This is a genomic window from Pseudoalteromonas sp. NSLLW218 (assembly GCF_015864775.1).
GTDB lineage: Bacteria > Pseudomonadota > Gammaproteobacteria > Enterobacterales > Alteromonadaceae > Pseudoalteromonas.
The window spans coordinates 115,344-173,014 of the sequence record NZ_JADYWO010000004.1; the positions used below are offsets into that span (position 1 = coordinate 115,344).

A 57,671-nucleotide genomic window follows, 5' to 3' on the forward strand; every position below is an offset into this window, starting at 1 on the left:
CCCTAGATTCTGGCGCTTCAATTCTTTAAAACTATAAATGGGTGTCATTCTAAATTTTTAAATTAGCTAAAATTATTGTGAACACTTAAATAATATAAATGGATGTCATTTTAAACCTAAAAATAAACCTAAGTTGATGAGAGTAATATGCTCGTTTCACTATTTAAAATACCGTCTATTTCTCTTACTTGCCTAAGTACTCCATCAAACTCACTTAAATTCGCGGCCTGTATCTCTGCTACCAAATCCCAAGCACCATTGGTAGTGTGCAATTTTGTAAGTTCGGGTATACCACGCATAGTTTTAATAACTTGAGAAGTTGATTTACCAATCACTTCCACCATCATAATTGCACGAACGGCTTCGGTTTCTATGTGTTCATGCACTCTTATAGTAAACCCCAAAATAGCGCCTGAACTCACTAATCGATCTAATCTATTTTGCACTGTCCCGCGTGACACATTTAAAGAACTTGCTAAAGCAGAGATAGAGGCGCGACCGTCTTTTCGTAATTCAGCAATTAAAGCGTTATCAAGGGAATCGTAAATATAAGGAGTCATAAATTAAACCTTTTAGAGCATAGCCTACTAAAATACACAATTTGTATATACCTGCATAGCTAAGTGATAAAAATTAATAAAATTTGTATAACTAATTGCCATATTAAATAGCATGCGGCCTCGCTAAACTTGTTTTAAATTAACTAATACATTTATTTAAGAGGTTTCAATATGAGTCATTTTATAGCACAGCCAAAACAAGGCGTTCCGTTCGTTAGCGTTCAGGCAATGGCTAAGCTTATAAATAGCTTAGGTATCGAAAACGTTTTGTTAGAGCTAACACATAAATTAGAAACCGACTTTGCTCGTTGGAAAGAGTTTGATAAATCACCTCGTTATGCAGCACACTCACCAGAGGGTGTAATAGAGCTAATGCCTGTGAGTGATGGCCAGATGTTCAGCTGTAAATATGTAAACGGTCACCCAAAAAACACCTTTCGAGAACTTCAAACAGTCGCTGCATTTGGTATTTTAGCCGATGTAGATAGTGGTTATCCGGTAATGATCAGCGAAATGTGCCTACTAACAGCGCTACGTACAGCGGCTACATCGGCGCTGGTGGCTAAGTATTTAGCACCAAAAAACTCAACAACACTTACATTAATTGGTAATGGGGCACAGTCTGAGTTTCAGGCACTGGCATTTAAAGCTGTATTGGGCATAACCCATATTCGTTTATACGATATAGATGCAAACGCGTCTAAAAAAGCATTTACTAATTTAAGTGCTTATGGGTTAAACGTAACTATTTGTAATAGCGCACAGGAAGCTGTGCAAGGTGCGCACGTTATTACAACCTGCACCGCCGATAAAACCAATGCTACAATTTTAACAAACGACATGATCCCACAAGGTGTGCACATTAATGCCATAGGTGGCGATTGCCCAGGTAAAACAGAGTTAGATGCTAAATTACTCGAGCGCGCTAATGTATTTGTAGAGTACGAGCCACAAACTCGAATAGAGGGCGAAATACAACAAATGAGTGAAAGCTTCGTTGTAACTGAGTTTCATAAAGTCGTTAATAAGCAATCACTTGGCCGTACTAGCCAAGACGAATTAACTATTTTTGATGGTGTAGGCTTTGCGAGCGAAGACTTTACAGCGCTTGTATTTATACGCGATCAACTTATTAAAAGCGGTGAATTTACATTGCTCGATTTAATTACACAGCAAGCCGATCCGCGCAACTTGTTTTCGGTACTTAATACAGAGCAAACATCAGCACAAGAGCACGTAGCATGAGCCACATAAATCAAGCTCCGAGTGCGGTTGTTATGGTACGTCCGCATCACTTTACGTCTAACCCACAAACAATGCTCGACAATGCATTTCAAAGTGAATGCTTAGCACCAAATCAAAGTGAACAAGCATATAGCGAAGTCACAAATGCAGTAAAATTATTAAAAAATGAAGGGGTAAAAGTTCACCTTTTTGAAGATGAGCAAACACAGACTCCCGACTCTGTGTTTCCAAATAATTGGTTTTCTACTCATCAAAGTGGGGAATTAATAATCTACCCAATGTTTGTAGAAAACAGAAGGTTAGAATATCGAAAAGATATTATTGATTTTTTAACGGATCACTATAAAGTGACGGTTGTGACTGATTATGCGCATTTAGCGAAAGAAAATTCATTCCTAGAAGGCACAGGCTCACTGGTTCTCGATCATCAATATAAACTGGCTTATGCAGCAAAATCTAAAAGAACAACTCAATCGGTTGTTAATACAGTTTGTAATTTGCTCGCATTAAAACCCGTTATATTTAATGCATATGATGAAAAAGGTACAGCGGTATATCACACTAATGTATTAATGTGCGTTGCAACTGAGTTTGTAATGGTTGGCTTAAACATGGTGCCAAGTGAGGAGCGTAAAGCGCTAGTTACTCATTTTTTACAAAGCCACCACGAAGTAATTGATTTATCACTCGATCAAATTAATCAATTTTGTGGTAACGCCATAGAGTTACAAGGTGACAATGGCCGTATTTTAGCGTTATCGCAAACAGCATTTAATGCGCTCACAACAGCACAAATAGCAGCCATACAAAAAACGGCTAAGCTTGTACCGTTACCGATTCCTACCATTGAGTCGGCTGGTGGATCAGTTAGATGCATGATTGCAGGAGTTCATTTGCAAAACAAATAATGTATAGTTTTAAGGCAGCAAAAAGTATGGCTGCCTTATTAGTACAAAATTTTAGTCGATGTCGTAAGCAAAAGCCGTTATATCCGCAACAGGATACTAATATAAAAATATAAGAAGGAATTAGCAATGTTCGATACCGTCGTCAAAAGCGTAAACAACCTTTTGTGGGGAGAAGGTCAGGTACTTATTTATATACTCTTGTTTACAGGGATATGGTTTTCAGTACGACTAAAAGCAATTCAAATACTTAAATTTAAACATATGTTTAGCCTTTTAAAAGGCAGTAGCAAATGTAAAAAAGACGACATTTCATCATTCCAAGCATTGTGTACAGGGCTTTGCGCACGAGTAGGCACTGGCAATTTAGCCGGTGTGGCTGTGGCAATTTCACTTGGCGGCAGCGGTGCAATATTTTGGATGTGGGTAATAGCCATATTGGGTATGGCTACAGGCTTTGCTGAAAGCGTACTTGGGCAAGTATATAAAGTGCGAGATAGTGGCGGCGAGTTTAGAGGCGGCCCTGCGTATTATATTCAACAAGGTTTGGGTAGTCGAGCATTCGCAATTGTGTTTGCCGCGTGTTTGTTTTTAGGCTATGGCTTTACGTTTAGTGCAATGCAAACTAACACAATTACCGACGCACTTAATTACGCGTTTGAAGTTCCTACATTTTATTCAGGCCTGGTTATTACCGTGCTAGCCGGCTCAATTATACTCGGTGGCTTTAAAGCAATTGCCCGGTTTGCAGAGCGTGTTGTGCCAATAATGGGCATTGTGTTTGTACTTGCTGCCGTAATTATTACTATTATAAATTTCACGCAAGTACCTGCCATGCTTAAAGATATATTTTTATCGGCGTTTGGTTTACAAGAAGCCGGGGCAGGGGCGATGGGCGCAGCCATTAAAAATGGTATACAACGTGGTTTATATTCTAATGAGGCCGGTGCAGGTAGTGTGCCGCATGCTTCAGCAAGTGCCAGCCCAATTCCTAATCACCCAGTAACGCAAGGTTACATACAAATGCTAGGCGTATTTTTCGATACAATAGTACTGTGTAGCTGTACCGCGGTGATCATTTTATTAGCCGATATAGACATAAGCGGCGAAATGGAAGGCATTCGTTTAACACAAAGCGCCATGACTGCTCACTTAGCACAAGGTGGTGTTTACTTTGTAGCAGCCGCTATTACCTTATTTGCTTTTACATCGGTAGTGGCAAACTACGCCTATGCAGAGAGCAACTTGCACTTATTTAAGCTCGACAACAAAGTAGGGCGCGGTATTTACACTTTGCTTTATTTATCAATGATGTTGTGGGGCGCGTCGGCCACTTTAAAAGAAGTCTGGGATTTAGCCGATATTGCCTTAGGGTTAATGACAGTGGTTAACGTTATCGCTATTATACTGTTAACGCCGACTATTTTGTCTGTTACGAGCGATTACCACGCACAAAGAGACAAAGGTTTAGAGCCCGAATTTAAAGTAAAAGATGTAAAGGTACAGGGCAAATGCGAAGACGGCATTTGGGACTAACTCAAGCACACTTAACTATAAAAAGCGGTTTTATGGCAACATAAAGTCGCTTTTTATTTTGCATAAATATTCACTTTCAGTGTTGTAAAAAACTATAACAACCAAAATAAAAGGCACAATTTTTTAGATGATCGAGATACACGCAGGGAAAACAGCGGCTAAAATTATTAACGAACAGGGCTTTAAACCTGAACTTTTCACCTCTTTTTTAGGTGCAAGTGGCGGCCCTAAATGGTTTACATTATTTGGGTTAGATAAATATATTTTTGGTGAGTTTTTTAAAAACCGTACTCAACCACTTAATTTAATTGGCTCATCTGCCGGGGCTTTTCGCTCTGCGTGTTTTGCACAAAACGATCCCGTTGCTGCCATTGAGCGCTTAGCAAAATCGTATTCGCAAACTAGGTACTCAAGTAATAAACCAACACCAAGTGAAATAACAATAAAAGCGCGCGCATTACTTGAAGATGTTTTTGGCGATAACGGAGTAACCGAAATTATAAATAACCCAATATTTAAAGCGCACTTTATAGTAGCAAAATCGAATGGCTTTATTGCCAGCGAAAATAAATTAATACAACTACTGGGTTTATCAAAAAGTTATATGCTAAACCGCGTTAACCGAAAATTATTAGGCTCGCAGTATGAGCGTTTTATATTTGGCCCAGCAACAAGTGACTTATCAATTACCGATACCTACAATTTTAAAACGCAAAACATAGCGTTTACTCAAAATAATTTAAAAGACGCGTTACTTGCATCGGGTTCAATACCACTTGTTATGCAGGGCATAAAGAATATTGCAGGCTCGCCGCAAGGTATATATCGCGATGGCGGAATAATTGACTACCACTTTGATTTAAAAATTAATAACCCAGGCTTAATTTTATATCCGCATTTTAATAGCGAGCCAAAAGCAGGGTGGTTCGATAAAAATTTAAAACGTAAAGTATCACCACTTAATTACGACAACGTAGTAATGATCAGCCCATCAAAAGAATTTGTAGCAAGTTTACCTTACGGAAAAATCCCAGATAGAAATGACTTTACCGATCTTGATGCAGATACACGCATTAAATATTGGAATACTGTTTTTAGTGAAACTGAGAAATTAGCCGAAGCATTTGATAGAAACCTAACAAACTAGAAAATAATTAGTTGATGTTTTATTAATTTCAACAATAAAGTGGCAAATTATGCTTATGCAGAGAGTAACTTGTATTTGTTTAAATTCGATAACAAACTCGGGCGCGGTATCTATACGATTTTATACATATCAATGATGATATGGGGCCTATTGGCCAAGTTAAAAAAGTGTGGGATTTTGCCGATATTGCGTTAGGGTTAATGGCGGTTGTTAATGTTATTACTATCATCATCTTAACGCCAATAATGCTCGCTGTGACTACGGATTATAATAAACAAAGAGCACAAAACGTAGAGCCCAAATTTAATGTAAACAAGGTTAATGTTCAGGGTAAAGCAGAAAAAGGCATTTGGCATTAACTCATTTTTAAAATGTTCAACCCGGAAACTTATGCAGTTTGAACGATAAGTAGATTAAGAGATCAAATGATAGAAATACACGCTGGTGAAACGGCTGCAAAAGATAATAAACGAACAAGGCTTAAAGCCTGAACTTTTTACAATATTTTCAGACGTGATTGGCGGGCCGAAATGAAAACTACAGCGTGCATAAAAATATAGGCTAGTTCGGTAAAAGCTATGTAGAATAGGGAAAATTAACAAGGAGTTAAAGCAAATTGATAACGCAATTAATTAGCGCTTTTATAAGGTTAGAGCCTTTAATAATAAGAAGTAATATTAAAAAATCACAAATAATTAAAGAGGTGATAATTCAAAAATTGCATATCTCTTTAAATACTTATTTCAGTGAAGATACTTATATTGATAATTTACATATTGCAATTGACTCAGTGTGCAAAATACTGGACGAAACTGAAACTGATAAAACAGAAAAATTAAATAAAGCAATTTCTATACTAGAAAATGACACCTCAATAAATGATTTAATAGTAGATTATTATTTAGCTATATCCTACTCATATTCACAAGCAAAAATATTAAAAGCTTATAAATTGGCATCTATAATTGATAAAGAAGAAGGCTTTTACAATAGGGCGTTAAAACATAAACCAGAAGTAAAAAAACTTGAAAAAGTAGATTTTAATAAAAAGATAAAGTTAATAAAGAAAGAGAAAATTAAATTACAAGAAAAAATAAAAAATGATTTTAGAGAGAAAGTAATCAATGAAAAGTTTGCATTAATTGCACCAATTAAGATAAATTCAACTCATATAACTTTATTAATAAGTACATTCTCAACTCTTTTTATAATAAGTGGATACTACTTTAACTACCAAGTTTTAAAGTCGCTTGGAGTAAACAGTGATGATTTTTTCACTGTGCAGGATTACATATCAACAAGTATTAACCTGATTTTATTACCTCTTTCTTATACGTTAATTATGTTCGTTTTAATCGCTTTTCGAGTAGGTGAAAATATATACAAAAATATAGAAAGTGAAAAGCTTGGTCTAAAAAATGAAAAGAGTAATAATGTAAAAATATTCATTACATCAATCATTTTGATTTTATCAAATGTGATCAATGTTATATCAATTTTAAACGGAGGAAATCCGTCAAATATTATATTTTATTTAAATGTTTCAATAGCTGGTATTTTAATTTTGAATATAATCCAGTGGAGATATTTTGAAAACCCACTAACAATATATATGTTTACTATGACGTTTCTTTTCTATTATGTGAATATAAACGTAATGATAGATGATAAAATAGAAGATTATAAATCAGTAGGCTATAAATCAAATTATAAAGTTTCATTTAAAGATAAGAAAATATCTACAAAAAACATTAAGTTCATGAGAGTTAACTCTAATTATGTTTTCATGATAAATAAAAAAAATAATAAGGTAGAGATTTACCCCAAATTATCCATTAGTAAAATTGATATAAATTGAGTAACTAAAAAAAGAACGTAAAAGAACCAATGTCTTAATACTAAATAAGGATAGTTGAAATATTCTTAGAGCAAACTTATCACTGTAAACATGATAAGTTGAAATAAAAATACTCTACAACAGGAAATCGAAGCTATCTATAATTAGAATGAAAGACTTTTTAAAGGTGATTTACTTGTAAAAGAGAAACATTTGAAAGAATTTAACAATAGGTAGGGTACTTCATACAGCCTACATGCAATATCCCATAAATTACGTTATGTTAAATTGAATTGATTTTAATAAAGCGAGCATGATTATACAAACCAGCTCGCTTTTAGGAGAGTAATTTGATGGTTAATTAAGCTCTGAATCTACCCAAAACTTAGTTCCTTTTAATACAGCTTGTAGTGCAAGGCCATTTTCGGTTACAGAATATACAGTAACTTGATCTGCAATTGCTTCAGCAACCAGTGCACCGCCTTTATCTTCATATTTTGCTGCTGCATCAGCGTTTCCGCCAAATGCCCAACCATGTTCAATAAATCTATTTAATGCAGCTTGATTATGAAAAACCATTACAACATTAAAATCTTTTACACCTAAGCCAAGCCCTAAACCGGCTTCGCCCATATTCATGTAAGTCGATTTACCCGTAAGGTTATTTTTAACTACGCCGTAACCACCACCAAAACTAGCTAAAACAACATTTACGTTAGCGTTATCAAAAACGGCGAAACCAGCAGAATTAGCAATTTGTTTTTTAACATCAGGTTTTTCAGCGTATAATTTATCTAACGTGTTTGCTTTCATACTTTGTACAAGTGAACGTTTTTCGCTTGGTGATGCACTACCCGTAGTCGCACAACCAGTTAACGTAACAGTTAAAGCAAGTACGCTTAGTATAATTAGTTTTTTCATAACTTTTCCTTAATAAGATATAGCAACCAACAACCATAGAATAATTACAGTGTTAAAATAATTAGAGCTTTACTATGTCCAATACTAGACAGTATCGGACTTTAACGTTATTCTGTAAGTCTATTATTTAATTGAATATTAATACATTATGCTTGTTGCTTTGGTTGATACATTAAAACAATTAAGATATCAAATTGCCCATCTAGATGACGGTACTCTAAATTCAGAGTACCCAGAACTTGCATCCTTTATACAGGAAGTTGGCTTGACTGTAACTGAATCAAAGGCCGATCTGATATTCTTATATCAGTTTTTGTATGTTTATGGCCGAAAATCAGAAGCCACTTATAGTCGTTTTCGAAATGAACTCGAACGCTTTTATTTATGGTCGTGGTTAATAGCAAAAAAATCAGTATTCGATTTAAAGCGTGAAGATATTGAAGCCTACGTTGATTTTATGGTCGAACCCGATAAAGCCTGGGCTGCCACTTCAGTGCAATGGCGTTATAAAGATGAGCAAGGTATTCGTCGATTAAACCAAAATTGGCGCCCTTTTATGCTTAAAGAATCTATTGCTAGCCAACAAACTCTATCGTCTATGTTTACTGCATTAAATGTTTTCTATAAGTTTGCTTTACTAGAAGAAAAAACATTCGCGAACTTTGTTCCTGTTGTTAAAAAAAATAGCCCGTATTTAGTTGTTCAATCTCAAATTCAAATTCCAGACACATTAAGCGATATACAATGGGAATACGTTTTTGGTGTAACACGTGATTTATGCGAACATAACCCTGATTTAGAGCGAAACTTATTTACGCTTGCCTGCTTAAAAGGTCTTTATTTGCGAATTTCAGAATTATCTGAGCGCCCGCAGTGGTCGCCGGTAATGTCTCATTTTTGGCAGGATAACGATGGTTTCTGGTTTTTACGCATTATGGGCAAAGGTAATAAATTACGAGATGTAACCTTAAGTGATGATTTTGTTGAATATTTAAAACGCTATAGATTATATAGAGGTTTGTCTGCCCTTCCCCGTGTTGATGAGTCAGATCCGCTGGTGCATAAAATTCGTGGCCAGGGTGGAATGACCGTAAGGCAAATTAGGCGTTTAGTACAACAAAGTTTTGATTATGCGCAGCAGTCATTACTTGATGATGGTTTTAAAGATGATGCTGAACAACTCGGTGCTGCCACTGCACATTGGCTTCGTCATACTGGTGCCACACATGATGCGCAAACTAGACCGCTTAAACATTTATCAGAAGATTTAGGCCATTCTAAAATTGCGACTACCGATCAAATTTATATTCAAACAAATATTAAAGAGCGAGCAAAATCAGGACTTAAAAGGAAAATTTAATGGAGTACTTAGTAATAGCATTTATAGGCGGACTATTTTTAATTTATTCTTTAACACTTCGCCAGTTAGAGAAAACAGAAGTAACAGGTCCGATGTTTTTTGTTGTCGGCGGAATATGTTTAGCTATGTTACTACCCAACGAAGAGCGTAAAATAAAAGAAGGTGTCGATCTCTTACTACCTTTTATAGAACTCACGCTGAGTATATTTTTATTTTCAGATGCAGCTAAGTCAAAGTTAAGTGTTTTAAGGCATAGTTTTCAGTATCCTAGTTTATTATTGTTTATTGCCCTGCCCTTAACTTTATTGCTAGGCATTGCCGTTGCTTTATTTTTATTTGCTGAGCTTTCACTTATTCAAGCAGCATTGCTCGCTATTATTTTAACACCTACCGATGCCGCATTAAGCAAAGGGCTATTAGCAAGTACACAAGTGCCCGAAAAAATTCGTGAAGGAATAAATACAGAAAGTGGTTTGAACGATGGTTTGTGTGTACCTGTATTTTTAATATTTATATTACTCGCTAAAAATCCTGATTCAGCTATTACTGCGACGCAAACACTAAGCGTATTTAGCCGAGAGCTTGGTTTGGCTTTATTAATAGCAATTACAAGTATCGCTATTTTTATACCGTGTTTAAATTTTGCTATGAAGCGCCATTACTTTGCACAAAATACGAGTCCGTTTTTATTACTCGGTTTTGCTATGGCTGTGTTTTCTGTTACTCAGTATTTTCATGGCAGTGGGTTTATTGCGGTATTTATTGCAGGCTTATTGTTTGATAAATTCTCAACAGATGAAGTAAGAACAGAATTAATTGAAGACTCAGAACACATAGCAGATTTTACATCGCTAATGATTTGGTGCTTGTTCGGGTTTGTTTGCGCTTACTTAGTCATTCCTAAATTAAATGCTGAAATTATAATTTACGCTTTGTTAAGTACAACATTAATTAGAATAATTCCAGTTATGTTGTCACTACAGTTTACGGCATTGAATATTAAAGAGCGTTTTACATTTGCGTGGTTTGGACCAAGAGGTTTAGCATCAATTGTTTTTACATTGATGGTTATAGATACTCAAATAGAAAACAAATATCAAATTGCGACTATAGCAATGACGACTATTTTATTTAGTGTATTTATACACGGCATTAGCACTAAACCTATTGCAGATAGCTTTGCTAAAAAGTAGTTTTTAAAACAGTTATTTAAATTAGATAATTAAAATAATAGATTTAAAAAAGGCATAACGATTACTTTCATTATTGATGAAGTTAATTGTTACGCCTTTTTTGCTTAAGAACTAATTTAATAAATCTATTTAAGTACTCTTATTTTATAAAGTTATTTTAGAGCTTGAGCTAGTAATTCAATTGGGTGTTTTGGTTTAAACTTTTCAAAACGTTTAACTTGGCTACGACACGAAAAGCCGGTAGATAAAAGTTGCTCTGGTTTGTTTTTATCTACAATTGGTTTCCAGCTCATTTCGTAAAGCGCACGTGAGTTATCTTGATTTTGAGCTTCGTGGCCATAAGTTCCCGCCATTCCACAACAACCTGTATTTGTTGTTTTTAATGTTAAACCAATATCATTAAAAATTGTTTGCCATACATTTGCGGCTTTTGGCAGCGCAGTTGTTTCAGTACAATGACTCAGTAATGTAAATTCGGTATCTGTATTTTGCTTTGCGCTTAGTGATTTAAACGATTGTGTTTCTAGCCATTCATGAGCAAGCTGCACATTAAATTCGCCACGGTTATTTTCTAAAATTGTATTATATTCATCGCGATAACACATAACGAGTGACGCATCTAAACCGACTAACGGTGCATTAATATCATTTAATTTATTTAAAAACTCGGCTGCATTTTTAGCTGTAACTTTAAATTCATGCAAAAAACCTTTTACGTGTTGCGGTTTACCATTTGGTTTAAAAGGTAATAGCATTGGTTTTTTGCCAAGTTGGGTTATTAAAGTAATAAAACTTTCTACTAATTCGGCTTCGTAAAAGCTCGTAAATGGGTCTTGTACTATTAATACATATTCACTTTGTTGCTCTGCATTTAATTTATTTAATAAGTCAAAATCGAATTTTTGTATTTTAGTAACACGCTTTGAAAGTGCAGGAATACTTAACTGTGGTGTATCAACATAGCCAACCGTTTTTTTAATAACATTACTAACTAATGATGTTTTAACAATTGGATTTATAACTTTAGCGAACTTTGCCATTAATGGCGCGCTATTTTCTATGTTACCAACAAGGTAATCTTTTAGCGGGCGTGCATAATAACTATGATAATAATTTAAAAAGCGCGAACGAAAAGTGGGTACATCTACTTTAATTGGGCATGCAGTTGTACATGCCTTACACGCTAAACATTCATCCATTGACGCTTTTACTTCGTGAGAAAAGTCGTAAATACCTTTTCGTTTTTCGCGGCTATGAACAAAACGTTCCCACCAGGTAATGACTTCACCTTTGTTAAGTTGCTTTTCTACTTCGAGTAAATCTACATTTTTTGACTCTTGCAGACGAAGCCATTCACGCATTAAACTTGCGCGTCCTTTTGGTGAATTACGGCGATCGCCAGTTACTTTATACGATGGACACATAGGTGAATTTTCATCGTAATTAAAGCATATGCCATTACCATTACAGGTCATTGCATTGTTAAAACTGGTTTTAACTTCTATTGATATTTGCTTATCGAAGTGCGATCTCTTTTGTCCATCTACACTAACTAGTGAGTCTTCACTATTAATAGGAGTGCATATTTTACCAGGGTTAATGCGATTGTTAGGATCGAAAGCTGTTTTTATTTTTCGAAGTTGCGTATATAAATGCTCACCAAAAAACTCAGGGCTATATTCACTACGGTAACCTTTACCGTGTTCGCCCCACATTAAACCGCCGTACTTAGCGGTTAGTTTTACTACCTGATCTGAAATAGTTCGCAGTAGTTTTTCTTGTTCTGGGTCGCACATATCAAGTGCTGGGCGTACATGTAAAACCCCCGCATCAACATGGCCAAACATACCATACTGTAAATTATGACTGTCGAGTAATGCTCTAAATTCGACAATATAATCTGCTAAATTTTCAGGCGGTACAGCGGTATCTTCTGCAAAGGCGAGCGGTTTTTGGCTGCCTTTTACATTACCTAATAAACCCACTGACTTTTTACGCATTGCGTAAATTTTTAGTATATCGTTTTTATCACTGGTTAACTGATAACCAATAACGCCATTAGTTTGATTTATTACGCATTCGTCTAGAAGCTTACAAAGCGTGTCTACTTTGTCTTTTATATCATCGTTTGATACTGCATTAAACTCGACCATGTTAAGGCCTTGCATATCTTTATTTGGTACGTCGGTTATTAAGTCCGATACTAAATTCCAAATGATATCTTCGCGCGCTAAGTTTAAAACTTTGCTATCAACGGTTTCTACCGATGTTGCACGTGCATCGACTAAAAATGGTGAATGACGAAGTGCTGAGTCAAAACTATCATACTTAATATTAATAAGCGTTTTAAATTCGGCAATAGGCGTTAGGTTTAATTTTGCTTCAGTTACTATACCTAATGAGCCTTCTGAACCCGTTATTAGTCGGCTCATGTCAAAAGTAAGTAAGTCATCACTTAGTACATGCTCTAGGTCGTAGCCGGTTAAAAAACGATTTAACCGTGGAAACTTAGCTAAAATAGCAGCGCGTTCATTAACTGATATATCTAAAACTGTTTTATATAAACTACCAATTAGTGAGTCTTGATTAGCTATAATTTGTGCTTTGTCGATGTCTATTGGGGAGGTACACATAGGTGTGCCATCGACTAAATAAGTTGTTAGCCCTAAAACATGATCGCTCGTTTTACCGTAAACTAACGAGCCTTGCCCCGATGCGTCAGTACTTATCATGCCACCAATAGTTGCCCTGTTACTGGTAGATAAATCGGGTGAGAAGAAAAAGCCATAAGGTTTTAAGAAGTCATTAAGTTGATCTTTTATTACGCCGGTTTGAACGCGTACCCAGCCTTCTTCTACATTTATTTCGAGGATTTCGCGCATATAGCGAGACAAATCTACAACAATACCAGGTGTTAACGATTGTCCGTTAGTGCCTGTTCCACCGCCACGAGGACCAAAAGTTAATGATAAAAACGGGTCGCGAGATGCTGTTTGCAATGCGAGCTGAATATCTTTTTCACTTTTTGGAAAAATAACACCTTGCGGTATTTGCTGATACACACTGTTATCGGTTGAAGCAGTAATACGCGTTGCATAACTTGCATCGGTATCTCCGGTAAAACCTTTATTTTTAATGGTACTTAGGTAATTAGCGACAAGTTCTGTCGCGGCATCTTGCTGTGTAATTGTTGCTATCATGACGGCGATATTTTAGGGCATTTGGCTAATTATATCATGGTGATGGCGAATAGAAATTGAAGATTTTACAGTTTGTAACACTCTTTTAGTCGATTTTAATCCAGCTTAAATTATACTCAAGTTAACCATTAGCGAGGCGTGTTATATGAAAAAATTACTATTACAGATCATTGGTGTGTTATTTATTTTGCTAGGATTATTTTTTGCTATTGTACCTGGTCCATCACTCATATTTTTTATGGCGGGTTTATTATGTTTTTCGCCTTACTATCCTAAAGCACGACATTACTTATCACTGTGCCAAAAGGCATTAACTAAGTCGTGTGCCTATTTGGATAAAAAATTAGCCCGCTAATTTACTTTTAATTTAACAAATAAAAATGCCAGCAATAAATTGCTGGCATTTTTATAGCTTACATACTTGTTACTTTGCTAATTTTTTAGCTAGGTACAACCATGTTTCTATTACTGTATCTGGGTTTAATGAAACAGAGTCAATGCCCTGCTCTACTAACCATGCTGCAAAGTCTTCGTGATCTGAAGGACCTTGTCCACAAATACCAACGTACTTTCCTTTTTCTTTAGCTGTTTTAATAGCCATAGAAAGTAGCTTTTTAATTGCTGGATTACGTTCATCAAATAAATGTGCAATTAAACCAGAGTCGCGATCAAGACCAAGCGTTAGCTGTGTTAAATCGTTAGAGCCGATAGAAAAACCATCAAACATTTCTAAAAATTCATCAGCAAGTAATGCATTTGAAGGAAGCTCACACATCATGATTACTTTAAGACCATTTTCGCCACGTTTAAGGCCATGCTCTTCTAGTAGTTCAATTACGCGTTTGCCTTCTTCAAGGGTACGTACGAATGGGATCATGATTTCTATGTTTTGCATATCCATTGTATTTCTAACGCGTTTAATAGCTTCACACTCTAGTGCAAAACAATCGCGGAAATCTTCTGAGATATAACGTGCGGCACCACGAAAACCAATCATTGGGTTTTCTTCTTCCGGCTCGTATTGCTGGCCGCCAACTAGGTTTGCGTATTCGTTTGATTTAAAATCAGACATACGAACAATTACACGCTCTGGTGCAAATGCACAACCTAGAGTAGAAATACCTTCAACCAGTTTTGTTATATAAAACTCTACTGGTGATTCGTAACCGGCAATCATATCTGTGATTTCTGCTTTTAATGCATCTGTTTGAGCATCAAAATTTAATAACGCTTTTGGATGAACGCCAATCATACGGTTGATAATAAATTCAACTCGCGCAAGGCCAACACCTGCATGCGGTAAGCGTGCAAAGTCAAATGCACGATCGGGGTTACCCACGTTCATCATAACTTTCATTGGTAGTTCTGGCATTTTATCAACGCGTGACGTTAGTATTTCAAAATCTAAAATACCTTCGTAAATAAAGCCGGTATCGCCTTCGGCGCACGATACGGTTACTTCTTGACCCGTTTTAATTAAATCAGTTGCGTTGCCACAACCAACAACTGCTGGAATACCTAGTTCACGTGCAATGATTGCCGCGTGACATGTACGCCCACCACGATTTGTAACAATCGCTGCTGCACGTTTCATTATTGGTTCCCAATCAGGGTCGGTCATATCGGTTACTAAAATGTCGCCTACTTGTACCTGATCCATTTCTTTGATTGAATCAAGAACACGTACAACGCCGCTACCAATTTTGTGACCAATTGCACGGCCTTCAACAATGACGTTGCTAGTACCGTTTAATTGAAAACGTTCCATAACGTTAGCGTCTTCGTTTGAGCGAACCGTTTCTGGACGAGCTTGAACTATATATAGTTTGCCGTCGTTACCGTCTTTTGCCCATTCGATGTCCATTGGACGACCGTAATGTTTTTCGATGATTACAGCTTGCTTGGCAAGGTCTTGCACTTCTTCATCTGTAATCGAAAATTTATTTGAAAGCTCAGGGGCAACATCAACGATGTCTACTTGCTTACCATGTGCTTTGTCTTCTGAGTAAATCATTTGAATGGCTTTAGAGCCAATGTTACGACGTACTACTGAAGGTTTGTTTTTTAGGAGTGTTGGTTTATGAACATAAAACTCATCAGGGTTAACTGCGCCCTGTACAACCATTTCACCTAAGCCGTAGCTTGATGTAATAAATACAACGTCTTCAAAACCAGACTCTGTATCAATACTAAACATTACGCCAGATGCTGATTTATCTGAACGTACCATGCGTTGAATACCCGCTGATAATGCTACACCACGGTGATCGTAACCTTGGTGAACACGATACGAGATTGCACGGTCGTTAAATAATGAAGCAAATACGTGTTTAATAGCGACCATTACTGAATCGATACCAACTACGTTTAGGAAAGTTTCTTGCTGGCCTGCGAATGATGCATCTGGCATATCTTCAGCGGTAGCTGATGAACGCACTGCAAATGAAACATCTGCTGTAGTGTCGCCGTGGAGTTGGCTATATGCGTCGCGAATGGCTTGATCTAGGTTTGGTTGGAATGGTGTGTCGATTATCCATTGGCGGATGTTTGCACCGACTTTAGCGAGTGTATTTACATCATCAACATCAAGTGTATCTAGAATGTCGTGAATTTTTGCTGTGAGTCCTGATTGATCTAAAAACTCATTAAAAGCATCTGCGGTAGTTGCGAAACCACCCGGTACTTGTACACCAGCGTTTGCTAGGTTTGAAATCATTTCGCCAAGTGATGCGTTTTTACCGCCAACTCGAGGAACATCTTGCATACCAAGCTCTTGATACCAGAGAACGTATTCTTGCACGGATCTTTCTCCAAAAAAAACTAATTGTAGGTCTAACTGTGAGAGTTAAGAAAGAAAACCTTTTATAAAGGTCACCATCATTCTACACTGGCAATAGTCCTCACGTAAACCGTGAGAAACCCATTTTAGGGATTTAAACGCAATAAAAAGGTTAATTATGAGAACTGCTTTTTATATATCAGATGGAACAGCTATTACTTCAGAAGTGTTTGGGCATGCTACTTTGTCGTTGTTCCCTATCGATTTTAATCATAAAACAATTCCATTTGTAGAAACTGAAGAAAAAGCCCGCGAAATTAAAGCATTAATTAATGCGACAGCTGCAAAAACCGGCGAAAAGCCTTTCGTGTTTTTTACTTTTGTAAATCATAGTTTGAGTGAAATTATAAAATCGGCTGATGCAGTGACCTATGATTTTTTAACTACATACAGCGAAAAAATAGAAAAAGAACTAGATGTAGCCCCTGTTCCAAAAATGCACCGCACGCATTCTATTCATGAAAAAAGTTATGATTTTAGAATTGATGCAGTTAACTATGCACTTATGAATGATGATGGCGGCAATATTAAAAACTTTTCTGAAGCTGACATTATTTTAATTGGTGTTAGCCGAAGTGGTAAAACACCAACCAGCTTATACTTAGCGCTACAATATGGCATTAAAGCTGCTAACTATCCTATTACAGAAGAAGACTTAGATAATGAGGGTTTACCTAAGTGCTTAATTCCTTATAAACATAAGTTATTTGGGCTTACGATTGACCCTGAAAGACTTGCGGCTATAAGGCATAGACGTATGGCTAATTCTAAGTATGCATCTATTAAACAGTGTCGTATTGAGGTGCGTGAAGTAGAAATGCTTTATAAGCGCCATAAAATTGCTTATTTTAATTCTACGCATCATTCGGTAGAAGAGATATCTGCAAAGATACTGACAGAGACAGACCTAGAGCGACGTAAGTACTAACTAATTGATGAAACTAAAAACAAAAAAAACCGCATTTAAGCGGTTTTTTTAATATTAACAAATATTATTTACGTGCGTCTTTTAGTAAGTCAGCTACTAAAAAGCCTAACTCTAATACTTGGTCGGCATTAAGACGTGGGTCACACTGCGTTTTATAACGCTGTGCTAAGTCATCGTCTGATAAACCGTAAGCACCACCAGTACACTCTGTTACGTGCTGGCCTGTCATTTCTAGATGAACACCACCTGCGTATGAACCTTCAGCTTTATGAACAGCGAAGAATTGGCTGATCTCGCGCATGATATTGTCGAAGTTACGCGTTTTGTATCCTGACGTCGCTTTTTCAGTATTGCCGTGCATTGGATCAGAGCTCCAAATTACTTTACGACCTTCTTGCTGAACTTTTCTTACGAGGGCTGGAAGTTTTTCTGGAAGTACGTCTGCACCCATGCGTGTAATTAGCGTTAAGCGACCAGGAATGTTATCTGGGTTTAATGCATCAATTAAACGAATTAGGTCATCAGGTTCCATACCTGGGCCAACTTTAACACCGATTGGATTTTTAATACCTTTGAAAAACTCAATATGTGCATGGTCAAGTTGACGTGTACGCTCACCAATCCATACAAAATGAGCAGAACAATCGTACCAGTCACCTGATAAGTGGTCGCGACGAGTAAGGGCTTCTTCGTAGCCAAGTAGTAATGCTTCGTGAGAGGTATATAAATCAGTTTCTTTTAAGCTTGGCGCAATTGTAGAGTTAATTCCGCACACTTCCATAAATTCGAGTGCGTCTTGAATTTTGTCTGCAAGTTGTTGGTATTTTTCTTTAAGTGGGTTTGCAGCTACAAAGCCCATGTTCCAACGGTTAACCTGGTGAAGATCGGCAAGGCCACCTTGTGCAAATGCACGTAATAAGTTTAATGTTGCCGCGCTATGGTGATATGCAGTCATTAAACGTTGTGGATCTGGGATACGCGCTTCTTCCGTAAACTCAATATTATTAATGATGTCGCCACGATAAGATGGTAAAGACACACCATTAATTGTTTCTAAGTCTGCTGAACGTGGTTTAGCATATTGACCCGCCATACGCGCAATTTTAACTACAGGGCATTTACCGCCGTAAGTTAATACAACAGCCATTTGTAAGATTGTTTTGAACGTATCGCGAATATTAGCGGCATTAAAGTCACTAAATGATTCTGCACAGTCACCACCTTGAAGTAAAAATGCACGACCTTCGCACACGTCTTCAAGTTGTTTAAATAAACTTCTAGTTTCTTCAGCAAAAACTAAAGGCGGAGCCGTCTTTAATTGGCCTTCAACTGATTTTAGTATTTCTTGATCCGGGTACTGTGGCTGCTGCAGTATTGGCAGCTCTCTCCAGCTATTTGGGTTCCACGATTGCATAATTTTTCCTCATTCCTACATTACCTGATAAGAAGAAATTAACGTATGCAGGCCCCTATGTTCAAGGACTAAATTCACTATTTTCCAATTATTTAGTTATGAGTTAAGTATAATAGTAATCTTATTTAACCTAGGTGGTTATATAACATACACTTTAGTTTTATTTCGAAGAAACTAAAGTGTTTAAATACATGTGCTTAGAGATAACTATTTATAATTTTAACGCATTGAGAATAAATAGTACATAAGGGTATGTTATACGTAATTTAGCTAGGAACACATCATACTTAAATGGCAGCTTCTGTAATCTTAACTTTACGCTGGTAATTAATTAAAAGCTATCAAATGCTATGTGCAGACCTTAATGTATGATATGAGCGTTTGTGGTAATCATTTATCTGCGCTTTAAATCCTAGACGCATAGTCTTGTATAGCACTCGTATGCAGAACTATATTCACAAGTGCCACAACTTAAAGGCGTGGTAGGCCATTAAGTTTTCTCTTCAAAGTGATAGTGCTAATTTACAATTCATCATGATTAAAGCCCCTACTGCTAGAAGTCCCTTTAAAGAGGAACTGATATCAAAAAGCATTTGTAGTCATTGTAACCTTTAGCCTGTCACCATACTGCCAACTCGGTGTAATATGAGTCAGTAATTATAAATAATAATGAATGCTAAGACGGTTAGATAAATATATGAAATTATATAACTCCGCTTAACTCATTTTTCTAAACTTAGTTTTACCACCTATTACTTAGATAATCTAGCACTTGGCGTATTAGTCTTTTTATATACGACAAAGTAAATACTCCAATGTCATATGAATTAGTAAGGAGTTTCAATCTTTCTTCATTTATATATTCTCACCTTAAAGAACACATCATACTAACTTTACTCATTATGTTAATATAAGCTCCGAGTACTATTTGTTATTTATTTAGACAAAACATAATGCATGTAATAATATAAGGCTAGTAAGATGTGTTCTTTGAGGTGTGTAATGGTAACTAAAGTACAAATTAGAAGTCAGTTTGATTTAATGAACGAATTAACTTTGAGGTTGATTGAAGAACTAAAAGAGTGTGAATTCTCCAAAGCGGAATATTATCAATTACCAGATGTAAGTAGTTTCGATGAGAGTAAAGTTCCAGAATCTATACTTGTTTCTAAAATCACTGGAGTACCTGCTCAAAAAGCAATCCTAAACTCTTTTTCAGACATGTATAAAAAATCAGGATTAAGCAGTCGTGTTTTAAAAAGGCACCCTGGTTTGCTCGTTATTAAAAGTGCAGATAAACAAGCTTTAAATAATCGTATAGCTCAAGTAAATAAAGCTAAAGCTACGTTTAAAGAATGTATTTTAGCTATTGATAGCAACGATGCTCGATTTGAAGCAGTTCACAATGCTATACCAAATTTAATAACGCTTGCCGCATATCGTAAAATTCATAGTGAAAGCGAATCGCCATTTTCGGTTAGGTTTACTTGGATGCACAAACACGCAACTAAAACGCTGACTAAAAAAATGGCTCTCGAAATGCTCGATAAATCGGCCGGTTATAGAAATCCAAGAATGATTGATCAACAAAAATGGCAATCACTTGTAACTCAAGAACAGTTACGAGTTGCTAGCTTAGGTGAAAAAGAAAAACTAAGGATTCGTCGCCCCACTCGTGTAAGCCCACAAGTTAATGTGAGATATACTGCACAAAACCGCTATCATGTTAGTGCCGCATTGCCCTTTATTTTGATTAATCCAGAACCAGACGTAAAATTAGGTATATTACCTGACTATCAAAAACCAGAAGCTCACCCGCGTAAACGCGAGTACGATTTTTTAGTCGATAGGCTATATTTAGAGCAGGTAGAACGATAGTGGTTATGTTAAAAAGGCCACAATACGTGGCCTTTTTGGTAATGTGTTTAAGTATTTAAATAGTGTTTATTACTTTTCTACTATCTCTTCGATTTTATCTTCATCAATCAGCACTGCATTTTCAACAATTCGTTTACCACCTTGAATTTCAATGCGTTTGTTGTGTTTATTCAGTGTAAGTATTTCATCACAAAACTGATCAGATGGATGCATTTCGTAGGTGTAATCAATAATATTGCCTGTTTTATCATCTTTTACATTAGTAATACTGTATTCTGATATTGCGCCTTTTTCAATCAAGTCTTTCATAGTAGTGGTCATATCACGACGCAGCGCTTTTAATTTATTTTCGGTAATATCATCCGTTGAATAAATAGAGCCATATTTTTCCATGATAGACAGCAGTCTAAAATGATAAGTTTTACCTGGCGCAGCATAACGCCAAAGATGGTACAAACGCAGCATCATCCAACGCGATAATCCACGTTTTAATTCTTGTGCACTATTAAAGTAATAACCTTTGTATTCAAGGTTATCAATCATGTTATGAACAAATGCATTTAAACAGGCGACACATTTTACATTGCCACCCTGACCCTTCTTGCCGCTAAAATGAAGTGACGATAAAAAGTTCATATTTGACTCGTAAAACGAATCATCTATATCAGAATTTTTAGTATCTGTTGCAGAATATTTAAACGAAAGTTTAGAACCTTGCAATGCTTCAAGAGATTCTTTAATTGCAGGATATGGCATAGACTGCCCTACCGCTTTAAGCTCTTGGGCTAATTCGTTCATAGAAAAAACAACCGCGTATTGAATACCGGACTTAAAATTAATTTTGACTATTTTGCCTTTAGAGGCCAAACGAATAAGTGCGCGTTCAACTTTTTCTTCTCTATCTGATGGCCAGACAAGGTATTCTACGTCTTCGCCATCTTTGCGCGTACTTACAACAGCGGGAGTTATTTTTATTTCGCCATCGTATAAAATACCATCTACTTTTTCAGATATTTTACGCGTGATAATTGTTTTTTTAGGTGCTTCTTCAAGTGGTAATTTTTTATAGCCAGAACGTACAAAACGTCCCCATAAATCATAATGATTAAACGTGTTTGAATATGCACGTAATCCATGAGCTGCATTTTCAATAGAAATTCGCACGTCTTTGTTATCTGTAAATAGTGCTAAACTTTCGTTATCTATTGCACTTTCCACCCCGTGGATTTGGCCCCTAAGTGTATCGGGCAAGTTATCTACCGAGATGTTGACCTTTCGGCTCATTGTTCTTATTTCCATTTTTATTGCGACAGCTCATAACAACACATTAAGCAGCAAAAGTTAAATGTTTAAGTTAGTATAAAAGTGATCTGACTTTAAATAAAAGGCTTAGATCACTATTTTACTAAGTGGAGTCCATAACTTCTTATTTCAGATCATATTTATACTAACTGAGCTATTACAAATCTCTTTTTTACTAACTCAGCTGTTATTTTGTCCATTACAATCGCTTTATTTTAAAATTTAGCACGACAAATTCATGTAAAAATAAATCGCCCTGTGGATAAAGCCTTATCGAGTTAGCATAGATCTGATCTGTACCAAGTACAGATCAGATCTATACTAATTAAACGTACCTTTTGATGGTGGCACAAGTGCATAACTTTATAATTTACTTAGTAAAAAGCTGATCTACGAAGCTCTTTTTGTTCATAACTTTATGCGCAACCTGTGCATAACTCTATTTTAAAAATAGGCCTTAGTAAAAAGCTGATCTGCAGGTAGATAAAGATCTGATCTTAACCAAGTATAAAGCTGATCTGCTTTTTTAAACATTGTTTATATAAATCATTATGTTATGTGTCAATTTAAAGCCCTTAACCTTTATTACCTTATATATTTAACCACCTTTAAACTTCTTTATTTATACTAAGCAATATTAATGGTGTAAAAGTATTTTTAAATGTCTTGTTTTTAAAATGCATGTCGTCTTAAATAGTTGTTTACAGCAAATTGAATGGACATTATACTAACTCCCTAACTTTGAGGAAGAAAGTATGTCTATCAATAATAACGCGTTAAGTACCTACCGGCTTTTAAAAGCAACTGCCGAAGTAGCTGAAAAATCATTAGAAGGTCGTATTCAGCACTATCGTGCGCATCTTAAATCAGAAGAAAAAGAATTAAGAACCTATACGCAAAAAGCAGCCGCAGATTTATTAGGTTGTAATAATCGTACTTTAAAAAGGCGTCATGACAATGGCGACTTTGATGATTTAAACATTAAACGCGGTGCTAATGGACATTATGCTTACACGTTAGTAAACATTTTTGCCATGGCCGATATTATGGATATTAAACCAGATCATCGTACTGGTGATGACAAACTTCAAGTTATTGTTATTAACTCCCTTAAAGGCGGCTGTGGTAAAACAACTAGTATGGTTAATATCGCAGCAGCGCTTGCGACGACAAATATTAAGCGCTATCGCATTGGTATAATAGATTTAGATCCTCAAGGTTCTTCTTCAAGCTTTTTTCCTTCAAGTGAGCATGACCCTATTACTGTTGGTGATTTAATGCGAGATTGTATAGATTTAGATGAGGGCGAAACATGGCCTGAATTTGTATCTAATTCATTTTTACCAACGCATATCCCCAATATTCGTGTTTTGCCTTCAGGTATGGATGATTTTTACTTTGAGCACGAAACGGCAACATTGCTCAAAGATACCTCAAATTATGAGCAAACTCGTCACTACCATAAGTTACTCGAAAAAGTTATTGACCCTGTTAAAGATGAATTTGATATTATCTTAATTGATACAGCACCTACCCTTAACTTTATGTTTTATAATGCATTAATGGCATCTACAGCAATGTTGATCCCTGTTCACCCAGAAGCTGTAGATTTTGACGCTAACAATAAATATTTAAAACGATTAGGTGAGATTTACCATACCGTAGCGGCACTAGGCCACGAAGGTTGGGACTTTATGCAGTTTTTAGTTACCAACTATGTAAAGGGTAATCACTCACAGCGCGATATCGTTAAAGATGTCCGTAGTGCATTTGGTCGCCAAGTTATGAGCTACCCAATTAATCACAGCTCGGCAATTACAGCAAGTTCATCATCTTTTAATACTATTTTTGATCAAAAAGCGTCAGACAGCTTAGCAAGTCGTGAATCGTTAATGCGCGCCCAAGAAAATATTAAAGATGTGGTCGATGAACTAGAGATGCTTATTCGTTCAAATTGGCAGTCAACTCAGTCAACACTCAATTCCCCTAAGTAAGGATGTTAAATAAAAATGGCTAAAAAACGTAAAAATGACACCCGCTTAGATCCTTTTGCAACCGCTGTAGGTAGCAGTAGCCTTGACGCATTATTAGAACAGGCCAATGCTGGCGATGTAATTAGAATGCCGGCACCGAGCGATCCTGGGCGCCAGATAACGCTTGTTTGTAAAGTGATCTCACACGCTGATATTGAATCTACTACAGGTGTATATGGTAAAAACCGCCGTGTACAGTCACTGCTAAACGAAAAGTCAGTATCAGATATTCTTCCTGCGATTCGTGATGATGGCCGTAATCAGCATCCTGCTCTACTTTGGGATCAAGGTGAAACAAGCTTAGTTTTAGCGGGCTCTCGCCGTCGTATGGCGTGTATTTTAGGTAACGCAGATTATTTGGTACTTAGTTCAAGCGATTTTACTGATCAAGATGCTAAAATTTTAGCCGTATCTTCAGATCAGTACATTGCCCCGAGCTTATGGGAGCTGGGACAAGCTTACCAACAAACAAAAAATGAGTTAATTGAACAAGGTAAAAAAGGATCTTACAGAGAAATAGCCGCCATTGAAGGTGTATCGCACACTGCAATTGCAGATGCCATCAAGGCGTATGAGCAAATACCTGCCGATGTTATTGCGCTTTACCCTACTGCAAATCATGTAGGTCGTGAAGTAGCTAAAAAGCTTGTGAGCGCAAAGGAGCGCGACCAAGAGGCGTTTAAGCAACTAGTTTTAGCCCTAGCTAGCGATGAAGAGCTAAATGCGATTACAAGCGACGACAAGCGTGCAATGGCAATCACTAAATGCTTAACAGCTGAGCCACAAGTGGCCGTTAAACGTGAAGCTGTACTAGAAAATAAATTTATATCAGTACAACGCAATTTAAAAAGCGGCGATGTGTCTATCAAAATTGACAATAAAGTGATGACAGACAAACGCTTAGAGCAATTAACTAAGTTATTAAGTGCTTTTAATTAGTTAGTTAAATAATGATCTGTCAGACTTGTTTACTTAGTTAAATAGTGATCTGACAGATTGTTTTGTTAGTAAAAATCTGATCTTTACTAGCGAAATTCCTCTTCAAACAACCATATTATCTCTTCAAGATCACTTTTTTACTAACTGCACCCCTCTTTTTAGCATCACTTTCTTGATTTATTATTATGGTTAGTAAAATCGTGATCTGTAATACCTAGATTATTCTTTGTACTTGTATGCAGGGTCTATCATTTAGCTAAATTTTATACTGATTTTTACCTATAAACCGGTTTTTTACTAAGCTATCAGCTCCAACCAGTTTATAACTTGTTAATAGTGCTTTAGCTCAGAGCACATAAGGCATATACTGGCAGAATTATTTTTAAAATTTAATGCTTAGAGTGACATGTCTGCTAACTTATCAAAAAATGATTTAATGGCTATTTTTGAAGAAATTAAAAATGAGCAGGCTACCCAGTTTCCTCTGTCTGAACGCTTTATTAAAAAACTTTTCCGTCAAAATGTCCTAGATAAAGGAAAAGAATATTATAAAAAAGGCCAGATCACTTGGTTAGAACACACGCCTAATTTTTCTGTTGTTGACTCTACTGTTCAAGTGGATAACGGATCATCGTTTAACCAACGTATTGAGATCAGTAAAGTACCAACTGGTTATTCTGTTGATACGCACTGTACATGTAATGCAAAAACCAAATGTCGACACTTGGCCGCTATTTTATTTAAGCTTAAAATTGAGCATTCTGGCGAGTACGGTGAAGATTACTTTATTAATGACTGGTTTAGCGAATTAAGCGCACTTAAAAGTGGTGAGCAAAATATACCTTCGCAAGTGTTATTGTTTGTATTAGATATTGAAAATAACAAAGTATTTTTAACGCCTAAAATAGCGAATGTTGAGACTAAAAAGAATTATACATTAGGCCGAAACTTAACCGAGCAGCAGTTAAATAGTTTTGTAACGCCGAGTGATTTACTCGAAAGTGACTTTAGATTATTTAGTTGGATACGCTCACAAAATGCAGTGGGAAGTATTGAGCTAAAAGGTCAATGGGGCTTTAGTGCCTTACAACAACTTATAGCTACAGAACGCTTGTTTTTTCAGCGCTCTCGAGTACCAATAAAAGCACAATCGGGCCAAGCATTAAGTTTTAGTTGGGAGCAAGATAAAGACCTTTCTCAATTAGTTATTAAGCTTGAGCAAACTCAAAACTGGGCTTTATTAAAAACAACACCACCTACTTACCTCGATTTAGATCATTTAAAAGCGGGTCGTCTTCGCACACCATTAAGTGCAGACGAAATAGCACATTTACAAACTATGCCTGCTTTGCACGATGCTAATTTTGATCGAATTTACAAACAACTTGCCGATAATTTTGGCGCAGGTGTAATACCTCATCCTACTAACTTGCAGCCAACGTTACCTAAAATCTCTAGTAATGCTGTTTTAAAAGTAACGATGGGCGATCAAGGTTTATCACTTTCGTTATTATTTAAGTATAAAAATAAAAATTATTTAGCGGGTTCTGCACCTGCAAGTACTATTAATAGTGCTTTTGAAAATACAGTAACGAATGAGCTAATAAACCTAGGATTTGAATTTTGTAAAGGGGGTTTACAAAGTGAACTTGTATTTACAAAGCAATCTCCTATCCATTTGCATTGGCTTATATACGAAGTATTTCCTGGTTTTAAACAACGTGGTTGGCAGGTAAGTGTAAGTAAAGTAACGAGTCCTAATCCGCAGTGTGAAGTTAGCTTACATGTACACCGTGCTGCAGGGCATCAAATGCACTGTAAAGTACTGCTATGTGATGCAAAAGCAGCTATTTTATTTACTAATACAGATCCGCTATATCAGTCGTTAAACCGACAAAGTGAGTTATTTTACTACTATCCGCTTGGTCGTGAATTTGGAGTTATTAATAAGTCTGCAATTAACTTATTAGATGAATTTAAAGAGCGTTTTGAGTTTGTAAAAACACGGGACGAATTTAATATTCCGCTTTCGTACTTGCCAGAGCTTGTAAAGCACACAGCCATAAACGTAGAGTTGCATGACGACTCGCTTGAGCGATACTTACAAGAGCTAAACAATACCGATACCGCAATGCCAAAGGTTTCTTTACATGGCTTGAATGACTCGGTAACGCTTCGTGAGTACCAACAGCAAGGTGTTGACTGGCTTAGTTTTTTAAAGCGTCATAAATTAGGTGGTATTTTAGCTGATGACATGGGGCTTGGGAAAACACTGCAAGTTATTGCGTTTTTAGCGAGCACGTTTAATCGTCCGCAAGCGGGTCCTACACTAATTGTATGTCCAACTAGCTTGGTGAGTAATTGGGAAAATGAAATTACTAAGTTTGCTAAAAGTTTAAAAGTTACCACTATATTTGGATCAAACCGTAACGAACCTTTACAGCACTTAGCACAAGCCCAATGCATACTCACTACATACCCATTGTTAAAACGTGATATAGCTTATTACTCGCCTTTATATTTTGAAAATATAATTCTCGATGAAGCTCAATACATTAAAAACGATACCGCACAGGTGTCGCGATTAGTGAAACGTTTAAATGCCGACTTTAAACTTTGTTTAAGTGGCACTCCAATCGAGAATAATTTACTTGAGCTCAAATCGTTACTCGATTTTGCTATGCCATCTTTACTTGGTTCTCAAGCGCACTTTAAGCTGCATTTTCAAACGCCTATTGAGCGTGAAGCTGATATGGAGAGAGCTGAGCAGTTGAAAGCGTTAATTATGCCCTTTATAATGCGCCGCACTAAAGCACAAGTAGCGCAAGAGCTTCCCGAAAAAACAGAGCTAACTAAAGAATTTGAGTTTGAGCCTAAGCAAAAAGAAATGTATCAGGGCATTACACGTTCATTAGAAGAAAAGCTAATAGACTTATTTGCTGAGCAAAGTGCACAAAAAAGTAAGCTTGCATTTTTAGAGGCGTTATTAAAACTTAGGCAAATTTGCTGTCACCCTAAATTAATAGATCCAGATACTCAGGCTGGCTCTGCTAAGCTTGAATGGTTAACAACACACTTACCGCTTATGTTAAGCCTCGGTCGTAAAATTATTATATTTAGTCAGTTTACATCGGCACTCGATTTAATAGCCCAACGCCTTGAAGAAACAAACATTAACTTTAGTATGCTTACAGGCCAAACGCGCCACAGAGATAAAGTAATCGACGAGTTTACCAGTGGTAAAACATCTGTGTTTCTAATTAGCTTAAAAGCCGGCGGTACAGGCCTTAACCTAACACAAGCCGATACCGTTATTCACTTTGATCCATGGTGGAACCCTGCCGTAGAAAAGCAAGCGACTGATAGAGCTTACCGTATTGGCCAAACTAACCCGGTATTTGTTTATAAGCTCATAATGAATAATTCAATAGAGCAAAAAGTATTTAAAATGCAACAAGACAAACAAGCTCTTGTAGATGCGTTATTTACTGATAAATCAATGAGCTTTACTAAATTTGATGAGCAACAAATGTTATCGCTAATTAAAAGTTAAATTGCTCTAAAAAGTTTTGATATTTTTATGAACTTAATTTAAAAAGTGGCGTCTACTATTATGCTTGTTGATTAATTGCAGTTAATACAAGTTTTCATGTTGATTCCCCCCATTTAGTTACTAATTTTAGTAATGATTGAGCCAGCCCATTTTGAGTTGGCTTTTTTTATGCCCAAAATTTAGTGTGCTGCACTTATTTAAAAGTTTTGATCTTTTTATGAACTTAATTTAAAAAGTGGCGTCTACTATTATGCTTGTTGATTAATTGCAGTTAATACAAGTTTTCATGTTGATTCCCCCCATTTAGTTACTAATTTTAGTAATGATTGAGCCAGCCCATTTTGAGTTGGCTTTTTTTATGCCCAAAATTTAACGTGCAGCACTTATTTAAAAAGTTTTGATCTTTTTATGAACTTAATCCAAAAAGTGGCGTCTACTATTATGCTTGTTGATTAATTGCAGTTAATACAAGTTTTCATGTTGATTCCCCCCATTTAGTTACTAATTTTAGTAATGATTGAGCCAGCCCATTTTGAGTTGGCTTTTTTTATGCCCAAAATTTAGCGTGCAGCACTTAATTTAAAAATTTTATTTTTTTATGAACTTAATTCAAAGAGCGGCGTCTACTATAATGCTTGTTGATTAATTGCAGTTAATACAGGTTTTATGTTGATTTCCCCTTATTTGATTACTAATTTTAGTAATGATTAAGCCAGTTCATTTTGAACTGGCTTTTTTTATGCCCATAATTTGATTTGTTTAAATCAATCTGAATAAAAATAAATAATCTTTTGTAAATTATTTTGAATTAATTATTTTGTTTTCCGGTCTACTCTAATGCCTGTTGTTATATAGCCTCACCCAGTAATATTAGTTATTTTGGTGATTATGTATTTAAGTTGCAGCTTGCTCAGGCACATGTTGATTTTCCCTTTGATTACTTAATTTAGTAATATTTGACCAGCTTATTTTGAGCTGGTTTTTTTATGTCTGTAATTTCTTTGCTCCCCTACTTCTATTGCCTGTTATTGGTTATGATGGCATGTCTCTAAATTTTATAAGTTTATTTTATGCTCACTCAAGTACTCACTAATATTGATTGGCTAAGCGCCGGTGCTGGTGTTGCGTTAGGCGCCCTATTTTACGGCGTTGTATCAACACAGCTTCGCAAAAAGTTACATCTACAAATAAGCGAACAGCAGCAACAGCTTTCCCTATTACAAAATCAATTTGATAATAAAGAGCTGCAATATAGCGCCTTGCAAGAAGATCACGAACTGCTAGAGCATACTCACCAAGAACAGCGCGACGAAGCCCAGCATTTTAAAACGCGTTTTAGCGAACAAGAAAAACAAAGCGTTCAATACAATCATTTTTGGCGTAAAGCCGAAGGCGAGCTTGCAGCGCTTCGCGAGCAATATAATCAACGCGATGTTGAATATAATAATATGCGCACCACCCTTGAGCAAAAACAACAAAACTTTACCGAGCAACTCGCGCAAATTGAGCAAAGTAAAAATATGCTCAAAAAAGAATTTGAAAACCTAGCCAATAAAATACTAGAAGAAAAATCACAAAGCTTTAAAACCTTAAATCAAGAAAGCATTGAACAATTATTAAAACCAGTTCAGGGCGAGCTAAAAGGCTTTAGAGAAAAAATGGAGTCAATACACGTTGAAGATATAAAACAACGTACTGCGCTCAAAACCGAATTACTGCATTTACAGGCTAAAAGCCAAGCTATAACAGATCAAGCCGACAAGCTCAGCAACGCGCTACAAGGGCAAAAGAAGACCCAAGGTAATTGGGGCGAACTCATGCTCGAAAACGTGTTAGATAGCGCTGGCTTACGTGCCGGTGTTGATTATAAGCGTGAAGTGTCGTTTAACACTGAAGATGGTCGTTTGCGCCCTGATGTAGTTGTTTACTTACCACAAGGTCGCCACTTAGTTATTGATGCTAAAACATCGCTAAATGCTTATACCCGTTACGTTAACGCCGAAAATGAGCTAGATGCTAATCAAGCAATTAAAGAGCATGTGAACGCTGTTACAGCGCGTATTAATGAGCTTGCGAGTAAATCGTACGACCGTTTACCAGGTATTAACTCGCCAGAAGTTGTGGTTATGTTTGTACCAATAGAATCAGCTTTTGTAGAGGCACTTAAATACCAAAGTGATATTTACCAACAAGCAATCGAAAAAAATATACTGGTAGCTACACCCACTACCCTGCTTACTAGTTTAAATATTGTGAAACAGCTTTGGCGTTTTGAAGAGCAAACCAAATACTCAAAAGAGTTGGCAAATCGGGCTGAGCGCTTTTATAACAAGCTCAATGGCTTTTTATTGAGTATGGAAGGTGTTGGTAAGCAGCTTGATAAAGCCAAAGAAAGCTACGATAAAGCATTTTCGCAATTATACCGTGGTAAAGGTAATTTAATTAAACAAGCATCTGAATTTAAAGAGCTTGGTGTATCGGTACAAAAAGAGTTACCTAATGAAAGTGTTGAACGCGCGCAGCTAGAGCTTGATTAAATTTGTTAAGTGTTTTCATTTAAGTATGCTAAATAATGTACGTTAGAAATCAGAGGTGTTTATGAATAATAAGATTATAGGTATTGTTTTAATCGTTATAGGTATCGCTTTAATTATGTGGGGATATGACGTATATGATGCGGCAGCTTCGCAGTTAAGCCGTGCATTTAGTGGTGATATACCAATAGAAGCATGGGCGGGTTTTATTGGCGGTGCTGTTTGTGTGTTAATTGGTATTAAAAAGCTTAAGTAACATAAATAAAATACAGCTTACTAAATAAGCTGTATTAGTTTATTCGTAATCCATCATTTTTAGTAATTCATTTAATTTACTTTCTGGCAGGCATTCGCCTTTATCCCAATAAGAGTTTAGTAACGCAGTTAAACTGCCAATACGCTGTGATTTTTTCTGCATTTGCTCAATCAAAATGTCAGCTTCTTTTTGTTTTTTTTCTAAACGTTCGATTATTACTGTGTGGTTTAGCTCGCCGTTTTCGTTACGTAATAAAGGTATTTCGTTGAGTGAAAACCCCAAGCTTTGTGAAAATTTAATTAATTGCAGTTTTTCTAAGTTTTGTTGGGTGTACAGCCTATAACCATTAGCACTGCGAGTGGTTGGTGCTAATAACCCTTTACTTTCGTAAAAACGAATAGTGCTGGCAGGTATGTTGGTAAGTTTTGCAAGTTCGCCTATTTTCATAACTAATAATAACTCCACTTTACATGAACTTAGTAGGTTGACCTTCAAGCTAACTTTAAGGTTATAGTTGTTTTAATGTCAATTTAATTAGCCAATAATTATGCGCAACCCTGTGTTTACCTCCTTTACCTTGCCAAGTGGTTTAGTATTAAAAAATCGTATTGCCAAAGCCGCTATGGAAGAAAACCTAGCACAAGAGGACCAAACGCCCTCCCAAGCACTTAAAAACGTTTATAGCGCATGGGCTAAAGGCGGTACAGGGCTAATTATTACTGGCAATGTAATGGTTGATCATTTAGCGATGACAGGCCCTGGTGGTCTTGTGCTTGAGCAAAGCACCGACATTACAGCCTTTGCAGAGCTTGCTCGTTTATCAAAGCAAAATAATTGCAAAGTAGTGATGCAAATTAATCACCCTGGTAGGCAAGTATTTAAAAAAATGGGCGGAAAAGTTCTATCAGCGTCAAGTGTTGCACTTAATATGGGTAAGCACTCGCACTTATTTGGCGTACCAAGGGCAATGACGCAAACCGACATTGACGATGTTATTACCCGCTTTACACAAACTGCACTACAAGCCGAAAAAGCCGGTTTTAATGGCGTACAAATACATGCAGCGCATGGCTATTTACTTGCTCAGTTTTTATCGCCACTTACCAATAAGCGCGACGATAAATGGGGTGGCAACCTACAAAATAGAGCCCGCTTACTTCTCGAAATAACTCGCAGTATTAAAGCAACTTGTTCCCCTACCTTTTCGGTTTCGGTAAAGTTAAACTCTGCTGATTTTCAGCGAGGTGGGTTTGAACCCAATGACGCGCAAGTTGTAGTGGATTTATTGAATGAACTCAATGTTGATTTTGTGGAGTTATCGGGTGGTAGTTACGAAGCACCTGCCATGCAAGGTAAAACAGGTGACGAACGCACACTTGCCCGCGAAGCATACTTTTTAGAGTTTGCAAAAGCGATTAGCCACCGCTCATCAATCCCAATAATGACCACTGGTGGCATTAGTCGCTTATCTATAGCCAACAACGTGATTGAAAGTGGAGTGGCCCTCGTGGGTATTGCCACTGCGCTTGCATACCAACCAAATTTAGTAAACAAATGGCAAAACGAGCCACTGCAACTAGCCGTATTACCCAGTGTTACTTGGCAAGATAAAACCTTAGCAGGGCTTGCCACTATGGCACTGGTAAAAAGGCAAATACGCCGTGTAGGCCAAGGCAAACCTGTAAAAACAAATGCTTCACCAATATTTACTTTAATCAGCGACCAACTACGTTCGGTTAAATTAACTAAGCGTTACCGCAACCGCTTTGCTAGTGAGATTAACTAAGCTTTAGTATTCATATTTTTTATTTATTAGGTTTTGTTTACTAATTTGTACACATGAATAAATGTAACCATTTTTATGTTGTATAAATGAGTATTAAGGCGTGCACCAATTTGGAAGTTTGCTTTTTTATCAAGCTATTAAAGTGCACTATTTTGTGCACTTTAAAGTACTGTACGAGTAAAGAAAATAATCATTCCTAAATGTTAATTAAAGTACGTGTTCAGCGCTCGTTAATTTAACCATCTTATTGATAATGTTGATGTTTATTGCTTTTCGTTCGCTTGAATTTGGTTGGTATTTATACTAGGTTATAGCGTAGATATTTAACCTTACTCAAGGAGAATAGTTACATGGTATCTCGCAGAAATTTTATTAAAGCAGGCGCTGCTTTAAGTTTAGGCTCTATTTTTAGTGCTTCAGCTTTGGCTGAACAACTAAAGGTAAAAATGTCTAACGGCAGTGTTATGCAAACTAAAGGATCAATAGATAAAAGCGCTGCTCTACCCACAAACGATCTTACTAACGCTAAGCATTATCGCCCAGAAGCAAGAATGGGCTTAGGTGGCCTTGCCGCTGGTAATGGCTTTAACACTATATCAAGCGATACAGAAATTTTAACAATGCTAAACGCCGCATGGGATTCTGGTATTCGTCATTTTGATACATCACCTTTTTACGGCTTGAGCTTAAGCGAAAGGCGCTTCGGTGATTTACTTCGAAACAAAAAGCGTGAAGATTATGTTTTATCCTCAAAAGTAGGTCGCCTTCTTACCCCTTCAGCAGAGCCTTTAGAAAATAGCTGGCACTGGGCTGATCACTCACCTTTTCATTATAAATATGATTATTCAGCATCGGGTACACGTCGCTCTATAGAAGATACGCTACAGCGTATTGGTGTCGCCTCACTTGATATTGTTTATATTCACGATTTGTCGCCACAAAATAGTGATATGGGAGACGACTGGCTTAAGTACTTTGATCAAGCGGCTAAAGGGGCGATTCCTGAGCTGACTAAAATGCGTGACGAAGGAATAATTAAAGGCTGGGGTTTTGGGGTAAATACACCTCACGCTATTTATAAAGCGCTTGATATGTCAGACCCCGATATTTGCTTATTAGCGCTGCAGTACTCTATTTTAGATCATAAGCAAGCACTTGATAAAACCTTTCCTATGCTTGATAAACGAGGTGTTTCTGCTGTTATTGGTGCTCCGCTTAACGGTGGCTTTTTAGCTGGGCGTAATCGCTTTAATTACTCACCTAAAATTCCTGGGCCTATGCAGCAAAAGTTTAACGCAATTAGCGAAGTTGCATCAAAACATGGGATTGATATAAAAACGGCTGCGCTACAATTTGCAGAGGCGCCGTCAACTGTGGCTTCTATTATTCCTGGGGCACGAACGGCCGAGCAAATTAACGCAAATGTTGCTTCAATGAAGGTAACCATTCCTGATGCGTTTTGGAGTGAGTTAAAAGCTAAAAATCTAATTGAGCAAAACGCGCCAGTGTAAGCTTAGCTACTAAACCTGAACTCTAGTTAAGAGATTAATTATCCTGAGTTCGGGTTACTAAAGTGTGCTAGTGACTAAGCACACTATTTATAGCTAAATTAGTATTATGCAACGCTAAGTAGCTGCTCAGCTTGCTTTAACGAGTACGCCCAATTAACACACTCTTGCGCTAAAATAGCGATGGTATTTAAGCATGTCTCGGGTGACTTACTGGCTTGTTCGTTTAGAACAAGCGGAATTTCGGTGCAACCAAATAGTACCGCATCAGCACCTTGAGCTAACATTTGCTCATAACTTTGGCTTAAAAGCGTGCGACCTAGGGCTAAATTCCCCGACTTAACCGCCGTTATACCTTGCATTACTAATGCTTGTTGCTGCTCGTTTGGTTCAATAAATTCAATATTGTGCTCACTAAATGCCGTTTGATATATCCGCATATTGAGCGTAGCTGTGGTCGCTAATATCCCTACTTTACGTTTGCCCGTTGCCTTAGCGCGCTTAATAACACTTTGTACAATACTAATGGCATGTACATCAGCGTTTTGCGTTAGTGCATCATACCAATAATGCGCAGTATTACACGGTATAACAATGCAACTTACACCTAGGCTAGTAAGTTCGTTAAAACCTTTTTTAAGCTCAAAAAATGGATTTTCATCTTCAATACCCATTAAAAATTTTGTGCGATCTGGAATTTGCGGGATATTCCTTATAAACATAGGTATATGTTCCTGATCGCTTTTAGCCGGTGATAAAGCAATTACTTGATTCATAAAAGAGGCGGTAGCTAATGGCCCCATTCCGCCCAATACCCCAAGTGTTCTAAGCATTGTTATATTCCGATAGGTTGTTACTGTATGAGTTGAATTTATCGTGTTTTTTTTGTTTTGAATAATGCTATTATTTTACAGCCCATGCTTAAATTGCATATCTTGAGTGAGTATTATGAATATAGAGAGTAAATGGTTAGAAGATTTTTTGGCCTTGTCTAATACAAAAAGCTTTTCGCAGGCCGCAAGGCTTAGGCATATAACGCAACCTGCTTTTAGCCGACGAATTAAAGCGTTAGAAGAAGCCGTAGGTGCAGAGTTAATAGACAGAGAAAACTTACCAATTACACTTACCTCAAGCGGTAAAATATTTCATATAACAGCGCGTAATCTAATAAACCAAATGAATACCTCAGTGAGTATGTTAGAAGAACTCTCCTCTGAAGAAACTCACTCGGTAAAGGTTGCTGCAGCGCACTCATTAGCTACGTTTTTAGCGCTAAAGCTGTCGAACTTTCATAGTGAAAGCGATCGTAAAGTCGTCCTTAATATAGAAGCCATTGATGTTGATAAAGCCACTGCTACGCTCGAGCAGGGCGCATGTGACCTACTTATTGCTTTTGATAACGAACGATTAAAGTTACCTCCGTTTAGTCATCAAAAAATAGGCAGTGCAGAGTTATTGCCAGTGAGTGCATGCAATGCAAATGGTAAGGCAATATACAATTTAGAAAGTGAAAGGTTTGTACCTCACTTAGCTTACAGTTTAGATTCTTATATGGGGAGGCAGTTAGAGCCGATAATATCGGGCTCTAAACTTAAAAAAGTATTTGTATCGTCGATGACAGAGCTTTTAAAAATACAAGCTTTAGAGGGTAACGGTATTGCTTGGTTACCAAACTACGTAATTACTAAAGAACTAAAAGAGAAAAGTTTAGTTGTGGTTGGCCAAAAGCATCATTGCGTGCCTATTACATATTATGCGTATCGGTATCATGCTGCGCTTCACCCTGGCGGCGAGAGCGTCTGGAATAAATTAAAAGAGCTAAATGTATAACGCAAAAAGTTACTGTAAACCCCCATTACAGTTAGCCGGTAAATTGTACAAAGAGTAAATTAGCCCTACTTAATTAATTAAGTAGGGCTAATTAGTCTGGTTTAATTAAAAACCAAATTTACCGTTGCTGTTCTGCCATTTTGCTTTTGCAGGAATTGTTTCAATAGTGTCCCAGTGTTCTACAATTTTGCCATTTTCTACACGAAATAAATCATAAAACGATACATGCTTATTCATAAATGTACCTTCGTTTACCGCTAAAACAAAGTTACCTTGGCCTAAAATAATATGGTTTTTGCTTACTATCATTGGCATGTTTAATTTAGCGAGTTCACCAAGCGCTTTACCTAAGCCGCTTAAATCGTCTGCAATTGCAGGGTTGTGCTGAATATACGCGCCTTTTTCACTGCTAATAAAGTCATTGATTTTAGCCATGTCGCCGTTAATTAAAATGCTATTTACAAAGCCTTTAACTAGCGCTTTATTGGCTTTTGTTTTACTCAAATCGGTAATCGCTGTTGCGCCATCTAACTGCGTACGGCCACTTGGATTTACAGGTGTAATGGCTTGTAAGTTATCCCAGTGTTCTACAATTTTACCGTTTTCAAACTTAAAAATATCAAAGCCAACTTTCGGACCAAAAAAGTTATATTCAGTATGTGTAACTGTGTAGTTACCATCAGAAAAAGCGCGTTTCACTTGCGCTTTTGCGCTGCCTTTAGGTAATTGCTGTAGTACTTCACCAAAACCTGCAAGGCCATCTTTAACGGCTAAATTATGCTGTGTGTATTGAGTTGGGTTTATATAGCTAATGGCTTTGGCATCGCCTGTTTCTATGCTTGAAATAACTGCAACCGCTTTATCTGTATTACTAAGTGTAGTTTGCTCAGATGTGGTTTTTTGTACACTTGCACTTGCACATGCAGTTAAGCTAATAACTGCAGTCGCTAAAACACTGCGAGTAAGTAGTGATAATGGTTTCATTGTAATGCCCTTCTTTATTGGTATGCAGGCATTTTATGTAATATTTATAATGTGCAGTAGAGTGTAAGTTGGCGCTAAAATGGTAAAAATCGAACCCCGCCAATCTAAGCTAAGTCGGCTATAAAATAGTGGCACTATGGCGTACTTGAAACTGACTCGGTGTAGCTCCTGTTTGTTTTTTAAAATATTTTACAAAGTTGCTAGCATCTTCAAAACCAAAATCGTAAGCGAGTTTTTGTGTTGTGACATTGCTTATTATTAAGCGGCGTTTTATTTCTATTAAGGTAAATGCGTCAATCATTTGTTTAGCGGTAAGGCCAGTACTTAATTTGCAAATATGATTAAGGGTTTTGTAAGTTGTGTGCAATTTTTTTGCATACCAGTTGGCATCGCGAATAGTTAAAAAATGGCTTTGTAGCAAAGTATAAAATGTACCTAGCTTAATGCTTTGCTCTGGATTTATTTTATCGTGGCGTAACTGTGGGCGTAACCTATGCAACCCTAAAGCTAGCGCACTAAATAAATACATTACTATGAGTGGGTCTGATTGTGGGTGCGCTATTTCTATTTTCATTTCGTTTATTGCGCTTAATACTCGTGCTTGGCTATGCGTATTTAAGTTAAGTAATGGCGTATGTTGTTGGTTTAAATGGGTTGGTGTGTAATTTGGTAAGCGCATATTGGTATGCACGCGGTCTAAAAATGTTTGCGTAAACAATACAACATACCCTGTTGGTTGTTTACTAAAATCGAACGCGTGCACTTGGTCGGGTTGCAAAAAAATAAGTGTGTTTGGCTCAAATGAATATTGTGTAAAATCAACCATGTGCTTTCCACTGCCCTGTTCTATATAAATAATCATATAAAACGAGACTCGATGCGGTATTTGCGGGTCGTGAGAAATTATATCTCGCTCATACAAATTACTAAGAGGCAATATTTCAAGCTCAGCTTGCGCTGACTTATCATGGTTAAAACCAATGTTAGGAATATCCATTCGGGCTTATTTTTTATGTGTTTTATAAAGTGTATGTGAGTTAGCTTTAGCTTATCAAGCACATTGCGATTTATTAACCCACTTTTTGTATGGCTGATGCTTATCGTACAGTACATTAAAGATATACGTGTAAATGAGTATAAATACTAAAAAGCCTGCTTCTAATGCTGCGGCAGCCAGCCATGTAATATTTAAATACCAAGCGAGCATTGGCAGCGTTATTACAACCATACCCAGCTCAAAGCCACATGCATGGGTAACACGGGTTAGTAAGCTGCGATCTTTTCGGTTATGCCCTGCTATTTTATCAAACACTATGTTGTAAATGTAGTTCCACAACATGGCAAAAATTGATAAACCAATACCTACTATTGCCATTTTTCCTGTTGCAAACCCACCAAAATAAACAGATGCAGGAACAATAATAAATAATGCAATCATCTCAAATATTAGGGCCTGAAAAATACGTTCTAATGTGTTCATATATAAATAAGTTCTTTAGTGAATGACGAGATGGTTATTTTCATTCATTATTAAGATACATGTTAGTTAGCTAGTATCGGTAAAAGCGATATGTTTAGTATTGAACAACTTCAGGCATTTGTAGCTACCGTTGAGGCTGGATCGTTTTCGGCCGCAGCGCGTAGTTTAAGTAAAGCGCAGTCGGTAGTAAGTCAGCATATTATTAATTTAGAAATAGACTGTAATGCAACATTATTTGAGCGTACAGGGCGTTATCCACAATTAACGGATGCCGGTAAATAGTTACTACCTCAGGCTAAGGCTGTGCTTAATCAACACCAGCGATTAACAAGCTCTGCATTAGCACTAAACGAAAAAACACCAACCGAAATCACTATCGCACTTGACGAAGGGATCCCATTTAAAACTATCGCAAGTATTATTAGCAAGCTGCAAACTAAGTATCCTTATGTATCGCTTGAGTTTTTAAGTGCATCGAGCCATGACATAATTGACATGCTAAATAGCGAAAAGCCTATAACGGGTATTATTTTTAGTGAATTAAATATACCGAGTTACTTAGACTATGAATGTATTGGATCGGTAAAATTTGATTTATATGTTGCTAAATCGCACCCTTTAGCGGGGATCAGATGTGAAAATATGGATGGCCTTCGGCTACATCGACAACTTCTTCTTCGTTCGCGCAATACACAAACAAGCAGCTTTCAGCTAAAAATTAGCCCAGAGATTTGGTATGCCGATAATTACTTTGTATTACTCGAGCTAGCAATACAAGGTAACGGGTGGTGCTTATTACCAAACCATGTAGCTCTAGATGCAGTACAAAGTGGTGAGCTGGTTAAACTTCCTCTTGAGTTTGAAGAAATGGGTTGGTTGGCTAATGTTGATGTATTACAGCATCAGCGGCATAGTAATCAAAAAGTGTTTAAAGCGCTTCGAAATGTATTACGAGGGCTGTTATAAAATTTCTATTGTGGAATATTACTTCCATAATGATTGGGTTTTTTACCTCTTTTTTAACTGCGCTGATAAAGCCAAAATAGCGTCATTAACACAGCGTATTAAACGACTAGAGGCAAAATACATGAAAGCAATTGGATATCAACAAAACTTACCTGTTTCAAACGAGCTATCACTTCAAGACATCGAACTTGAAATGCCAACAGCACACGGCCACGATATTTTAGTGGAAGTAAAAGCAGTATCTGTTAATCCGGCTGATTTTAAAATTCGTGAATCAATGCCTGCGCCAGAAGGCGAATACAAAGTACTTGGTTTTGATGCTACAGGCATTGTTAAATCTGTTGGCGAAAATGTGTCTTTATTTAAACCTGGCGACAAAGTTTGGTATGCCGGCGATGTAACGCGTTCAGGCAGTAATGCACAGTTTCAATTAGTTGATGAGCGTATTGTAGGTAAAATGCCAACGACGTTATCTAACTTTGAAGCCGCAGCGCTTCCTCTTACTAGCCTTACCGCATGGGAGTTGTTGTTTGATAGATTAAACGTAGCGGAAAAAGATGATTCTAAAAGTATTTTAGTGATCGGGGCTGCCGGCGGTGTAGGCTCAATTATGGTGCAATTGTTAAAGCAGCGCACTAAGCTTAAAATTATTGCTACAGCGTCTCGCGCCGAAACCACATCGTGGTTAGAGGATTTAGGCGCCGATACTATTATTAATCACCGTAATTTATTAAGCGAAGAGTTTGCAGCTAAAAACTTAGGTGAAGTAGATTATGTTGTTAGCTTAAATAACACTGCTCAACACTTGCCTGAAATAGTTAAAGTTATTAAGCCACAAGGTAAGTTTGCACTGATTGACGACCCTGAAACGCTTGATATTGTGCCATTCAAAACCAAATGTGTGTCGGTACATTGGGAACTTATGTTTACTCGTTCATTATTTAAAACGGACGATATGCAAGAGCAACACGTTATTTTAAATAACGTAGCGACGATGATTGACGAAGGCCTTATAAAAACAACGTTTGGTGAGCATTTAGGCACTATTAACGCCGTTAATTTACGTAAAGCGCATCAGCATCTTGAAACGCAAACGGCTAAAGGTAAGGTTGTTTTAGAGAGTTTTTAAATAACCACTCTATAAGTACATTTTGAGTACACAAAGCAAAGCCCCTAACGGGGCTTTTTTATATCTGTTATTTGTATAACTCTTTGTAATTAGGCATATGTTCAACCCAAAATGGCGGTGTACCAATATACTCTTGCACGGTTTTAATAAACTCACTTACCAATGGTGTTTGTTTACGATGAGGGTAAAGCGCGTAAATACCAGTGCCCATAGTTGATAGTTTATAATTAGTTAAAAGCGGCACAAGGCCCATTTTATCAATAGGTTCTTCTAAATTAAATAAATCGAGCATTACATACCCAAGCCCTGCTTTTACTGCATCGACCATAGCGCGTACGTCACTCACTTTGTAATTTCCTTTCATTTTATATATTTTTTGCTCATCACCATGAGGCTCAGTACTTATTTTTACCTGGTCGAGACTTACATCGCCATTGCCATAAATAATAGCGGGTAAAGCTAATAAATCCTCTGGTGTGGTAGGCATTCCGTGCTTTTTTATAAAATCATGTGATGCAACAAGCGCAAAGTGCATATTAGCAATTTTTTTAGCCATTAAATTAGAGTCGTTTAGTTTGCCTATTCTAAAGGCTAAATCGTAATGGTCGCTAATAATATCGTTACGCTTATCGTCAAGCATCAGGGTTATTTTTACCTCAGGATACTTTTGCATAAATATATTAATAGCGGGCTGAATATACTGCTGACCAAAAAACATACCTGAGGTAATACGCAAAATCCCTTTCGGCTTTGCCTGATATGAGTCGGCTATGCTATGGATATCAGAAAGTGTATCAATAAGAATATGCGCTTGCGCTAAAATTTCCTCTCCTGCTGAGGTAAGCGAAAACGAGCGCGTTGAGCGATTCAGCAATTGCACACCTAAACTGGTTTCGAGCTTTTTAATTTGTTTAGACAGCGACGAATTATCCATATCATGCAGTGCTGCGGCTTTGGCAAATGAGCCTTGTTGCACTACATCTACAAATAACGTTAATTGATTAGTTATCGACATATCACTCTCCTAAATCCCAATAAGGAACATCGCCATAATAGCCACTGGTAAAGTCAACAAAAGCACGTACTTTACTGGGTAAAAATTGCCTGTTTGCATACACCATGTAAAGCCCCATTGGCTCGGGTTCATAGTCTTTTAAAATGCGTACTACCCTACCTTGAGCCAGTGCCTCCCCTGCTATAAACGTAGGCTGCATGGTAATACCGCCTCCTGCAATGGCTGTGTTTAGTAACAAGTCACCATTATTAGCTACTAAGTTACTTTCAAGTTTTAATTCATTTTTTAGCTCGTCATAGCCTTTGAGTCTTTTTGTGGGCTCGGCGTGTGCATAACGTAAATAGTTATGCTCTTGCAGCGCTTCTAATGTGGTTGGCGTGCCGTTTTGCTTTAAATAGGCAGGTGATGCAAATATTGCTAAGCGAATAGGTGCTACTTTCTTCGCTATTAATGTTGAGCTTTTTAACGTACCAATACGCAGTGCTATATCAATACCTTGTTCAACTATATCTACAAATTGATCGGTTAATCGTAAATCTATTTTTAAATTTGGATGCTGGTTTTGAAAATCAACTAATAAACCTGCCAAATGCTTAACCCCAAACGACATTGGCGCACTAATACTAAGCACACCCGATACATTTTCGCTTAAGTTATTGAGTGAGTTTTCCATATCTTCAATATCAATAACGACCTGTTGGCAACGCTGATAATATTGGTTTCCGGCCTCAGTAACACTTACCTTTCGAGTTGTACGGTGCAATAAACGCGTGTGTAAATTGTCTTCCAATGCAGAAATATACTTGCTGACTAATTGCGGCGAAATATCGAGTTTGTCGGCAGCTTTTGAAAACGATCCTTCTTGCACAACGGCTAAAAAGGCCTTCATAGTGGTTAGCTTATCCATTTTTAACAATATCTTGTTTGTAATTTATAAATAAATAGCACATTTATCACCAAATTAAAAAGCAATAAAGTCGCTATATCAAAATCAACTAATTAGGTAGTAGCATGACTCAGCCCGCTTTATTTATATCTCACGGCTCGCCAATGATGGCTGTACAGCAATCGGTTACCTCTGATTTTTTAACATCGCTTGGTCAAACTCTTAAAACACCAAGCGCTATTGTTATTTTTTCGGCGCACTTTGATATTGCTAATAATGGGATAACGCACGACATAGTGATCACTGCCGGTAATGCACCGCAGACTATTCATGATTTTTATAATTTTCCTGCGTACATGTATCAAATTCAGTACCCTGCACCAGGTGAGCCCGCACTTGCCAATACCATTGCACAGCTTTTTAGCACTAAAGGTATTAAAGCTGTGCTTGATGTAAAGCAAGGGTGGGATCATGGCGTGTGGATACCACTACGGTTAATGTATCCAGCGGCTAATATACCTATTGTTCAGATGTCTATTAATACCCGTTTAGGCGCAAAAACCATGTATGAATACGGGCAGTTACTTGCACCGCTTCGCGATCAAAACATATTAATTATTGGCTCAGGTGGCATTAGCCATAATCTACCCGAAATATTTAAAAAACCACCTACGCCTAACCGCTTTCAAATGGTTAGTGAGTTTACTCAATGGGTTGAACAAACGCTTTTAGCGCACAATACATTCGCGTTGCTAGATTATTTAAACCAAGCGCCTCACGTATTATTTAATCATCCTACCCAAGAGCATTTTTTACCACTTTTTGCGGCTATGGGAGCAGGTACAAATGAAGTTGAAAAAATATTTAGTGATATCGAAATGGGTGTTTTAACGCTTGATGCTTATAAATTTACTTAAAGGTTTGTATATATAGGAGGATTGTTAGTTGTGAGGTTGGTTTTGCTCAAAGCTGAACGCGAGTTTTTTAACTTATTATAATAGAGCCAAGGGTTGTATAAATGCCCCAAGTCCAGGTGTTCTAGGCTTAAACTTAGACTTGAACTTAGGGTGTTTAAATTAAAATTTAATAGTTTAAAGTACCACGAATTGGGTAATCATTTTTAGGATCGCGGATCCATGTAAGACCACCTACCAACGTTTTTAAATTTGGGCGACTAACAGGGTTATTTGCAATATCAATGACATGCAATTTACCGTGCTCGTTTACTACAAATAGGCCCGGTTCGCTAAAGTTATGATCGGTTTCTTTTGCAAAACGCGGCTTAGAAATATATAAACCAAGATCCTGCATCGACTCTTCGGTTAAGCCATATGCAATAGGATACGAAATATTTAAGCTTGCCATGTGTTCATCTAGTTGCGCTTTAGAGTCGCCCGATACTGCAATTACACCTATGCCTGCATCGGCCAGTGCCGACTTAACTTCTTCTAGCTCATTCAAAAAAGATGTACAAATAGGGCAGTGTTTACCACGATAAACAAAAATAGCTTGCCACGGTAATCCATTTTCCGACTTTCCTAAATTAATTTCACTGTCATCAATAAGCGTCACTTTTACTTGAGGAAATGTATCGCCAGGATGTAATTTTTGCGTGCTCATAAATAGCCTTAATTAATAATAGAATAAGATTTCAGCGGCAAATATAAATGAATTTGAGCGAGTGTTCAATAATTAATTGAGCAATCGTTCAGTTTTGTTTATAGTGAGTTCAGCTACACCGATTTATGATGCTTGACTAAAGCTACTTATGACTTACACCAATGCAAAAATTGGTAAATTTAAGTGTTCTGTTTGCACTCTCTAAAAGTTAGGATTTTATTATGATTAAAGTTTCAGTTCTTTATCCAAATGCAGATGATGCCCAATTTGATTTTGATTACTATTGTAATGTGCATATTCCTTTAATAGCAGAGCTATTAGGGGATGCATTAATTAGTGGCTCTGCAGATGCTGGGCTTGCTGGCGGTGTGCCAAACGAAGCGCCTGCATATATAGCGATGGGTCATCTTGTGTTTGAATCGGTAGAATCATTTCAAAATTCATTTGCACCACATACCGATAAAATTTTGGCCGACTTAGTTAACTTTACAAACACGCAGCCACAAATCCAAATTAGCGAAATTAAGCTATAAATTTATATTTAAAATTAAGAGGCAAATATGGCAACTACACTAGCATTTGACGTGTACGGCACGCTAATTAACACTCATGGTGTGCTTTCACTACTCGACGACATGATTGGCGACAACGCCCAGGCATTTTCAAATACATGGCGCGAAAAGCAATTAGAGTATTCGTTTAGACGCGGCTTAATGCAAAATTATATTCCTTTTTCGCTATGTACAAAGCATGCACTTGATTACGCCTGCTTAGCGCACAAAACCGAGCTAAGTGAAGATCAAAAAGGGCAACTGCTAGAGCTTTATAAAAAACTACCAGCGTTTGACGATGTAAAAGCAGGCCTTGAGCAATTAAAAGCAAAAGACTACCGTTTGTTTGCATTTTCAAACGGCGCTGCCGACGCGGTTCATACTTTATTAGAAACCGCCGGCATTAGTGAGCTTTTTGAAGGAGTAGTAAGTGCCGATGACGTTAAAACTTTTAAACCAAACCCTGGGGTTTATAGTTACTTTTTACGCGAAACAAATTCAACGGGCGCAAACACATGGCTTGTATCAAGTAACCCGTTTGATGTAACCGGTGCCATATCGCATGGTATGCGTGCAGCTTGGATTCAACGATCTGAAGAGTCTATTTTCGATCCTTGGGAAATACAGCCAAATACTATTGCAACCGACTTACTCGATTTAAAAGCAAAATTAGAAAGCGTTAACTAATTTTCTATTCCCTCTTTTGCTCAGGTATTAAGTGCCATGAGTGTAAAGGGGGTTTACGTTTTAACTATTTACTCCCGCCTTTATTAGCTCAATCACTGTATTCATACGTTTTGCCAACGGCCTATTTCGGTGATGGCACACATAAATAGATTCACTAACCGGATATTCTAAATGATGTGTGTTTATAAGCGCGGGCTTATTGAATGCGCCAACAGCATGAGCAGGTAATACCGTAAAACCTAGCCCTAAGCTTACAGGTTCTAGTATTAAACTAATTTGGTTAGAAAATCCCGTACGTCTTATTTGGTCAATATGCTCAAACTCACTGTAGTTTTCGCTTAGTAGTAGCTGCGCATGATGGCTTGCATCGGGGTGAGCAATAAACCCTAGTTCACACAGGGTTTGCCAATTAGGCATGTTTATACCTGCAGGCGTTACAAGTAGTAGTGGTTCTTGGCTTATTTTATGGCTGGTTAGTTCGCTAAATGTTGGAGCTTGAGTTAAAAACCCGATGTCGGCACTGTGATTTGCTACAGCTTGTTCAACACTTACATTGGGCGCAAAGCGGTAATCAATAATTAGTTCTTTATGCTCAGATTGCAGTGCTAATAATTGATTATAAAACTTTAAACCACAACTGCCCGGAGATTGAATCTTTACCGCTCCGCTGTACGGCGAATCATCTTTTAATTGTTGTTCTAAAAACTGCCAATCTTTAAGAAGTAGGCTGCCCTGCTGATATAAGTTTTGGCCCTGAGGAGTAAGAGAAAACTGCTTACCATGGCGCTCAAGCAAAGCGCAGTTAACTTGTTGCTCTAGCTTTTTAATGTGCTGACTTACACCAGATTGGGTCATATAAAGGCGCTCAGCTGTTTGGGTAAAATGATTTACCTCAACCAAAGTACAAAACGTATTTAACCATGTTGGATTTATCATTACAAAACGTACTCAAAATGATGATTAATGATAATTTTACTTAATGTTGGTCGATTCGTAAACTAACTCCATCAACTAGTCACAAGATAAGTCACAAGTTAAAGAGGAAGCATTATGAGTCATACATATCCACGTAGTTTTTCGCACATTGGTATTTCGGTTCCCGACGTTGAAAAAGCAGTCGAGTTTTACACTAAGGTTATGGGTTGGTACACAATAATGGAACCCACTTTAATTACCGAAGACAAAAGCCCAATTGGCGAAATGTGCACAGAAGTATTTGGCGAAAAGTGGGAAAAGTTTAAAATTGCGCACCTATCTACAGGGGATCGTATTGGTGTCGAAATTTTCGAATTTAAAAACCAAGAAAACCCAAAAGACAATTTTGAATACTGGAAAACAGGCATCTTTCATTTTTGTGTTCAAGACCCTGATGTAGAAGGTTTAGCTGAGCGTATTGTAGAAGCTGGCGGTAAAAAACGTATGGAAGCCCCTCGTTATTACTACCCGGGTGAAAAGCCGTACCGCATGATCTACATGGAAGACCCGTTTGGTAACATCCTTGAGATTTACAGCCACAGCTACGAGCTTATCTACAGCGCAGGCGCTTACTAGGTAGCACTTAGCTTAAAGCATTTAGCTAAAAACAAAGACCGCAGTATTTATTACTGCGGCCTTTTTGTTTATTCGAATAACTTTAGTGATTAGCGCATACTTTTTCATAGAATGAAGTAACAATATGATTTTTAAATCAAATTTAATATTACTATCGTGGAAGATGGTTAGCTCCGTATAGCTGCGATATTATTGAAGCTATTCAATGTTGACAAATATTATAAAAAAGTTTTTCGTCTATATTTTTTAGCTTGATAGCATCGTATATATTGTACAGATTCCTTCTGTCAGTCTGCTCTGCGTCCGTGCCCACCGTAAAGTTTTGATTTATCACAGTGCAGCCATATATTGGACCTGACTGTCCTAGCCCACCTACATAAACAGTTCTTTTGCCTGGCGAATCGTTATCTTCTAATGAAGAGTCTTCGCTTATAGGCGTTCTTTTACCTGTATCACTTACGTAAAAGTACTGTATTTGGCTAGATTCAATCCAGCCCTCGTTTGCATCCATCTGTGATACGAGTACACCTGATGGCGGTATTTTATATACACGAGAGTTTCCCTCGTATTTTGGTGGCTCTCCATTTGGGGCGTTAAATATTATGTACAAAGAGCCAACATACCCTTCAGGTATTAAGTAAATTGCAGGCTCACTTTTATTTATCTCAGTACAGCCTGATAGCCACGTTACCATTGAACCAATAAACAATATTTTTAAAAAGTGGGCTTTAAAGATGGGTTTCATAGAGTCGCCTTTACTTGGGGGAGCCATTAAAGCAATATTCTAAACTCGCTTTTTCTAGTAGCATACAATGGCCACTATTCGCTGGAATAGAAGTAAATCGGTAATTCCAATCGGCTATTTGATGAAAAGCTAATTTAGGATATTTATTTGCCTGTCTAAATAGTTCATCGCCGACAGTTCCTTTAAAACTACCATTGTTATTAAGCGGTAAACGCAGTGCGCTTGCAATCATTGGGTAATCAGCGTTAAGAGATAAGCTTAGTGGTGGCGCACCTTTTCGAACATGGATACCCAGTGAGATTGCTTGTCCACCTGGACCCACAATAAATGCTTCACAATTGGGGAAAGCATCGCCCGTAATATAAGTAACTATATCCATGTGACCGTTTACAGTATCAATGTCTATTATAATTTTATATTTAACATTTAAAGTTGGCACGTATGAAAAATCTAATCTTTCTTGCATCTCTGGAGAGCCAGGCATCGCGTGATTAACTCCTCCGTATTGGCCGTTTAACCGATACTGAAAAATACTATTAGTTGGAGGTTTGTCTTTGAGGGTAACACGTCCTTTTGGTGCTAAATTACCAGAATATATTCTTTTTTTATCTTCCCAAGGTGCTTTGGATGGATCTGATATTGTATCAACAGAATTAATTTTACCATTTTTTGTAGATAGCTGTAGACGATGCCAAATCCTTGAGGTTGTAGGTTTAATACCGCTAGGTTTAAGCGAAAACCCTCGATTATCCCCTTCAAACATTAGCCCTGACCAGCCAAAATCTTTTTCAGGATGAAATGATCTTATATTAATTTCGTAGTTTGCTAATTGAATACTCATAAATTAAATTCCATTTGCTATTATAAAAATCCGTTTCAATAATAGTAACACTAGCATTTAGTGATAACAACAGAGTAACAAATTAGGGTATGGGAAAACAAAGACCGCAGTATTTATTACTGCGGCCTTTTTGTTTTAGATAGCCGTGTAGAACATTATTTAGGCTAATTTAAGGGGGTATAAAAATCAATCTCTTCATTTATTTGATTATAGGTACATACACTGATAGCTTACTAATTACACAAAGTTGTACTGAAGGAAAAACATGAAACTGTCATTGGAAGATATCACCGCCGATAATTACGAAGCCATATGCGATTTAGAGGTTGCTAAAACACAAGAAGAATACGTAGCGTGTAATATGTGGTCGTTAGTTGAGTCGCACTACAATAGCGGGTATACCTGTAAAGCTATTTACCTAAATGGTGTGCCAGTAGGCTTTTTTATGTGGGTACAAGAAACCTCTGCAAAGGTTTCTATTTGGCGCTTTATGGTGGATCAAACTCATCAAAATAAAGGCATTGGGCGCAAAGCACTAACTATGGCAATTGAAGAGATTAAAACAACTTCTAAGCTTAAACAAATCGAGATTTGTTACAACCCGCTAAACCCTGTTGCTAAAGACTTTTATTCAAGTTTTGGGTTTGAAGAAGTTGGCCTCGATGAGGATGACGACGATATGTTAGCGGTTATTAAAATTAGTAGTTAACTCATCATAAGTAGGTCGCTAATTTTAAGGAATAATAATAGTTGTAAGGAAATACTCCTCAGCTAAGCCGACTTTTTTTGCCATATCACACCAGTTCCAACGCTTAGGGATAAGAAGTTTAATGTCGACAGGTATTTAAGCTGTGGTTGGAGTTCTTTTATAAGCGCTATCAAAGCCGATGACCTTCTATATTTAAATTAATAATCATCTCAGTGATTGCTAACGCTCGTCTATGAGGCGATTATGAGTGTTTTGCAACGAAGTTGCAGCGAATAATTGTCCTAGCCTAACCTGTTGGGCAGACATAAGGCGCTTGTTATAAATCACTTACATCCGCACCTGCCTGTTTGAACCTTTTAAGCATAAGCTGCTTGTAGTTTTCATTAGGCCAGTTTAATTCTGTATATTGCAAGTTATTAGCAGCTGCATTTGAAACTAAAAACTCAACACCATTAGTTATCAAGTTAGCCATTAAATAAATATACGGTTCATGATCTTCGTTGTAATCAACGGCTGTTATACCCCAACAATCATGAATGAATGGATCAATGACTTGATAAATAAATTTTCTTGTTTCTTCACTGCAACCAACATCCGATGGACTAGCAAAATGTTGAATGCTATTTCTTAAATAGCCAAACTTCTTATAAGCATCAATATTCTTTAGTTTTATACCAGTTGCTGCCCATAGCCTTTCAGGTAATTCAGAATATTGTATAGTTTTAGCTTTTTCAAAAAGATGTTTTAATCCTAATTTAGAATCATCAACTTGAGTAGACTTTGGAACTTGATCAAAAATTAGCAATGGATGTTCTTCTGCTATCCTCGCTTTAATCAATATTTCTGCGGCATGAGCTGCTTGAAGCACAGAAAGCTCTGGCCACATATGATTTTCAAAGCTCATATAATTCGCATGCCAATTAGCATGGGCTAATGCACTTGTCCCCAACTCAAACATATGGTCTGAAATTTCAGATAACTCGGAATTCAACACCGCACTCCTTGTGATTTATAACGAGACTGTAGAATAACTCTGACAGCCAAATTCAATTAAAAAAACGAGTTCCTGTAATTAACTTTGATCGTTTTTAAAGCATTTGGAACCCATAAAACAGGCTGTTTTTCTTAAAAAGAGTAATTCTACAGTCTCAACGCCTGCTTAAGCGAATAAAAATAGTTGACTATAATTGTGAATCAAAGTGGAACGTAACCAACAGTTTTTATTTCGTTTAAAGCTTGTTAGGTAATTATCTCATGCGATGTTCAGTCAGTTTTTTACCCGTACAATATTGATACAATGCATCCAACTCAGTATAAATAGGAGAAAGATCTTGTAAAGTAGACCCAGTAAAATTATCAATATCACAAACTGTCTCTTGGTTTTCATGAATAAAGTCGACTATTCTATTCCTCAAATGATGCAATTCAGAAAGTCCTTTATAACTTGCAATCAATTTTTTATACATCTTTGCATCTAACTCTGCAACATCTATTAGTAATTTAGAATGCAGTTCAATTTCAACTTTAGGGAACATTTGTCCAGTTCCATATCCTTCGGCATCAACTACCTCGAACCGCTCTGTTCCTGCAGGTGATATAGAATAATTGTAATGACCACCTTGCCCAGCCTCTCGGATTCTGTTCAGTGAAGATTTAAACTTTTTCCACGTCCATAAATTAAGTTCTAATTCTTCTTTCAATACAGCTTTGAAAGCAAGTAGCTTTCTTTTTTTTGCTCTAGACTTTCGGACTAACTCTAAGCTCTCTTTAATGATAAAAAGTGAAATCGCAAAAATCACCGTAATTGGTAATGTAATTTCCAATTTATACTCCAAATGTATTTGTCTAACAATTTTATAATACGCGAATCGAGTATACTTCTGCCGATGCTACGCTCATTTTTCTACAGTTTTAACAAATTACCTAAGGCATTGCTATCAAAAGCTATTTAATATTTACAAGCAAAGTTAAGGCATATCAATGCGCGTTTCGCTCATTTCCTTGATTATGTAAGTAAGCAGCAGTTTGGCTGGCTTAATAGGTATTACAAGTATATGATATTGATAATTATTTGCATTAAAGAGTGTTGAAGGTGTGTATGAATAAGTCTATGTTAACTCTGGCGTTAGTTACGGGGTTGAGTGGTTGTAGCACAACAGCCACGGTGCCTGATAAAAGCTCATCGCTTTATTACTCAGCACTTTATAATGCACAAGCAAAGCCTGTTAGCTCTGTATTATTAGAGCCCAAGCTATTAAATGCCGATGTGGTTTTAGTGGGTGAATTGCATACACATCCGGGTGTGCATTTATTTCAGGCTGAGTTATTTGAGCAATTAAGCAAAAGTAATAAACGCTCAGCCCTGTCGCTTGAGCAATTTAGCCGCGCGGATCAGCATACTTTAAACCAGTACGTTAAGAGTGAAATTGGTGAGCAATACTTAATTGATAACACCCAAGCGTGGCCTAACTACAAAAGTGATTACCGTGCGCTGGTAGAGCTGGCAAAAACGAACAATAGCGATGTAATAGCTGCAAATGCCCCTAAAAATATAGTCACCTGTATTGGCAGGCAAGGCATAAGTTACCTAAGTAAACTTGATGAAACACAGCAGGGCTATATTGCAGCCGCTATTGATACATCCCCCAGTGATTATAAACAACGTTTTATGACCTCAATGCACCATGGCACGCCAAGTCAAAACGAAAATTATTATGCTGCGCAAGTTACCTGGGATGAAACAATGGGGGAGTCTATCGTTAACTATTTAAATAATCATAAAGATGCGCAGGTAATGCATATAGCGGGCGATTTTCATGTGAAAAATGGCGAAGGTATAGCGCGAGTTATTAAGCGTTTAGCGCCAGAGCTAAATGTTGTGTGGATATCGCCGGTTACAAGTGTGCAAGCTAAACAAACAGGGTATCAGTTGCAAGTTAACCCTTTGCCACCCCGTTATGTACAAACACAGCATCAACAAGCGGCTTTTAAAGCGTTAGCCAAACGCGGCGAGCAAACAGTTTGCTTATAAAACGACGACATAGTTAGTGAATTTCTTAACCAGAGCTCAGGTTAACTATGTCGTCATGTATTTAGTTTAGTTATTTCGGGCTTGATTGGTTAGCGCAACCAGCGCTTTACGAACCTCTAACGGGCTGTTGCACTGGGTATTAAAGTTAATAAAGTAATTACGCTTTTGGCTTTGTATATAAAAACCAGTGGGTAATAAGCCGCTCATTATTGGGGTGTTATCAGCTACGCTGTAGTGCTGCATTAATATGAGCGACATAGCATCTTGATGGTCATCGTTCATGTGACTTATCATGCTTTGCTGCTGGTTTTCATCCCAGTTTTTTGCCTCATCCTGCCATTCGTTTTGTTCAAGCCAAAATATTTTGCCAAACCCGCCAATGTAACGTACTCGTACTACGTCTAATTGCCATAACTGAAAGTCGTGCGCGTTGCGGTAGCTAGCGGCTTCGGGGTATAGGGCAATATAGTTATTAAGTAAAGTGTGTGCTTGCTCACTTGGTACAATAGAGCCATCACCTACAAGCGTTACGCGGCCGTGCTCGTTTTGATCGCCACTGTCGGTGGCGTCAAATACGGTAAGGCTCATACGTGAGTCGTGCTTTAAGTTTTTAGTGTGCTGGGCTATATCGCTAATAAAAAAGTAAACACGGCCTTGTTCGTCGCACATATAGGGGGTTACTGAGCCGAACGGGTAGCCGCGTAAATTATTAGAAATGGTCGACATGACACCTGCATTGGTTTTGTAAACCAAGGTGCGTGCATCGTTTAATGCTTGCTCTCTCATAAAAACTCCTGACGTTGAGAAAAAACCATGGGTGCATCGTTATAAGGATGAGGGTTTACGTGCAGTTTCATGGCGTACATTTGTTGTAAGTTTTGTTCAGTTAATACGGTGTTTATAGGCCCACTTTGCAACACTTTTTTGTTGTGCAGTAAAATAGCATCGGTTGCATAAAGGCTGGCTAAATTTAGATCGTGTATTGCAATAATGGCGCTGTTACCCTGCTCTACAAAGGTTTTAACGCAGCTGAGCAAAGCATGTTGGTGGCGCATATCAAGTGCTGATGTAGGCTCGTCGAGCAGCATTAGTTTTGGCTCGGCCGATTGTGTAAAGGCATCGAGTTGCGCTAAAGTACGCGCCATATGAACACGCTGTTGCTCTCCGCCCGAAAGCGCACTTACGCGGCGAGTTAAATACTGGTTTAAATCCATAATAGCGGCATATTTATGTACTTTTTCGCTTTGCATTTTTAATGACTCTACATACGGATAGCGACCCATTGCAATAAGCTCAGATACATTAAAATCAAACCCTACGTGGTTAGCTTGCATCATGACTGCGCGCTGTGTTGCAAGGCGTTTTTTAGCGTGAGAGGCCAGCGGCTTAGCATTAAAAAGTACACTGCCTGTAAAGGAGTGCATACCTGCTAAGGTATGCAGCAAGGTAGATTTACCTGCGCCATTTTCACCAAGTAGTGCGACAAGTTGCCCTTGTTTAGCGCTGCCATTAATAGCGTTTAAAACGCTGTGATTATCAAAGCCAACGCTTAGGTTGTTAAACGTGATCATGACCAACCTCGCTTATTTTTCACTATTAAATAAATAAACAATGGCGCACCCAATAACGCAGTAATAATGCCAATGGGTAGCTCTGATGGCATGATCACAATGCGTGCTAGCCAGTCAGAAAGTAGCAGTACCACTACGCCAATTAGCATACAAAGCGGCAGCATATTACGTAAATGCGGCCCCACCATTAAGCGGGCAATATGCGGGACTACCAAGCCAACAAACCCTATTAAACCGGTAAGCGCTACAACCGCACCTACCCCTAATGCAACGAGTATAATGACATACAATTTAAGCTTATTGGTGTCTACTCCTAGGTACTGAGCTTGTGACTCGCCAATAAGGAGTAAGTTCATGGGATTTTTTAACCGCCACAGGCCAATTAGGCTGATAAACAGTAACGGTGCAGCTTGAATAATCGTGCTCCAGCTTGCTCCGCCTAATGAGCCCATGGTCCAATAATTTATTAATCGTAGCGCGCTATCGTCGGCAAAAAAACTCAGTAGCCCAATAACAGCGAATGCTAACGCGTTAATAGCAACCCCCACCAATATAAGTGTGGTGATATTAATTTGCCCTTGCTGCTTGGCAATAAAATATACCAGCGAGGTAACACCAAGCGCCCCTAAAAACGACGCATAAGGTAAATACAACTGAGCGTTAAAATTAAACTGCGCGCTAAGTGCTATAAACGCCACTGCAACCATTGCCGCACCTGCACTAATGCCAATAATAGATGGATCTGCCAGCGGGTTACGGCACAACGCTTGGGTTGCCGCCCCTGTTTGGGCAAGTACCAACCCTACTAATACAGCAAGCACAAAACGCGGCAAACGTATTTGCATTACTACATTAATTTGCAGCGCATCAAACTGATTAAAGTACTCGGGCGCAAGCCAGGCAATAGCTAAACGCCAATCCCATCCTGCAGGGCCGTATCCTATGCTTAGTAGCGCCAAAGCAAAAATACAAACAGAGGCTAATAGCATCCATTTATGAGTTTGGCTAAGTGTTATGGGCACAAAGCGGCTCAATGTTAGGGTGTTCATAAGCGGGTTTTATACTCATTAAGCTCATTAATTGCTGTGGCAATACGTGGCGACATACCAAGCGAAAACAGGCTATCCATAACAAGTAAGTTACAGCTTTGCGCAGCTTTTAATAAGCGTAGGTTCGGTTGCTTACAAAAAGCCTGCTTGCCGCCAATGCTTTGTACAACATGCTTTGGCGCAACTAAAAAGTCAGGCTGATTTACAGCAAGTACTTCGGTATTGATTACTTTAAAGCCTGAATGTGTAGCGGCTATATTAGTAATGCCCGCATAGCTAAATAATAAATTAGGGACGGTTTCTTGCCCTGCGGCAACAAGCCCGCGCTCATTAGCTGAGAGTAAAAATAGCGCGCTGTGTGTCTGCGCTTTTGCTTTTTCAGGTAGTGAGTCTGTAATGTGCGTAATAAGTGATTGCGCTTTTTGCTTGGCGTCTAAATCGGTACCAAGGCGTTTAATTAGCTCAAGTAGCTCATTAACTGAGGTGGGCTTTTTATAATGAATTAGTTTAACCCCTGTTGCCTCAATTTGTTTAAGTGCTTGGCTTCGCCCTGCTCCTTCAAGCGCTAACAAGGTGGTTGGGCGCATTGACAGTACGCCTTCTGCCGCTAAATCACGGTAATAACCCACTTGTGGTAATTGCGTAGCTTGCTGTGGGTACATACTAGATTGATCAACCGCTACGAGGGTACTTTGTTTGCTCAGCGCATAAATTATTTCTGTAAGGGTGCCGCCAGCACTAATAACGCGCTCCTGTGCAAGTGCAGGTTGAGCGACTAAAGCAAACAATATAAATAGGTATTTCATTACACACTCCGGTTTTATTTTTTGGCTATTATAACCACTTAAATCTAAATGAAAATGATTATCATAATTAATTGATCTTATTTTGACTTAGTTGTAACATCTTTGTCATAAATAATAACTATTATCATTTGGAGTTGAAATGAATCCCTCTGCGTTTAGATTTACTGCTTTAGCAACCTTATTACTCGGATCGGGCACTGCATTTGCCGAAAACATAATTGACGATCATATTGTTGTGAGTGGCTCGCGCTTTGAACAAAAGCTTAAAGATGTAACAGGCTCAGTAACTGTTATTACCGAGCAAGACATAGAGCGTCAGCTAGCTGTAGATTTACAAACCATGTTTAAATACGATTCAAGCATTGCAACCACAGGCAGTGGTGCAGGCGCGCAAACACTTACTGTACGTGGTGTTGGTGGTAACCGTGTTGTATTTATAAAAGATGGCCGACGCACCAACGATGGCTATGCAGGCGGAGGGGGCTATTTAGTTGGCCGCAATTACTTTGATGTAGCAGGCGTAAAACAAGTAGAAGTAGCCAAAGGTGCTGCATCGTCTTTATATGGCTCTGACGCACTCGGTGGCATTGTGGTTATAACCACTAAAGATCCAAGCGATTATTTAAAAGATAACAGCAGCTATGTAAAAATGGCACTGGGGTATCAAGGTCAAAGTAACCAAATTGCTGCTGATATTACCGGTGCAAAAGACTTAGGCGACTTTGCAGTAAGCGCCGTTTATAGCCACCGCGACAGCGAAGAAGTTCAAAATTACGACGAAAACTTACCCGGTTATGATGCAAAGTCGGACGCTTTATTAGTTAAATTTGAGCAACAGCTTGATGAAAAACGCACACTTAAATACACCCTTGATTACTTTAATCAAACAATTGAGCAAGAAATAACTCCCGCCATTCAAGAAACCGAAGAAGACGACACGAGTTGGTCACTGGCGCTAGATTACCATTCAGAGGTAGCAACAGCCGCGTTCGATAAGTGGTATGGGCAAGTGTCTTATAGTAGTTACGAGCAGCAAAGCGATCAAATTAGTGGCGCAAGCACCTACACCGATTATAACGACTATCGCTTTGAGCAAAATATTTTAGGTTTAAAAGCGATATTTAATAAAGAGCTTAAAGGAGAAACCACCGATCACGAAGTGGTATACGGAGTTGATATCGACTTATACGACACCACTCGCCCACGTTTAAAAACACGTGTTTTAGCTGATGGCACGGTTGATTTTACAGACCAAAAACAAAAAGCATTCCCGGGGGCTGACACCTCTTTAATTGGCGCTTATGTACAAGACAGTATTTCGTTTAAAAACAGTGCCTGGTCGGTTA

At 37.7% G+C, this 57,671-nt stretch carries 49 protein-coding genes and 3 pseudogenes (1 of these 52 only partly in view); 29 read left to right on the plus strand and 23 right to left on the minus strand.

Features of this window, described 5'->3' with window-relative positions; genetic code table 11:
- Nucleotides 1-128: 128 nt before the first annotated feature.
- Entirely contained in the window at nucleotides 129-560 is a 432-nt protein-coding gene (locus I6E80_RS07395; protein ID WP_004334897.1) for an Lrp/AsnC family transcriptional regulator, read from the minus strand.
- 171 nt (nucleotides 561-731) lie between these two features.
- On the opposite strand from I6E80_RS07395, the gene I6E80_RS07400 reads away from it, so the two are divergent.
- The 7 genes and pseudogenes from I6E80_RS07400 (at nucleotide 732) to I6E80_RS07425 (ending at nucleotide 7,251) form a co-directional block, all read left to right on the plus strand.
- Nucleotides 732-1,805, plus strand: coding sequence for an ornithine cyclodeaminase (locus tag I6E80_RS07400; RefSeq protein WP_024597587.1), 1,074 nt, complete (start codon nucleotides 732-734; stop codon nucleotides 1,803-1,805).
- Entirely contained in the window at nucleotides 1,802-2,713 is a 912-nt protein-coding gene (gene ctlX / locus I6E80_RS07405) for a citrulline utilization hydrolase CtlX (RefSeq protein WP_197185221.1), read from the plus strand. Before I6E80_RS07400 ends, ctlX begins: the two co-directional genes overlap by 4 nt.
- Before the next feature lie 126 nt (nucleotides 2,714-2,839).
- The gene (locus tag I6E80_RS07410; RefSeq protein WP_076924661.1) at nucleotides 2,840-4,246 is read left to right on the plus strand and encodes a sodium:alanine symporter family protein; all 1,407 of its coding nucleotides are present in this window, start codon (nucleotides 2,840-2,842) and stop codon (nucleotides 4,244-4,246) included.
- Nucleotides 4,247-4,373: 127 nt separating this feature from the next.
- The gene (locus I6E80_RS07415; RefSeq protein WP_197185222.1) at nucleotides 4,374-5,393 is read left to right on the plus strand and encodes a patatin-like phospholipase family protein; all 1,020 of its coding nucleotides are present in this window, start codon (nucleotides 4,374-4,376) and stop codon (nucleotides 5,391-5,393) included.
- A 27-nt stretch (nucleotides 5,394-5,420) separates the two neighbouring features.
- Nucleotides 5,421-5,752 (plus strand): annotated as a pseudogene (locus tag I6E80_RS07420) (alanine:cation symporter family protein); the annotation flags it as partial.
- Between the two features lie 66 nt (nucleotides 5,753-5,818).
- Nucleotides 5,819-5,924 (plus strand): annotated as a pseudogene (locus I6E80_RS20425) (patatin-like phospholipase family protein); the annotation flags it as partial.
- An 85-nt stretch (nucleotides 5,925-6,009) separates the two neighbouring features.
- Entirely contained in the window at nucleotides 6,010-7,251 is a 1,242-nt protein-coding gene (locus I6E80_RS07425; RefSeq protein ID WP_197185223.1) for a hypothetical protein, read from the plus strand.
- A 336-nt stretch (nucleotides 7,252-7,587) separates the two neighbouring features.
- On the opposite strand, the gene I6E80_RS07430 is transcribed toward I6E80_RS07425, so the two are convergent.
- Nucleotides 7,588-8,151: a YSC84-related protein gene (locus tag I6E80_RS07430; protein ID WP_197185224.1), complete on the minus strand. Its 564-nt coding sequence runs from the start codon at nucleotides 8,149-8,151 to the stop codon at nucleotides 7,588-7,590.
- A gap of 148 nt (nucleotides 8,152-8,299) precedes the next feature.
- Between I6E80_RS07430 and I6E80_RS07435 the strand changes: the two genes are divergently transcribed.
- Nucleotides 8,300-9,511 carry a tyrosine-type recombinase/integrase gene (locus I6E80_RS07435; protein ID WP_170071492.1) on the plus strand — a complete coding sequence of 404 codons (1,212 nt, stop codon included), beginning with the start codon at nucleotides 8,300-8,302 and terminating at the stop codon, nucleotides 9,509-9,511.
- The gene (locus I6E80_RS07440) at nucleotides 9,511-10,704 is read left to right on the plus strand and encodes a sodium:proton antiporter (RefSeq protein ID WP_197185225.1); all 1,194 of its coding nucleotides are present in this window, start codon (nucleotides 9,511-9,513) and stop codon (nucleotides 10,702-10,704) included. Before I6E80_RS07435 ends, I6E80_RS07440 begins: the two co-directional genes overlap by 1 nt.
- A 152-nt stretch (nucleotides 10,705-10,856) precedes the next feature.
- On the opposite strand, the gene I6E80_RS07445 is transcribed toward I6E80_RS07440, so the two are convergent.
- Nucleotides 10,857-13,904, minus strand: coding sequence for an FAD-binding and (Fe-S)-binding domain-containing protein (locus I6E80_RS07445; RefSeq protein WP_197185226.1), 3,048 nt, complete (start codon nucleotides 13,902-13,904; stop codon nucleotides 10,857-10,859).
- Between the two features lie 145 nt (nucleotides 13,905-14,049).
- Here I6E80_RS07445 and I6E80_RS07450 point away from each other — a divergent pair, with 145 nt between their 5' ends.
- A complete protein-coding gene (locus I6E80_RS07450; protein WP_024597887.1) occupies nucleotides 14,050-14,259 on the plus strand; it encodes a PGPGW domain-containing protein in 210 nt (69 codons plus the stop codon).
- 69 nt (nucleotides 14,260-14,328) lie between these two features.
- On the opposite strand, the gene ppsA is transcribed toward I6E80_RS07450, so the two are convergent.
- Entirely contained in the window at nucleotides 14,329-16,704 is a 2,376-nt protein-coding gene (gene ppsA / locus I6E80_RS07455; RefSeq protein WP_197185227.1) for a phosphoenolpyruvate synthase, read from the minus strand.
- A gap of 157 nt (nucleotides 16,705-16,861) precedes the next feature.
- Between ppsA and I6E80_RS07460 the strand changes: the two genes are divergently transcribed.
- Nucleotides 16,862-17,671 (plus strand): pyruvate, water dikinase regulatory protein, encoded by an 810-nt coding sequence (locus tag I6E80_RS07460; RefSeq protein WP_024597885.1) that lies wholly within the window; start codon nucleotides 16,862-16,864, stop codon nucleotides 17,669-17,671.
- A 64-nt stretch (nucleotides 17,672-17,735) separates the two neighbouring features.
- On the opposite strand, the gene I6E80_RS07465 is transcribed toward I6E80_RS07460, so the two are convergent.
- A complete protein-coding gene (locus I6E80_RS07465; protein WP_024597884.1) occupies nucleotides 17,736-19,085 on the minus strand; it encodes a class II 3-deoxy-7-phosphoheptulonate synthase in 1,350 nt (449 codons plus the stop codon).
- Between the two features lie 1,002 nt (nucleotides 19,086-20,087).
- On the opposite strand from I6E80_RS07465, the gene I6E80_RS07470 reads away from it, so the two are divergent.
- Nucleotides 20,088-20,963, plus strand: coding sequence for a DNA replication terminus site-binding protein (locus I6E80_RS07470; protein ID WP_197185228.1), 876 nt, complete (start codon nucleotides 20,088-20,090; stop codon nucleotides 20,961-20,963).
- A gap of 69 nt (nucleotides 20,964-21,032) precedes the next feature.
- Here I6E80_RS07470 and I6E80_RS07475 read toward each other — a convergent pair whose 3' ends face one another.
- Nucleotides 21,033-22,247 carry a hypothetical protein gene (locus I6E80_RS07475; protein ID WP_024591590.1) on the minus strand — a complete coding sequence of 405 codons (1,215 nt, stop codon included), beginning with the start codon at nucleotides 22,245-22,247 and terminating at the stop codon, nucleotides 21,033-21,035.
- A gap of 773 nt (nucleotides 22,248-23,020) precedes the next feature.
- On the opposite strand from I6E80_RS07475, the gene I6E80_RS07480 reads away from it, so the two are divergent.
- From I6E80_RS07480 to I6E80_RS07500, 5 genes are all read left to right on the plus strand, one after another.
- A complete protein-coding gene (locus I6E80_RS07480; protein WP_024597882.1) occupies nucleotides 23,021-24,259 on the plus strand; it encodes an AAA family ATPase in 1,239 nt (412 codons plus the stop codon).
- A gap of 15 nt (nucleotides 24,260-24,274) precedes the next feature.
- Nucleotides 24,275-25,237, plus strand: a complete 963-nt coding sequence (locus tag I6E80_RS07485; RefSeq protein ID WP_024597881.1) for a transcriptional regulator — start codon at nucleotides 24,275-24,277, stop codon at nucleotides 25,235-25,237.
- A 406-nt stretch (nucleotides 25,238-25,643) separates the two neighbouring features.
- Complete coding sequence (locus I6E80_RS07490; RefSeq protein ID WP_197185229.1) at nucleotides 25,644-28,790, plus strand: DEAD/DEAH box helicase; 3,147 nt, start codon at nucleotides 25,644-25,646, stop codon at nucleotides 28,788-28,790.
- A gap of 1,070 nt (nucleotides 28,791-29,860) precedes the next feature.
- Nucleotides 29,861-31,327 (plus strand): DNA recombination protein RmuC, encoded by a 1,467-nt coding sequence (gene rmuC, locus I6E80_RS07495; RefSeq protein ID WP_024600341.1) that lies wholly within the window; start codon nucleotides 29,861-29,863, stop codon nucleotides 31,325-31,327.
- A 61-nt stretch (nucleotides 31,328-31,388) separates the two neighbouring features.
- Nucleotides 31,389-31,580: a DUF3185 family protein gene (locus tag I6E80_RS07500; RefSeq protein ID WP_197185230.1), complete on the plus strand. Its 192-nt coding sequence runs from the start codon at nucleotides 31,389-31,391 to the stop codon at nucleotides 31,578-31,580.
- A gap of 39 nt (nucleotides 31,581-31,619) precedes the next feature.
- On the opposite strand, the gene I6E80_RS07505 is transcribed toward I6E80_RS07500, so the two are convergent.
- Complete coding sequence (locus I6E80_RS07505; protein WP_024600343.1) at nucleotides 31,620-32,027, minus strand: MerR family transcriptional regulator; 408 nt, start codon at nucleotides 32,025-32,027, stop codon at nucleotides 31,620-31,622.
- 100 nt (nucleotides 32,028-32,127) lie between these two features.
- On the opposite strand from I6E80_RS07505, the gene I6E80_RS07510 reads away from it, so the two are divergent.
- Together I6E80_RS07510 and I6E80_RS07515 are read left to right on the plus strand one after the other, a co-directional pair.
- Nucleotides 32,128-33,366, plus strand: coding sequence for an NADH:flavin oxidoreductase/NADH oxidase family protein (locus I6E80_RS07510; RefSeq protein ID WP_170071499.1), 1,239 nt, complete (start codon nucleotides 32,128-32,130; stop codon nucleotides 33,364-33,366).
- 350 nt (nucleotides 33,367-33,716) lie between these two features.
- The gene (locus tag I6E80_RS07515; RefSeq protein ID WP_170071500.1) at nucleotides 33,717-34,877 is read left to right on the plus strand and encodes an aldo/keto reductase; all 1,161 of its coding nucleotides are present in this window, start codon (nucleotides 33,717-33,719) and stop codon (nucleotides 34,875-34,877) included.
- Nucleotides 34,878-34,981: 104 nt separating this feature from the next.
- Here I6E80_RS07515 and I6E80_RS07520 read toward each other — a convergent pair whose 3' ends face one another.
- Nucleotides 34,982-35,707 carry an aspartate/glutamate racemase family protein gene (locus I6E80_RS07520; protein ID WP_170071501.1) on the minus strand — a complete coding sequence of 242 codons (726 nt, stop codon included), beginning with the start codon at nucleotides 35,705-35,707 and terminating at the stop codon, nucleotides 34,982-34,984.
- Nucleotides 35,708-35,822: 115 nt separating this feature from the next.
- Here I6E80_RS07520 and I6E80_RS07525 point away from each other — a divergent pair, with 115 nt between their 5' ends.
- A complete protein-coding gene (locus I6E80_RS07525) occupies nucleotides 35,823-36,704 on the plus strand; it encodes a LysR family transcriptional regulator (protein ID WP_170071502.1) in 882 nt (293 codons plus the stop codon).
- A gap of 105 nt (nucleotides 36,705-36,809) precedes the next feature.
- Here the strand turns inward: I6E80_RS07525 and I6E80_RS07530 are convergent, their stop codons facing one another.
- The 3 genes from I6E80_RS07530 to I6E80_RS07540 form a co-directional block, all read right to left on the minus strand.
- On the minus strand, nucleotides 36,810-37,688 hold the full coding sequence (locus tag I6E80_RS07530) for a hypothetical protein (RefSeq protein ID WP_197185231.1): 879 nt from the start codon (nucleotides 37,686-37,688) through the stop codon (nucleotides 36,810-36,812).
- 118 nt (nucleotides 37,689-37,806) lie between these two features.
- Nucleotides 37,807-38,685, minus strand: a complete 879-nt coding sequence (locus I6E80_RS07535) for a helix-turn-helix transcriptional regulator (RefSeq protein ID WP_170071504.1) — start codon at nucleotides 38,683-38,685, stop codon at nucleotides 37,807-37,809.
- A gap of 54 nt (nucleotides 38,686-38,739) precedes the next feature.
- Nucleotides 38,740-39,168 carry a PACE efflux transporter gene (locus I6E80_RS07540; protein ID WP_024600346.1) on the minus strand — a complete coding sequence of 143 codons (429 nt, stop codon included), beginning with the start codon at nucleotides 39,166-39,168 and terminating at the stop codon, nucleotides 38,740-38,742.
- A gap of 90 nt (nucleotides 39,169-39,258) precedes the next feature.
- Here I6E80_RS07540 and I6E80_RS07545 point away from each other — a divergent pair.
- Together I6E80_RS07545 and I6E80_RS07550 are read left to right on the plus strand one after the other, a co-directional pair.
- Nucleotides 39,259-40,134 (plus strand): annotated as a pseudogene (locus I6E80_RS07545) (LysR family transcriptional regulator).
- A 121-nt stretch (nucleotides 40,135-40,255) separates the two neighbouring features.
- Nucleotides 40,256-41,263 carry a zinc-binding alcohol dehydrogenase family protein gene (locus I6E80_RS07550; RefSeq protein WP_197185232.1) on the plus strand — a complete coding sequence of 336 codons (1,008 nt, stop codon included), beginning with the start codon at nucleotides 40,256-40,258 and terminating at the stop codon, nucleotides 41,261-41,263.
- Nucleotides 41,264-41,330: 67 nt separating this feature from the next.
- Here the strand turns inward: I6E80_RS07550 and I6E80_RS07555 are convergent, their stop codons facing one another.
- Both I6E80_RS07555 and I6E80_RS07560 read right to left on the minus strand, forming a co-directional pair.
- A complete protein-coding gene (locus tag I6E80_RS07555) occupies nucleotides 41,331-42,278 on the minus strand; it encodes a LysR family transcriptional regulator (protein ID WP_197185233.1) in 948 nt (315 codons plus the stop codon).
- Between the two features lies 1 nt (nucleotide 42,279).
- Nucleotides 42,280-43,185: a LysR family transcriptional regulator gene (locus I6E80_RS07560; RefSeq protein ID WP_170071508.1), complete on the minus strand. Its 906-nt coding sequence runs from the start codon at nucleotides 43,183-43,185 to the stop codon at nucleotides 42,280-42,282.
- Nucleotides 43,186-43,289: 104 nt separating this feature from the next.
- Here I6E80_RS07560 and I6E80_RS07565 point away from each other — a divergent pair, with 104 nt between their 5' ends.
- On the plus strand, nucleotides 43,290-44,081 hold the full coding sequence (locus I6E80_RS07565) for a class III extradiol ring-cleavage dioxygenase (RefSeq protein ID WP_197185234.1): 792 nt from the start codon (nucleotides 43,290-43,292) through the stop codon (nucleotides 44,079-44,081).
- 166 nt (nucleotides 44,082-44,247) lie between these two features.
- Here I6E80_RS07565 and I6E80_RS07570 read toward each other — a convergent pair whose 3' ends face one another.
- Nucleotides 44,248-44,784, minus strand: a complete 537-nt coding sequence (locus tag I6E80_RS07570; RefSeq protein ID WP_197185235.1) for a redoxin domain-containing protein — start codon at nucleotides 44,782-44,784, stop codon at nucleotides 44,248-44,250.
- Nucleotides 44,785-45,005: 221 nt separating this feature from the next.
- On the opposite strand from I6E80_RS07570, the gene I6E80_RS07575 reads away from it, so the two are divergent.
- Both I6E80_RS07575 and I6E80_RS07580 read left to right on the plus strand, forming a co-directional pair.
- Entirely contained in the window at nucleotides 45,006-45,317 is a 312-nt protein-coding gene (locus tag I6E80_RS07575; RefSeq protein WP_024600353.1) for an EthD family reductase, read from the plus strand.
- A gap of 27 nt (nucleotides 45,318-45,344) precedes the next feature.
- Nucleotides 45,345-46,022 carry a haloacid dehalogenase type II gene (locus tag I6E80_RS07580; protein WP_170071511.1) on the plus strand — a complete coding sequence of 226 codons (678 nt, stop codon included), beginning with the start codon at nucleotides 45,345-45,347 and terminating at the stop codon, nucleotides 46,020-46,022.
- A 60-nt stretch (nucleotides 46,023-46,082) separates the two neighbouring features.
- Here I6E80_RS07580 and I6E80_RS07585 read toward each other — a convergent pair whose 3' ends face one another.
- Complete coding sequence (locus I6E80_RS07585) at nucleotides 46,083-46,958, minus strand: LysR family transcriptional regulator (protein WP_197185236.1); 876 nt, start codon at nucleotides 46,956-46,958, stop codon at nucleotides 46,083-46,085.
- A gap of 114 nt (nucleotides 46,959-47,072) precedes the next feature.
- On the opposite strand from I6E80_RS07585, the gene I6E80_RS07590 reads away from it, so the two are divergent.
- A complete protein-coding gene (locus tag I6E80_RS07590; protein WP_002959229.1) occupies nucleotides 47,073-47,573 on the plus strand; it encodes a lactoylglutathione lyase family protein in 501 nt (166 codons plus the stop codon).
- Nucleotides 47,574-47,775: 202 nt separating this feature from the next.
- Here the strand turns inward: I6E80_RS07590 and I6E80_RS07595 are convergent, their stop codons facing one another.
- Entirely contained in the window at nucleotides 47,776-48,318 is a 543-nt protein-coding gene (locus tag I6E80_RS07595) for a hypothetical protein (RefSeq protein WP_076924881.1), read from the minus strand.
- Between the two features lie 10 nt (nucleotides 48,319-48,328).
- The gene (locus I6E80_RS07600) at nucleotides 48,329-49,159 is read right to left on the minus strand and encodes a hypothetical protein (RefSeq protein ID WP_076924882.1); all 831 of its coding nucleotides are present in this window, start codon (nucleotides 49,157-49,159) and stop codon (nucleotides 48,329-48,331) included.
- Nucleotides 49,160-49,424: 265 nt separating this feature from the next.
- Between I6E80_RS07600 and I6E80_RS07605 the strand changes: the two genes are divergently transcribed.
- The gene (locus I6E80_RS07605) at nucleotides 49,425-49,868 is read left to right on the plus strand and encodes a GNAT family N-acetyltransferase (protein ID WP_076924883.1); all 444 of its coding nucleotides are present in this window, start codon (nucleotides 49,425-49,427) and stop codon (nucleotides 49,866-49,868) included.
- Nucleotides 49,869-50,184: 316 nt separating this feature from the next.
- Here the strand turns inward: I6E80_RS07605 and I6E80_RS07610 are convergent, their stop codons facing one another.
- A complete protein-coding gene (locus I6E80_RS07610; protein ID WP_197111856.1) occupies nucleotides 50,185-50,859 on the minus strand; it encodes a hypothetical protein in 675 nt (224 codons plus the stop codon).
- 256 nt (nucleotides 50,860-51,115) lie between these two features.
- Nucleotides 51,116-51,691: a hypothetical protein gene (locus I6E80_RS07615; RefSeq protein WP_076924884.1), complete on the minus strand. Its 576-nt coding sequence runs from the start codon at nucleotides 51,689-51,691 to the stop codon at nucleotides 51,116-51,118.
- 275 nt (nucleotides 51,692-51,966) lie between these two features.
- Between I6E80_RS07615 and I6E80_RS07620 the strand changes: the two genes are divergently transcribed.
- Nucleotides 51,967-52,899, plus strand: coding sequence for a ChaN family lipoprotein (locus I6E80_RS07620; protein WP_197185237.1), 933 nt, complete (start codon nucleotides 51,967-51,969; stop codon nucleotides 52,897-52,899).
- Between the two features lie 66 nt (nucleotides 52,900-52,965).
- Here I6E80_RS07620 and I6E80_RS07625 read toward each other — a convergent pair whose 3' ends face one another.
- From I6E80_RS07625 to I6E80_RS07640, 4 genes are read right to left on the minus strand one after another with little or no spacing between them, the layout of a single operon-like run.
- Complete coding sequence (locus tag I6E80_RS07625) at nucleotides 52,966-53,685, minus strand: HugZ family protein (protein WP_197185238.1); 720 nt, start codon at nucleotides 53,683-53,685, stop codon at nucleotides 52,966-52,968.
- Nucleotides 53,682-54,470 carry a heme ABC transporter ATP-binding protein gene (locus I6E80_RS07630; protein ID WP_197185239.1) on the minus strand — a complete coding sequence of 263 codons (789 nt, stop codon included), beginning with the start codon at nucleotides 54,468-54,470 and terminating at the stop codon, nucleotides 53,682-53,684. Before I6E80_RS07630 ends, I6E80_RS07625 begins: the two co-directional genes overlap by 4 nt.
- Nucleotides 54,467-55,519 (minus strand): iron ABC transporter permease, encoded by a 1,053-nt coding sequence (locus I6E80_RS07635; RefSeq protein WP_007583641.1) that lies wholly within the window; start codon nucleotides 55,517-55,519, stop codon nucleotides 54,467-54,469. Before I6E80_RS07635 ends, I6E80_RS07630 begins: the two co-directional genes overlap by 4 nt.
- A complete protein-coding gene (locus I6E80_RS07640) occupies nucleotides 55,516-56,325 on the minus strand; it encodes a hemin ABC transporter substrate-binding protein (protein ID WP_197185240.1) in 810 nt (269 codons plus the stop codon). The genes I6E80_RS07635 and I6E80_RS07640 overlap by 4 nt, the downstream gene beginning before the upstream one ends.
- A gap of 139 nt (nucleotides 56,326-56,464) precedes the next feature.
- Here I6E80_RS07640 and I6E80_RS07645 point away from each other — a divergent pair, with 139 nt between their 5' ends.
- Nucleotides 56,465-57,671, plus strand: the 5' portion of a protein-coding gene (locus I6E80_RS07645) for a TonB-dependent hemoglobin/transferrin/lactoferrin family receptor (RefSeq protein WP_197185241.1). Its footprint extends 875 nt past the window's final position; 1,207 of the gene's 2,082 nt are visible here — the first part of the coding sequence; it begins with the start codon at nucleotides 56,465-56,467; its stop codon lies off the right edge, out of view.

Excerpts from the sequence above, each read along its gene's own strand:
- I6E80_RS07395 (WP_004334897.1), bottom strand. The coding sequence starts at position 560 with ATGACTCCTTATATTTACGATTCCCTTGATAACGCTTTAATTGCTGAA.
- I6E80_RS07400 (WP_024597587.1), top strand. The coding sequence starts at position 732 with ATGAGTCATTTTATAGCACAGCCAAAACAAGGCGTTCCGTTCGTTAGC.
- ctlX (WP_197185221.1), top strand. The coding sequence starts at position 1,802 with ATGAGCCACATAAATCAAGCTCCGAGTGCGGTTGTTATGGTACGTCCG.
- I6E80_RS07410 (WP_076924661.1), top strand. The coding sequence starts at position 2,840 with ATGTTCGATACCGTCGTCAAAAGCGTAAACAACCTTTTGTGGGGAGAA.
- I6E80_RS07415 (WP_197185222.1), top strand. The coding sequence starts at position 4,374 with ATGATCGAGATACACGCAGGGAAAACAGCGGCTAAAATTATTAACGAA.
- I6E80_RS07430 (WP_197185224.1), bottom strand. The coding sequence starts at position 8,151 with ATGAAAAAACTAATTATACTAAGCGTACTTGCTTTAACTGTTACGTTA.
- I6E80_RS07435 (WP_170071492.1), top strand. The coding sequence starts at position 8,300 with ATGCTTGTTGCTTTGGTTGATACATTAAAACAATTAAGATATCAAATT.
- I6E80_RS07440 (WP_197185225.1), top strand. The coding sequence starts at position 9,511 with ATGGAGTACTTAGTAATAGCATTTATAGGCGGACTATTTTTAATTTAT.
- I6E80_RS07445 (WP_197185226.1), bottom strand. The coding sequence starts at position 13,904 with ATGATAGCAACAATTACACAGCAAGATGCCGCGACAGAACTTGTCGCT.
- I6E80_RS07450 (WP_024597887.1), top strand. The coding sequence starts at position 14,050 with ATGAAAAAATTACTATTACAGATCATTGGTGTGTTATTTATTTTGCTA.
- I6E80_RS07460 (WP_024597885.1), top strand. The coding sequence starts at position 16,862 with ATGAGAACTGCTTTTTATATATCAGATGGAACAGCTATTACTTCAGAA.
- I6E80_RS07465 (WP_024597884.1), bottom strand. The coding sequence starts at position 19,085 with ATGCAATCGTGGAACCCAAATAGCTGGAGAGAGCTGCCAATACTGCAG.
- I6E80_RS07470 (WP_197185228.1), top strand. The coding sequence starts at position 20,088 with ATGGTAACTAAAGTACAAATTAGAAGTCAGTTTGATTTAATGAACGAA.
- I6E80_RS07475 (WP_024591590.1), bottom strand. The coding sequence starts at position 22,247 with ATGAGCCGAAAGGTCAACATCTCGGTAGATAACTTGCCCGATACACTT.
- I6E80_RS07480 (WP_024597882.1), top strand. The coding sequence starts at position 23,021 with ATGTCTATCAATAATAACGCGTTAAGTACCTACCGGCTTTTAAAAGCA.
- I6E80_RS07485 (WP_024597881.1), top strand. The coding sequence starts at position 24,275 with ATGGCTAAAAAACGTAAAAATGACACCCGCTTAGATCCTTTTGCAACC.
- I6E80_RS07490 (WP_197185229.1), top strand. The coding sequence starts at position 25,644 with ATGTCTGCTAACTTATCAAAAAATGATTTAATGGCTATTTTTGAAGAA.
- rmuC (WP_024600341.1), top strand. The coding sequence starts at position 29,861 with ATGCTCACTCAAGTACTCACTAATATTGATTGGCTAAGCGCCGGTGCT.
- I6E80_RS07500 (WP_197185230.1), top strand. The coding sequence starts at position 31,389 with ATGAATAATAAGATTATAGGTATTGTTTTAATCGTTATAGGTATCGCT.
- I6E80_RS07505 (WP_024600343.1), bottom strand. The coding sequence starts at position 32,027 with ATGAAAATAGGCGAACTTGCAAAACTTACCAACATACCTGCCAGCACT.
- I6E80_RS07510 (WP_170071499.1), top strand. The coding sequence starts at position 32,128 with ATGCGCAACCCTGTGTTTACCTCCTTTACCTTGCCAAGTGGTTTAGTA.
- I6E80_RS07515 (WP_170071500.1), top strand. The coding sequence starts at position 33,717 with ATGGTATCTCGCAGAAATTTTATTAAAGCAGGCGCTGCTTTAAGTTTA.
- I6E80_RS07520 (WP_170071501.1), bottom strand. The coding sequence starts at position 35,707 with ATGCTTAGAACACTTGGGGTATTGGGCGGAATGGGGCCATTAGCTACC.
- I6E80_RS07525 (WP_170071502.1), top strand. The coding sequence starts at position 35,823 with ATGAATATAGAGAGTAAATGGTTAGAAGATTTTTTGGCCTTGTCTAAT.
- I6E80_RS07530 (WP_197185231.1), bottom strand. The coding sequence starts at position 37,688 with ATGAAACCATTATCACTACTTACTCGCAGTGTTTTAGCGACTGCAGTT.
- I6E80_RS07535 (WP_170071504.1), bottom strand. The coding sequence starts at position 38,685 with ATGGATATTCCTAACATTGGTTTTAACCATGATAAGTCAGCGCAAGCT.
- I6E80_RS07540 (WP_024600346.1), bottom strand. The coding sequence starts at position 39,168 with ATGAACACATTAGAACGTATTTTTCAGGCCCTAATATTTGAGATGATT.
- I6E80_RS07550 (WP_197185232.1), top strand. The coding sequence starts at position 40,256 with ATGAAAGCAATTGGATATCAACAAAACTTACCTGTTTCAAACGAGCTA.
- I6E80_RS07555 (WP_197185233.1), bottom strand. The coding sequence starts at position 42,278 with ATGTCGATAACTAATCAATTAACGTTATTTGTAGATGTAGTGCAACAA.
- I6E80_RS07560 (WP_170071508.1), bottom strand. The coding sequence starts at position 43,185 with ATGGATAAGCTAACCACTATGAAGGCCTTTTTAGCCGTTGTGCAAGAA.
- I6E80_RS07565 (WP_197185234.1), top strand. The coding sequence starts at position 43,290 with ATGACTCAGCCCGCTTTATTTATATCTCACGGCTCGCCAATGATGGCT.
- I6E80_RS07570 (WP_197185235.1), bottom strand. The coding sequence starts at position 44,784 with ATGAGCACGCAAAAATTACATCCTGGCGATACATTTCCTCAAGTAAAA.
- I6E80_RS07575 (WP_024600353.1), top strand. The coding sequence starts at position 45,006 with ATGATTAAAGTTTCAGTTCTTTATCCAAATGCAGATGATGCCCAATTT.
- I6E80_RS07580 (WP_170071511.1), top strand. The coding sequence starts at position 45,345 with ATGGCAACTACACTAGCATTTGACGTGTACGGCACGCTAATTAACACT.
- I6E80_RS07585 (WP_197185236.1), bottom strand. The coding sequence starts at position 46,958 with ATGATAAATCCAACATGGTTAAATACGTTTTGTACTTTGGTTGAGGTA.
- I6E80_RS07590 (WP_002959229.1), top strand. The coding sequence starts at position 47,073 with ATGAGTCATACATATCCACGTAGTTTTTCGCACATTGGTATTTCGGTT.
- I6E80_RS07595 (WP_076924881.1), bottom strand. The coding sequence starts at position 48,318 with ATGAAACCCATCTTTAAAGCCCACTTTTTAAAAATATTGTTTATTGGT.
- I6E80_RS07600 (WP_076924882.1), bottom strand. The coding sequence starts at position 49,159 with ATGAGTATTCAATTAGCAAACTACGAAATTAATATAAGATCATTTCAT.
- I6E80_RS07605 (WP_076924883.1), top strand. The coding sequence starts at position 49,425 with ATGAAACTGTCATTGGAAGATATCACCGCCGATAATTACGAAGCCATA.
- I6E80_RS07620 (WP_197185237.1), top strand. The coding sequence starts at position 51,967 with ATGAATAAGTCTATGTTAACTCTGGCGTTAGTTACGGGGTTGAGTGGT.
- I6E80_RS07625 (WP_197185238.1), bottom strand. The coding sequence starts at position 53,685 with ATGAGAGAGCAAGCATTAAACGATGCACGCACCTTGGTTTACAAAACC.
- I6E80_RS07630 (WP_197185239.1), bottom strand. The coding sequence starts at position 54,470 with ATGATCACGTTTAACAACCTAAGCGTTGGCTTTGATAATCACAGCGTT.
- I6E80_RS07635 (WP_007583641.1), bottom strand. The coding sequence starts at position 55,519 with ATGAACACCCTAACATTGAGCCGCTTTGTGCCCATAACACTTAGCCAA.
- I6E80_RS07640 (WP_197185240.1), bottom strand. The coding sequence starts at position 56,325 with ATGAAATACCTATTTATATTGTTTGCTTTAGTCGCTCAACCTGCACTT.